This is a genomic window from Streptomyces xanthochromogenes (genome assembly GCF_014650455.1).
Lineage (GTDB): Bacteria > Actinomycetota > Actinomycetes > Streptomycetales > Streptomycetaceae > Streptomyces > Streptomyces xanthochromogenes.
This window is the reverse complement of the sequence record NZ_BMUZ01000016.1, coordinates 1-57,208: the sequence shown is the minus strand read 5'-3', so window position 1 is coordinate 57,208 and position 57,208 is coordinate 1. Positions and strand designations below refer to the sequence as shown.

General features: G+C 69.8%; 52 protein-coding genes (1 of these 52 cut by a window edge). 24 read left to right on the top strand and 28 right to left on the bottom strand.

Annotated elements, in window-relative coordinates; all coding sequences use genetic code 11:
* The 9 genes from IE267_RS33930 to IE267_RS33890 form a co-directional block, all read right to left on the bottom strand.
* Positions 1-1,269, bottom strand: partial view of a type IV secretory system conjugative DNA transfer family protein gene (locus IE267_RS33930; RefSeq protein ID WP_189765792.1) — the start only. The gene continues 1,359 nt to the left of window position 1, outside the view; only the first 1,269 of its 2,628 coding nucleotides appear in the window; it begins with the start codon at positions 1,267-1,269; the stop codon falls past the left edge of the window.
* The gene (locus IE267_RS33925; RefSeq protein ID WP_229861564.1) at positions 1,245-1,703 is read right to left on the bottom strand and encodes a hypothetical protein; all 459 of its coding nucleotides are present in this window, start codon (positions 1,701-1,703) and stop codon (positions 1,245-1,247) included. The genes IE267_RS33930 and IE267_RS33925 overlap by 25 nt, the downstream gene beginning before the upstream one ends.
* A gap of 206 nt (positions 1,704-1,909) precedes the next feature.
* Positions 1,910-3,079 carry a C40 family peptidase gene (locus IE267_RS33920; RefSeq protein ID WP_189765791.1) on the bottom strand — a complete coding sequence of 390 codons (1,170 nt, stop codon included), beginning with the start codon at positions 3,077-3,079 and terminating at the stop codon, positions 1,910-1,912.
* The gene (locus IE267_RS33915; RefSeq protein ID WP_189765790.1) at positions 3,076-5,739 is read right to left on the bottom strand and encodes a hypothetical protein; all 2,664 of its coding nucleotides are present in this window, start codon (positions 5,737-5,739) and stop codon (positions 3,076-3,078) included. Before IE267_RS33915 ends, IE267_RS33920 begins: the two co-directional genes overlap by 4 nt.
* A complete protein-coding gene (locus tag IE267_RS33910) occupies positions 5,739-6,101 on the bottom strand; it encodes a hypothetical protein (protein WP_189765789.1) in 363 nt (120 codons plus the stop codon). Before IE267_RS33910 ends, IE267_RS33915 begins: the two co-directional genes overlap by 1 nt.
* On the bottom strand, positions 6,098-8,791 hold the full coding sequence (locus tag IE267_RS33905) for an ATP-binding protein (RefSeq protein WP_189765788.1): 2,694 nt from the start codon (positions 8,789-8,791) through the stop codon (positions 6,098-6,100). The genes IE267_RS33910 and IE267_RS33905 overlap by 4 nt, the downstream gene beginning before the upstream one ends.
* Positions 8,788-9,339 (bottom strand): hypothetical protein, encoded by a 552-nt coding sequence (locus IE267_RS33900; RefSeq protein ID WP_189765787.1) that lies wholly within the window; start codon positions 9,337-9,339, stop codon positions 8,788-8,790. Before IE267_RS33900 ends, IE267_RS33905 begins: the two co-directional genes overlap by 4 nt.
* Positions 9,336-9,668, bottom strand: coding sequence for a hypothetical protein (locus tag IE267_RS33895; RefSeq protein WP_189765786.1), 333 nt, complete (start codon positions 9,666-9,668; stop codon positions 9,336-9,338). Before IE267_RS33895 ends, IE267_RS33900 begins: the two co-directional genes overlap by 4 nt.
* Entirely contained in the window at positions 9,665-10,597 is a 933-nt protein-coding gene (locus IE267_RS33890) for a conjugal transfer protein (RefSeq protein WP_189765785.1), read from the bottom strand. Before IE267_RS33890 ends, IE267_RS33895 begins: the two co-directional genes overlap by 4 nt.
* Before the next feature lie 1,104 nt (positions 10,598-11,701).
* Here IE267_RS33890 and IE267_RS33885 point away from each other — a divergent pair.
* Positions 11,702-12,790, top strand: coding sequence for a helix-turn-helix domain-containing protein (locus tag IE267_RS33885; RefSeq protein ID WP_189765784.1), 1,089 nt, complete (start codon positions 11,702-11,704; stop codon positions 12,788-12,790).
* Positions 12,791-12,834: 44 nt separating this feature from the next.
* Positions 12,835-13,755 (top strand): hypothetical protein, encoded by a 921-nt coding sequence (locus tag IE267_RS33880; RefSeq protein ID WP_189765783.1) that lies wholly within the window; start codon positions 12,835-12,837, stop codon positions 13,753-13,755.
* A 215-nt stretch (positions 13,756-13,970) separates the two neighbouring features.
* Here the strand turns inward: IE267_RS33880 and IE267_RS33875 are convergent, their stop codons facing one another.
* From IE267_RS33875 to IE267_RS33830, 10 genes are all read right to left on the bottom strand, one after another.
* A complete protein-coding gene (locus IE267_RS33875) occupies positions 13,971-14,438 on the bottom strand; it encodes an NUDIX domain-containing protein (RefSeq protein WP_189765782.1) in 468 nt (155 codons plus the stop codon).
* Between the two features lie 13 nt (positions 14,439-14,451).
* Positions 14,452-15,087 carry a dTMP kinase gene (tmk, locus tag IE267_RS33870; RefSeq protein ID WP_189765781.1) on the bottom strand — a complete coding sequence of 212 codons (636 nt, stop codon included), beginning with the start codon at positions 15,085-15,087 and terminating at the stop codon, positions 14,452-14,454.
* Positions 15,084-16,562 carry a B12-binding domain-containing radical SAM protein gene (locus IE267_RS33865; RefSeq protein WP_189765780.1) on the bottom strand — a complete coding sequence of 493 codons (1,479 nt, stop codon included), beginning with the start codon at positions 16,560-16,562 and terminating at the stop codon, positions 15,084-15,086. Before IE267_RS33865 ends, tmk begins: the two co-directional genes overlap by 4 nt.
* Complete coding sequence (locus IE267_RS39870; protein ID WP_229861563.1) at positions 16,543-18,090, bottom strand: DNA glycosylase family protein; 1,548 nt, start codon at positions 18,088-18,090, stop codon at positions 16,543-16,545. The genes IE267_RS33865 and IE267_RS39870 overlap by 20 nt, the downstream gene beginning before the upstream one ends.
* Positions 18,087-18,656 carry a hypothetical protein gene (locus IE267_RS33855; protein WP_189765779.1) on the bottom strand — a complete coding sequence of 190 codons (570 nt, stop codon included), beginning with the start codon at positions 18,654-18,656 and terminating at the stop codon, positions 18,087-18,089. The genes IE267_RS39870 and IE267_RS33855 overlap by 4 nt, the downstream gene beginning before the upstream one ends.
* Positions 18,657-18,744: 88 nt before the next feature.
* Positions 18,745-19,650, bottom strand: coding sequence for a hypothetical protein (locus IE267_RS33850; RefSeq protein WP_189765778.1), 906 nt, complete (start codon positions 19,648-19,650; stop codon positions 18,745-18,747).
* A 371-nt stretch (positions 19,651-20,021) separates the two neighbouring features.
* Positions 20,022-20,591, bottom strand: a complete 570-nt coding sequence (locus tag IE267_RS33845) for a class I SAM-dependent methyltransferase (protein WP_189765777.1) — start codon at positions 20,589-20,591, stop codon at positions 20,022-20,024.
* A 523-nt stretch (positions 20,592-21,114) separates the two neighbouring features.
* Positions 21,115-21,711 (bottom strand): class I SAM-dependent methyltransferase, encoded by a 597-nt coding sequence (locus IE267_RS33840; protein WP_189765776.1) that lies wholly within the window; start codon positions 21,709-21,711, stop codon positions 21,115-21,117.
* A 303-nt stretch (positions 21,712-22,014) separates the two neighbouring features.
* Positions 22,015-22,524, bottom strand: a complete 510-nt coding sequence (locus tag IE267_RS33835; RefSeq protein ID WP_189765775.1) for a hypothetical protein — start codon at positions 22,522-22,524, stop codon at positions 22,015-22,017.
* A gap of 571 nt (positions 22,525-23,095) precedes the next feature.
* On the bottom strand, positions 23,096-24,322 hold the full coding sequence (locus tag IE267_RS33830) for a helix-turn-helix domain-containing protein (RefSeq protein ID WP_189765774.1): 1,227 nt from the start codon (positions 24,320-24,322) through the stop codon (positions 23,096-23,098).
* A gap of 167 nt (positions 24,323-24,489) precedes the next feature.
* On the opposite strand from IE267_RS33830, the gene IE267_RS33825 reads away from it, so the two are divergent.
* Entirely contained in the window at positions 24,490-25,113 is a 624-nt protein-coding gene (locus IE267_RS33825; RefSeq protein ID WP_308428870.1) for an HAD family hydrolase, read from the top strand.
* Between the two features lie 412 nt (positions 25,114-25,525).
* Here the strand turns inward: IE267_RS33825 and IE267_RS33820 are convergent, their stop codons facing one another.
* Positions 25,526-25,855 carry a hypothetical protein gene (locus IE267_RS33820; protein ID WP_189765773.1) on the bottom strand — a complete coding sequence of 110 codons (330 nt, stop codon included), beginning with the start codon at positions 25,853-25,855 and terminating at the stop codon, positions 25,526-25,528.
* A gap of 1,505 nt (positions 25,856-27,360) precedes the next feature.
* On the opposite strand from IE267_RS33820, the gene IE267_RS33815 reads away from it, so the two are divergent.
* Both IE267_RS33815 and IE267_RS33810 read left to right on the top strand, forming a co-directional pair.
* Positions 27,361-27,582 carry a hypothetical protein gene (locus IE267_RS33815; protein WP_189765772.1) on the top strand — a complete coding sequence of 74 codons (222 nt, stop codon included), beginning with the start codon at positions 27,361-27,363 and terminating at the stop codon, positions 27,580-27,582.
* 62 nt (positions 27,583-27,644) lie between these two features.
* Positions 27,645-28,319 carry a restriction endonuclease gene (locus tag IE267_RS33810; RefSeq protein ID WP_229861562.1) on the top strand — a complete coding sequence of 225 codons (675 nt, stop codon included), beginning with the start codon at positions 27,645-27,647 and terminating at the stop codon, positions 28,317-28,319.
* 643 nt (positions 28,320-28,962) lie between these two features.
* On the opposite strand, the gene IE267_RS33805 is transcribed toward IE267_RS33810, so the two are convergent.
* Genes IE267_RS33805 through IE267_RS33790 form a run of 4 tightly spaced genes read right to left on the bottom strand, consistent with a single transcriptional unit; the run spans position 28,963 to position 30,596 of the window.
* On the bottom strand, positions 28,963-29,100 hold the full coding sequence (locus IE267_RS33805; protein WP_189765771.1) for a hypothetical protein: 138 nt from the start codon (positions 29,098-29,100) through the stop codon (positions 28,963-28,965).
* Between the two features lie 24 nt (positions 29,101-29,124).
* Positions 29,125-29,364 (bottom strand): hypothetical protein, encoded by a 240-nt coding sequence (locus IE267_RS33800; protein WP_189765770.1) that lies wholly within the window; start codon positions 29,362-29,364, stop codon positions 29,125-29,127.
* An 18-nt stretch (positions 29,365-29,382) separates the two neighbouring features.
* Positions 29,383-29,643 carry a hypothetical protein gene (locus IE267_RS33795; protein WP_189765769.1) on the bottom strand — a complete coding sequence of 87 codons (261 nt, stop codon included), beginning with the start codon at positions 29,641-29,643 and terminating at the stop codon, positions 29,383-29,385.
* A gap of 23 nt (positions 29,644-29,666) precedes the next feature.
* The gene (locus tag IE267_RS33790) at positions 29,667-30,596 is read right to left on the bottom strand and encodes a hypothetical protein (RefSeq protein WP_189765768.1); all 930 of its coding nucleotides are present in this window, start codon (positions 30,594-30,596) and stop codon (positions 29,667-29,669) included.
* A 508-nt stretch (positions 30,597-31,104) separates the two neighbouring features.
* Between IE267_RS33790 and IE267_RS33785 the strand changes: the two genes are divergently transcribed.
* Entirely contained in the window at positions 31,105-31,320 is a 216-nt protein-coding gene (locus tag IE267_RS33785) for a hypothetical protein (protein WP_189765767.1), read from the top strand.
* A 185-nt stretch (positions 31,321-31,505) separates the two neighbouring features.
* Here IE267_RS33785 and IE267_RS33780 read toward each other — a convergent pair whose 3' ends face one another.
* Positions 31,506-33,278, bottom strand: a complete 1,773-nt coding sequence (locus tag IE267_RS33780) for a PucR family transcriptional regulator (protein ID WP_189765766.1) — start codon at positions 33,276-33,278, stop codon at positions 31,506-31,508.
* A gap of 328 nt (positions 33,279-33,606) precedes the next feature.
* On the opposite strand from IE267_RS33780, the gene dnaK reads away from it, so the two are divergent.
* The 11 genes from dnaK to IE267_RS33725 all read left to right on the top strand — a co-directional run bounded on the left by dnaK (position 33,607) and on the right by IE267_RS33725 (position 44,521).
* Entirely contained in the window at positions 33,607-35,520 is a 1,914-nt protein-coding gene (gene dnaK / locus IE267_RS33775) for a molecular chaperone DnaK (RefSeq protein ID WP_189765765.1), read from the top strand.
* Between the two features lie 9 nt (positions 35,521-35,529).
* A complete protein-coding gene (locus IE267_RS33770) occupies positions 35,530-36,105 on the top strand; it encodes a nucleotide exchange factor GrpE (RefSeq protein WP_189765764.1) in 576 nt (191 codons plus the stop codon).
* 10 nt (positions 36,106-36,115) lie between these two features.
* Positions 36,116-37,090: a DnaJ C-terminal domain-containing protein gene (locus tag IE267_RS33765; protein ID WP_189765763.1), complete on the top strand. Its 975-nt coding sequence runs from the start codon at positions 36,116-36,118 to the stop codon at positions 37,088-37,090.
* The gene (locus tag IE267_RS33760; protein ID WP_189765762.1) at positions 37,087-37,476 is read left to right on the top strand and encodes a chaperone modulator CbpM; all 390 of its coding nucleotides are present in this window, start codon (positions 37,087-37,089) and stop codon (positions 37,474-37,476) included. The genes IE267_RS33765 and IE267_RS33760 overlap by 4 nt, the downstream gene beginning before the upstream one ends.
* A complete protein-coding gene (gene clpB, locus IE267_RS33755) occupies positions 37,467-40,094 on the top strand; it encodes an ATP-dependent chaperone ClpB (RefSeq protein WP_189765761.1) in 2,628 nt (875 codons plus the stop codon). Before IE267_RS33760 ends, clpB begins: the two co-directional genes overlap by 10 nt.
* Positions 40,091-40,621 carry a thioredoxin gene (gene trxA, locus IE267_RS33750; RefSeq protein WP_189765760.1) on the top strand — a complete coding sequence of 177 codons (531 nt, stop codon included), beginning with the start codon at positions 40,091-40,093 and terminating at the stop codon, positions 40,619-40,621. Before clpB ends, trxA begins: the two co-directional genes overlap by 4 nt.
* Positions 40,621-40,884, top strand: a complete 264-nt coding sequence (locus tag IE267_RS33745; RefSeq protein ID WP_189765759.1) for a UBP-type zinc finger domain-containing protein — start codon at positions 40,621-40,623, stop codon at positions 40,882-40,884. Before trxA ends, IE267_RS33745 begins: the two co-directional genes overlap by 1 nt.
* 66 nt (positions 40,885-40,950) lie before the next feature.
* The gene (locus IE267_RS33740) at positions 40,951-42,627 is read left to right on the top strand and encodes an FAD-dependent oxidoreductase (RefSeq protein WP_189765758.1); all 1,677 of its coding nucleotides are present in this window, start codon (positions 40,951-40,953) and stop codon (positions 42,625-42,627) included.
* 46 nt (positions 42,628-42,673) lie between these two features.
* On the top strand, positions 42,674-43,114 hold the full coding sequence (locus tag IE267_RS33735; RefSeq protein ID WP_189765757.1) for a DUF1931 family protein: 441 nt from the start codon (positions 42,674-42,676) through the stop codon (positions 43,112-43,114).
* Between the two features lie 691 nt (positions 43,115-43,805).
* Entirely contained in the window at positions 43,806-44,117 is a 312-nt protein-coding gene (locus IE267_RS33730; protein WP_189765756.1) for a hypothetical protein, read from the top strand.
* 176 nt (positions 44,118-44,293) lie between these two features.
* Entirely contained in the window at positions 44,294-44,521 is a 228-nt protein-coding gene (locus IE267_RS33725; RefSeq protein WP_189765755.1) for a hypothetical protein, read from the top strand.
* A 219-nt stretch (positions 44,522-44,740) separates the two neighbouring features.
* Here the strand turns inward: IE267_RS33725 and IE267_RS40205 are convergent, their stop codons facing one another.
* Entirely contained in the window at positions 44,741-45,508 is a 768-nt protein-coding gene (locus IE267_RS40205) for a GntR family transcriptional regulator (protein WP_189765754.1), read from the bottom strand.
* Positions 45,509-45,760: 252 nt separating this feature from the next.
* Here IE267_RS40205 and IE267_RS33715 point away from each other — a divergent pair, with 252 nt between their 5' ends.
* The 7 genes from IE267_RS33715 to IE267_RS33685 all read left to right on the top strand — a co-directional run bounded on the left by IE267_RS33715 (position 45,761) and on the right by IE267_RS33685 (position 52,838).
* Entirely contained in the window at positions 45,761-46,438 is a 678-nt protein-coding gene (locus IE267_RS33715; protein ID WP_189765753.1) for a histidine phosphatase family protein, read from the top strand.
* On the top strand, positions 46,435-47,586 hold the full coding sequence (locus tag IE267_RS33710; protein WP_189765752.1) for a hypothetical protein: 1,152 nt from the start codon (positions 46,435-46,437) through the stop codon (positions 47,584-47,586). Before IE267_RS33715 ends, IE267_RS33710 begins: the two co-directional genes overlap by 4 nt.
* Entirely contained in the window at positions 47,586-48,530 is a 945-nt protein-coding gene (locus IE267_RS33705; protein ID WP_189765751.1) for a phosphotransferase, read from the top strand. The genes IE267_RS33710 and IE267_RS33705 overlap by 1 nt, the downstream gene beginning before the upstream one ends.
* 40 nt (positions 48,531-48,570) lie before the next feature.
* Positions 48,571-49,542, top strand: a complete 972-nt coding sequence (locus IE267_RS33700) for a hypothetical protein (RefSeq protein ID WP_189765750.1) — start codon at positions 48,571-48,573, stop codon at positions 49,540-49,542.
* 56 nt (positions 49,543-49,598) lie between these two features.
* Positions 49,599-50,390: a class I SAM-dependent methyltransferase gene (locus tag IE267_RS33695; RefSeq protein ID WP_189765749.1), complete on the top strand. Its 792-nt coding sequence runs from the start codon at positions 49,599-49,601 to the stop codon at positions 50,388-50,390.
* A 122-nt stretch (positions 50,391-50,512) separates the two neighbouring features.
* Positions 50,513-50,767, top strand: a complete 255-nt coding sequence (locus tag IE267_RS33690; protein WP_189765748.1) for an RNA polymerase sigma factor — start codon at positions 50,513-50,515, stop codon at positions 50,765-50,767.
* Positions 50,768-51,479: 712 nt separating this feature from the next.
* Positions 51,480-52,838, top strand: a complete 1,359-nt coding sequence (locus IE267_RS33685) for an AlbA family DNA-binding domain-containing protein (RefSeq protein WP_189765747.1) — start codon at positions 51,480-51,482, stop codon at positions 52,836-52,838.
* Positions 52,839-53,242: 404 nt separating this feature from the next.
* Here IE267_RS33685 and IE267_RS33680 read toward each other — a convergent pair whose 3' ends face one another.
* Together IE267_RS33680 and IE267_RS33675 are read right to left on the bottom strand one after the other, a co-directional pair.
* On the bottom strand, positions 53,243-56,122 hold the full coding sequence (locus IE267_RS33680) for a DEAD/DEAH box helicase (RefSeq protein WP_189765746.1): 2,880 nt from the start codon (positions 56,120-56,122) through the stop codon (positions 53,243-53,245).
* A 37-nt stretch (positions 56,123-56,159) separates the two neighbouring features.
* Positions 56,160-56,786, bottom strand: coding sequence for a hypothetical protein (locus tag IE267_RS33675; protein ID WP_229861561.1), 627 nt, complete (start codon positions 56,784-56,786; stop codon positions 56,160-56,162).
* Between the last annotated feature and the right edge of the window lie 422 nt (positions 56,787-57,208).

Here is a 57,208-nt window from a genome sequence, read left to right as displayed (position 1 = left end):
GCCGTCCGCGCCTTGATACCAGCCCTGCAACAACAGAGAGGGATCCTCCGGAACGAACGACGGCAGATCAACGGCGAGCAGCGGCAGCCGGCAGTGCACGGTGGGCGGTTTGAGCAGCCCCAGCAGCTCGGTCAGCTGGACCCAGTTGGCGGCTGGCGGCTGGCACTGCCCGGCGGCCCAGCGCCGGTCGAACTGACGCCGGTGCGGCCAGCGGTCGGCTCCCAGCCGCCACGGCCCGATGCGCCATCCCCTCATGGCGAACCTGGCCGACCCGCCGAACACGGCCAACCCGGCCTGGATCCGGGCGAGATGGGCTTCGGCACGGCCCGCGATGTCGGAAGCGCAGCGCACCAGGATCTGCACCCGGACGAGGTGGCTGTCCTCGGCGAGCTTGCCGAAGGCCTTCGCGGGATCCACACGGACCTGCGGCGGCGTCATGACCATCCGGCCGCCCTCCCGGCTGCGACGGCCATCCGAACTGAGCACCTGCGTGAACTGGAAGAGCCAGGAGTCCTGAAGCCTCTGGTGATCGCGGTGCATCCAATGGGTCAGACGTGCGGTCTCAGTGCGCTCGTTGCGCCGGGCGGCATCCAGCAGCTGCCACCGGCGCGCCTTGAGCACCGTCTTCGGGGCGCGCTGCAGGTCGACGCAGACCTCGGCCAGGTCGCCGAGCTGGGCGCGCAGATCGGCTACGGCATCGACGAGTGGCTGCAGGGGATCTGGTTCGAGCGGGACATCACGCAGCAGGGCGACCGGGTTTCCCCGCAGGATGAACTCCGCCCGCACTTCGTGACGCCGCTGCTTGTTCGGCAGCGCTGCGGCCTTGGTGACCTTGACGTGGGGGCCGAAGGGAGTGGTGGTCAGCAGCCGTTCGGCGCCTGCCGGCCCCTCGATCCGGTAAAGGAGGGGGCTTGTACCGTCCGCACGCAGCCGGATCCGCACCGCCTTGGAGCGTCGCGGCGCCCACCATGGCATGGAAGTGGAGGCCCGGGCCAGCTCGATACCCCGGCGCAGAATCTGCTCGGGAGAGGGGTCGAAGTGCCGTGCCGGGGTCAAGTCGAGAGCCATGCGCTGCTGAGAGGCAGCCATGGCCATGCGCCGCAGCACCAGCTCGGTGATCGCGGCGGCGCCCACCAGTACCAGGAGCAGCAGCCAGGCGTGGTCGGTGAGCCACTCGATGACGGCGAGCAGCTGGTGGAAGAGATCGAGCGCGGGGCCGGACGCCGTCGGGGTGGGCTGTGCGGTCAGGACAGAGGCAGCGGCTGCCATGCGGTGGCTCCGTTCTTCGACGGGGTGCGAGTGAAGGAGAAGTCGGTCAGGCGGCCGTCGGTGTAGGTGCCGCCGCGGTCGCCGCCCGCCCACACCAGGTGCACCACCGCCCGGTCCGAGCCGCCGGAGCGGGCGATCGCCGCCTGAATACGGATGCGGGTGAAGGCCGGCACCACCACGTTCCGCACCCCTGGCGGGAACAGGGAGGGGAACGCCTCGCGGCCCACGCCGCCCGCATCGGCGGCCAGGAGCCGGCGGCCCAGCAGGAGGAGCTGCTGTTCATCGGCTGGAGACAGGTCGTGGGGCCAGGACTGCTCCAGGACCTGTTGGATGGCGGCGTCGCCACCGGGGCCGTCGCCGCGTGCTGGGAGAGCCGGCCGTGTGGCGGACCTTGCCGAGGGGGCGACCCCGGGGACCACGGACCTGCGGGGCACAGAGTCCGGGGCACGAGGCGGGGCGGCTGCCGGAGGCCGGGTCGCAGGGGGCGAACGCTGTACCCGTGCGGTGACGGTGGTGTGGGCAGCCCGCTGGGATTCCTCCTGCGGGAGCAGCAGGAACAGACCGCCACCGGCCAGCAGCGCGGTACACAAGGCCAGCGGCCAGACCGGGCGGGGCCGACGAGGGGGAGTGCGTGGAAGGGTCACAGCAGCCGTGCCCCTCCCGCGAAGCCGGACATCGCATCGACGGCGTCCAGACGCACGGCGGCCCCAGGCCGGGGAGCGTTGACCATCTGGCCGTTCCCCGCGTAGATCCCGACGTGGTAGATCGTCGCATCACGGCCCGGGGCGTAGGCGTAGAACACCAAGTCGCCGGGAGCCAGAGCGCTTTGTCCCTGGGCGGCGGGGATGCGCCGGCCGACCCCGGCCTGGTCCGACGCCAACCTCGGAAGGCGGACGCCTACCTTGGCATACGCGTACAGGGTCAGGCCCGAGCAGTCGAACCCGGTGATGGACGCACCGGACTTTCCGCTGGGGGAGCAGCAGCTCCCGGTGGTGGGGCCGGAGACGGCGCCGCCGCCCCAGGAGTAGGGGACGCCGCGTTGGGCCAGGGCGGCATCGAGGACGGTGCGCGCGGTCCCGGTCACGTGGCTCAGGTCGACGCTGGCCTTGGTGGCCGCCCGGTACTGGCGGATCCATCCCAGGACCTCGTCCGCGTAGGCGCCGGACTGGTTGTACTGCAGGATCGCCGAGCGGAGCTGGGGCGGTTCGCTCAGGTCGCGTCCGTTGCCGCACAGGTAGACGGCCGCGCCGAGGGCTGCGTCGTCGGCGTTGTGCGGGTCCTTGACACCATCGCCGTTCGCGTCGCGGCCCGCGCTGTCGTCCCAGGTGGAGGGCAGGAACTGGAAGGGGCCCACGGCCCGTTCACCCTGTGCGGTGCCGTCCCAGCGTCCGTGGTCGCTGTCGGCGACCGCGGTGGTGTTGCCGCCGGCCCCGGACCCGTTGAGCAGCACGCCCAAGATGCGCGGGGTGATGTCGCCGTTGGCGGCGATGCTGTGCCCGGCGGCGTGGTTGGACTCGGTCTTCGCGATGCCGGCGAGGACCGGCCAGTCCAAACCCTTGCAGCCCGGTACGTCGTGCCCGATGAGGGCTGCGGCCTTCTGGTAGGCCTGCAGCATGCGGGGCGGGATGTCGGCGATGGTGCCGCCTCCTGGATCGTTGCCGGTGGTGGAGCGGCTGGCGGCCAGTGCGGCCAGCGCGTTGACGGTCCCGGTGAGCGGGGTGGCGCAGCACACCGCGGTGAACAGCACGAGCGTGATCAGGACGGCCCACTTGGCCCGCCGCCGAGGGCGCCTGAGGGTGTGGAGCCTCATCCGCCGTCACCACCCGCGTCCGGGTCGCCGAAGCGGCGGCGCATCTCGTCCTGGATGCGGCGGCGTGCCTCGGGCGCATCGCCGGCCCCGAGCCGGTCGATGATCCGGCGCCTCAACGCAGCGGGATCCGGCCCGACGGCACGCGGCGGCGCAGACGGGGGAGTTGGCGTTGCTGGCGGAGAGGCGGGGCGTGGCGGGGAGGCGAGCGGACGTGCCGGCGGTGCGGCCGGCGGCGCCGGGGGAGGAGCAGGGGTGACGGATGCGGGCGCGCCAAGGCCGCTGTTCGGTGGCGCGGAGCGCAGGGCCCGGCCGGTGAAGGGAGCCGGAGCGCCCCGGTCGCCGGGCTGCTCACGCAGCCGCTGAGCCACGCCGCTGCCGGCCTGAGCCCAGGCCCGGCCGTCCTCGCGCACCGTGTTGCCCCAGACCCGCACCTGCTGGCGGGCATCGTGGGTGTAGCGCGAGCCGTGCTCCCCGCCGCGCCGCAGGTTCTCCGGCAATCCCCAGCTGGAGCCGTACGCGATCCGTCCCGCGCGGTGCAGGATCCGGTAGCCGCGCAGCCGGACAAGCCGGTTGTGGGCGCGGGTCGACAGCAGCGTCCGGTCCTGGTGCTGATCGTGCAGCAGCGTCCCGGAGTCCCGGTCGGCGACTGTTCCGTCCGGATCCCGGTAGCGGTCCGCGGGCCCGCGACGGCGCTGCGTGCCTCCGGCGCGGCCGCCGTGCTCTGCCTCGGATGCGGCGCTGTCCACGTCAGCGGTGGGCTTGCGCCACCGCTCGAGAGCCTGGTCGTCCGGGCGGCGCCCGACCAGCAGACCCCAGCCGCCGCGCGCACCGAGGCGAAGACCGGTGGCGGCCAGAGCGAGCGGGGCAAGCCCGCGGGAGGCCTCGGCGCCGGCATCGGCCAGCAGCCGGCCGGAATCGACGGGCATGCCCGCCCCGTCAGCCAGCGACGCCAGGGAAGCCATCAGTCGGTGACGAGTGCCCAGCCTGCCCACGGATCCGTGCAGTCCAAGGGAGCGCAGTCCGCCGATCCCAAACCCGCCGCCGGTGGCATGCACGGCGAGTGCGGCGCCGATCTCCGAGGTGTCGCCGGGCAGATGAGTGCCGCCGACCTTCGCGTACCGCATCCGGATGGCCAGCCGCTGCCCGAAACTGCTGATGCCACGCATGAGGATGCGGTGGCAGGCCAGGCCGACGATGCCCAGGACGTCGAGGACCAGCAGGCGTTCGGCCGGCAGGTCGGGTCCGTCGGTGAACACGACGTCCACACCGATGCCGTAGAACGGCAGGAACATGCAGCACACGAACATGACCGCGACCGACATGAAGAACACGGCGATCCATTTCCACACGACCTGCCGGTTCGGGCCGGGCAGCATCCCCCACACGAAGGCGACGCCGCCGACCGCGGCCGCACCGGCGTCGGCTGCCTGGGTGCCGAGCAGAACCACCGAGGCGGACAGCGGGATCGCGCAGATCAGCAGGGACGCGATGAACAGCATCAAGGCGCCCGCGGTGCGCCAGCCGGTGGGCTGGGACGCGTACTGGGCGCAGGCCTTGCCGACCGGGCCGCCCTGCTCCTTGAGGTCCCCCAGGAACGCGGCGAACTGCTGGTCTTCCTCGGTGAGTACGGGCTGGGATGCCTGCAGCAGCGCGTCGCCGGTGGTGAGCGCGGGCAACGTGTCGGCATCGGGGCCCTTGACCTGCCCGGCGGCGCCCTGCTCGCAGTACGTGCGTGCCACTCCGCGGATCAGGCCGCAGGTGTCGCCCTTGCCCTTTTGGGGCTGGTTCTCAGGCTTGTAGCCGCCGGAGACCCACTTGAGGTGGAGGGCGTAGGCCTTCTTGTCGCTGTCCTTGGCGGGGTCCAGGACGCGCCCGTACTCCAGCAGCATGTAGCCCTTGACGATCAGAGCGTTGGTCAGGGAGTCCTGAATCGGGCGGGCCACCTCGGCGGGGGAGAGCGGCTTGGCTCCCTCGAGCTGAAGGCACTTGAGCTCGCCGCGGCCTGCCATGCCGGCGCACGGCCCCTGGTCGCTGGCGATCTTCCCGCCCCAGTAGTGGGAGTTGACGGTGTCGCGGGCGACTTCGGCGGCGGCCTGCTGGGTCTGGGCGAGCGGGCCGCCCTGCGCGAGCAGGTAGTCGGGGCGCACGAACGCGGATGCGGCGAACCCGGCGATCACCAGGGTCAGCGCGATCTCACCGAGGCCCTTGCCGGTCTTGCCGCGGACGAACAGGATCAGCCCGAACACGAACGCCCAGGCCAGCATCAGCCCCTTGAGGCCGAGACTGTCGACGACCGCGTGGTTGTAGGCATCGGCAGCCTGCTGCGCCGGACTGGTGAGCATCTTCAGCAGCGGGAACTTGAAGGCATAGCCGATCGCCCAGCACGCCAGGCCGACCACCAGGCGCAACAGGGTGAACAAGCCGTTCATGACGAAGGCGTAGGCGTTCGACTTGAACGAAAAGACGGATCCGCCTTCGGCCGACAGCTCGTAGCCGTTGATGGGGACAACCTCGGAACTGGTGATGTTGAGGGGGGAGAGCATGTCGCCGCCGCTGTTCTGCGCGGCATGCGCTACCTGAGCGTTGACGAGCAGGAACACCACGGTGACGAGCACCGTGAAGCCACCCGAACGCAGGCGTGCGCGATCTGGGCGCCACATCAGCGCCTCCGCCGGCCGCTGCGCCGCACCGCGTACACGAGGAGCAGCCCGGCTGCGGGCACGGCGAGCCGGAAGGCGTCCGCCGTTCCGGCGCCGCTCGGCCGTGCACTGGAGCCAGAGGCGAAGGGGGCGGGGGTGGGGGCGCACGAGTCGTGGGCCAGCCCGGTGATCAGGACGCACGGGTCGTTGGAGGAGGTGGGCTGAGGGCTGGCGGCGGACACCGAGCAGATCTGGGGCCACCAGGCGTCGGGGACGCCCGCGATCGCGAACACGGTGATGACGGCGGCCAGGACAGCCACGACGGCGAGCGTGCCGACGATATGGGCACGACTGCGGGAACGGTCCCATTCATTGCCGGTCATCCCACGTGCTCCTTCGGCGCGTTGGCCGTCGTTGCCTCGGTGGGAGCTGGTGTGGGTTGGTCTCCGGGGGTGGTGGTGATGCCGGAGCGGATGCGGTGCAGGCGGGGGATGGCGACCTTGACGCGGCAGGTGTTCATGCGCGGCGCGGTCAGCAGCATCTCCCCTTTTCTGCGCTTGTCACGGAGGGGGGACAGGTCGGTGGTGACGATCTGCAGGAGTTCGGGGTCGGTGCTGTCGAGGCCGATGAACTCCAGGCCGCGGCGGGCCGTCTTGTCGTCCTGGGTGCGGGACAGAGCACGGTAGGCGAACAGGCCCCGGTCCGGGCCGAGTTCCTTCTCGTCCTGGGCGCCGGCGAACAGGCCGCCGTTGTGTTTGCGGCCGTCGTGGAGGATCTCGCTGATCAGAGCGGTGCCTTCGGCGGAGCCGGTCAGCCACCACAACTCGTCCGCGACAATGGCGCAGAACCTGGCCGGGTCGGCGAACGCGGTCTGCCGGGCGAGCGCCGCGATCAGATACAGCACCGCCCGGCCGATCAGGGCTTCCAGGGGCTGCTGGCGCAGGACCTCGGGGTGGGCGAAGGCCTCCTGGGGCGGCAGGGTGAGCCCGGCGGTGGTGATCACGATGAGGTCCGAGTCCAGGTCCTGCTCCAGGCGGACCGGCGGCAGTGTCGGGTCGAACACCATCTGCGCGAGCGGGTTGGAGGACACGATCCGCGTCAGGTCCACCAACGTGGCGGCCGCTTCCCGCCGGGACCCGCCCACCTCGTCCGCCATCGTTTGTAGGTGTTCGAGCACCTGGTGCATGGAGGGGGCGGCGCTGTGGGCGGTCTGCTCGACGGCCCGGTGCAGGACGCCGCCGGCCGCGGTCATCGGACCGATGCCCAGCTGCAGCGCGAGGTAGCTCAGCGCGTAGTGCGCGCCTTGTGCGGTGCCGGGGAACATGCGCAGCGGGTCGATGGATACTCCGGCCGCTGCGGCGTCGATGATCTGGCAGCGGCCCGGGGCGGCCGCACGGGCGAAGGTGGCCCACTCGCGCAGCGGGGTGCGGTCGATACAGATCGCCCGCCCGCCACGGTCCACGGTCGACTGGGTGAGCAGCTTCAGCAGCACACTCTTGCCGCCACCGGGATCCCCGCTCACGGCGAAGGACGCCGAGGCGTCGGCCTTGGGGGCATCCGCGATGTTCAGCAGCACCGGCCGGGTGGTGCCGGTGTCCTGGTCGAAGCCGAGCAGCATCCCGTTGGGGTCACCGGCCTCGGTGAGGGTGAGCGCGCCGCTCATCGCCCAGTCCTCGGACACCTGGTGCTGGGTGAACTCCCGCAGTGCGTGCGGGCGCACGGTGCCCGGCAGGCCGAGGGTGAAGAGAGCTTCCTGGAGCCCGGCCGGGCGCACCGCCCGGTAGTCCGCTCCCGCCAGCAGCGCCGCAAGAGCCCGGGCGCGGGCGTCGCAGTCCGCGGCGCGCGCGGCCCACACGCTCAGGACGGTCACCGACTGGACCTCGACCTCGATGGAGGTACGCGACAGCCGGCCGTCCTCTTCACTCAGATCACGCACGGCTTCGGGCACCGTGTGGGGCATACCGGTGGGCCGGACGTCGTACTGCTCGGCCTGGTCGACGAGTTCGTTCTTCTTCCGCTGCACCTGGGCTTTGGCCTTGTCGGCGGGAACCAGCGTGAGGTCGACGCAGTAGTCGACGGGAAAGGCCAGGCCCTCGAGCTGCGCGAGCAGGTCGGCGGCCTCGACCCGGACCGCTTTGGGGCACTCGGCCAGCGCCAGGTGCGCCTGGTAGCCGCAGCCGTCCTCGGTCTCGACCTGGAGCCACCGCCGCAGCAGCGGGGAGTCGCCTCCCCGGCGCCACCACGGCCCGCGCCCGGCCCGGCTGCTCCCTTCGCCTGTCTCATCGTTGTCGTGCCGGGTGCCGGGGGTGTGATCCAACGGATCGGGTCCGCCTTCGTGGAGGCGAACTTGACCGAGGTCGGCGTAGCTGGGGGAGCGGAGCTCGCCGGCCCGGAGGCGGCCGCCGTACAGGGTGCTGGACTCCGCCTCGCTCAACAAAGGCTCCGGCAGGCCGCGGCGTAGCGCGTGCTGCAGCATCCACACGACCTCCGCCGGGCGCGCCGGACGGAAAGCGAGCGCACCCGACAGCTGGGCCTCGATGTGTTCGGCCTGGCGGCGGTAGGCGTTGACTTCGCGGGCGCTGACCGCAGCGGGGGTGAGCCCGAGCTGGCTGGAGAGGTCGGCCCATACCGCCCCCAGGCCGCCGGCCCAGGCGAGTGGACCTGTCTCGGCTGTGAGCGGCACCGCCAGCCACAGGGTGCGGCGGTGCATCTCCTGTCCTTCCAGCAGACTGAGCGCGGACTCGGTGGTCTCGGCCCAGGGGTGCTGGCCGCTGTGCCGGGCGGCGCTGCCCGCGCCGGGGTCGACGCCGTCCAGCATGCGCAGGGCGATCTCGCCTGGATCAACCTGGGCACACAGCCCGTACAGCCGTGGTGCCCCGGACAGCGAGCGCACCAAGCTGGTTGCCTTGGACAGCAGTTCGTCGCGGACCTGGGTGGTCATGTAGGTGCCCTGCACCGTTTCGCTGTGCAGGCCCTGCTCGTCGGGGCCCGGATGCAGGCGGTAGAGCGCCCACACCCCGCCCTGGGCGGACCACAGCAGGTGACCGGCGAGATGACGGATCGGCACCCTCACGGCCGGCTCCCTTCGATGGGGCGTGCGGCCGCCTGAGCGAGAAGCCGCTGCGCGGGTGAGGCAGAGCGCACTGATGTCTGTGGGAGGCGGCGCGCTGCCGGCCGCGGCCGGCGAGCCTGCGAAGAGGTCGGGGTCACCGGGCGGGGGGTGGGCAGGTGGGACGGCAGGTTCTCGATGACGAAGCCACCGAAGACCCGGTGCGGCATACGGTCGCGGGCCACGCGGCCGCCGATGCGCCCGGGGGCGGGCTGCGCCAGCAGGGTCAGCCATCCGGCCAGGGCCGGCAGCGGAGCACGTCCGGCGAATTTGGGGCGGCGCACCATCCAGATCGCCACCACCCACGCGGCCAGCGGGAGTGGACCCAGCCAGGACCACCACGTGACCGTCTCGACCAGGAGCAGCCCGCCGACGCCGGCGACCGCGATCTGCGCGGGGGTGTACGGGCCGAGCGGAATCTTGAAGTCGGCGACCTTCCCCAGCACCCACGGGTGACGTCGGGCCGAGGTGTAGAAACGCGCCACGCGGGGCGCGGCACCGCTCGCGCTCACAGCTCACCCCCACTCTGCGGGGACGCGCCGGTGAGGGGCCGCACGGGCACGGTGATGGCGGGGGCCGACTTCTTGGTGGGGTTCTTGATCTGGTCGGTGAAGGTCGCGGCGAGGTCGTCGCGGGAGGAGTAGATGCCCAGCGCGATCGCCATCAGCAGCAGGGCCCCGATGCCCGCTTTGATCGAGAACCTTTGCACCATGTAGACGACGACGATCACGATCAGTGCGGCCTTGAGCCCGCGGCTGCCCCACGTGGTGAACATGTCGATCCACGAGTTCCCGAGATCGTCGAGCTTCCCGGCCAGGACCAGGGAGTGTGCCGTGTTCACGCGTGGCCGCCTCCGCCCGTACCCGTAGCGGTGGCGAATGCGGAGACTTCCCAGCGGCCGGCCCGCGCGGTCAGCGTCAGCTCATACGCCAGCGGCCATGCACCAGTCTTGTCCTGGGCCTTGATCTGGACCTGCACCCGGGCCTTCGTGCCGTCCGCCGGAACGCTCTCCGCGGCCGCCGACTCCTCGATGGCGCTGGCCTGCTCGACCTGAAGGTCGGTGTACGACGTCCCGGACAACGCCGCGAGCTGCACCCCCGGAGCCAGGTAGCGGTCCACCTGGCCGAGCCCGGTGAGATAGGCACGCAGGAACTCGGCGACGGTGGCGGTGAGTACCCCCTTCGCCGGCAGGCTCACCCCGTATGCCGGCTCCGGGGCCTTCGCCGTCGTGGGGCCGGCCACCTGACCGGGTGCCCCGGTGACCGCGAACGAGCCCCCGTCCGCGCCGGCCACGACGGGCACCGCGAAGTAGCGCACCGAGAAGTCGGCGTACTGCGCAGCCACCGTCACCGACCACTGCCCGCCCTCACGCTGCGCACTGCGCACCGCCACCGCGCGCTCGAGCACCGGCTGCGTACCCTCCGGCCGCGGCAGCGCAACCGATGGCGCCAGTGCCTGGGCGAGGCGTGCCTGCGCACTGTTCTCGTCGCCGGCGGTGCTGCGCAGCCAGGCCGCCAGGTACAGCTCGGCATACCCGGACGGATCGGCGGCCGGCGGTGTGCGCATCGTGCTGCTCGACGGCGCCGGTGCGGCCTCAGCGGGTGCGGCGGGCGACCGTAGGGCCGCCGCTGCGAGGGCGAGAGGGCCGCACGCGAGTGCGACCCACACCCCCCAGCGTCCGATCCGGACCTGACGGCGCATCCGGGCCAGGGCGACCCCCGCAGCCATCGGCGGCTCCTGGCCGCCCGAGGACTGTGTCGCAGGAGACATGTGAAACTCCCAGGTAGAGACGGTGTGTTGCTACCTGGACCAAACCCGCCAGCCCCGACCGATCCGCCGACCGATCAGCCCCCTCCACGGTCACGAAGCGGCCACAAAACCGTGGAGGGGGCTATGGAGGGACCCCTCCATAGCCCCCTCCACCCCTCTGCGGTTCTCTCCACAGCGAATCTGACCGTTCAGCCACCGGCGCGCGCCGCGGGCCCCGTGCCGGACGCCGTGTGGCCGCCGGTCGAGTCCGTCGGCGGTTCGCGCTTTCCTCCGTGGGCCACCGCGCACCCCCGCGACATGGCGGGGTGTTGAGCTGAGGAGACGGCTGCGCACGGTGAGCAGAGCCGGTGACCGAGTGTGAACTGCCGCCAGGATGCCGCGCCGGTCCACTGCCAGTGCGCATCCGGCGGTGCGCAGCGCGGTTAGCGGACCGCGTGCGACTGGGGCCGCCCACACTGCGGCTGCGCACCGCCCGGGTGGCCGGTCCATGGGGGCGAGCCGGATGCGCTGCTCGGCGCCGTCAGTGGGTTGCGTCATTCTGGGGTCGGGGAGCCGGGCCCAGCCGTAGGCGGAATCCGGCGGGTTCGCGTTGTCCGCTCAGCCGCATCAACGCCACCACGCCGACGAACGGCCTGTGGCGCTGCCCTTCTCGCCGGCTCCCAAGGGCTTCGGTGCCGGACTGCCGGTCGTGATGATCCCGCCACACGGTGCGCCCGCCGTATGTCCCACTTCGCCGTCTCCGGTGATGGCTCGGTCTCCCAGCCGCCGCCGGCCAGGTCCGCCATGCCCGTGTGGCTATCGAGGGGCGATGTCCATCGTGGTGAAGCGGACGACCTCGACCAGGACCGCCGCCGGGCCGCTGCCCTGGTGCGCCCCTGGTGGAGGGTCCCTCCACCGGTCCCTCCATGGTGCGCGGTGTGGAACGTCATCGGATCGTGACGCTTGGTGGGGGCATCCGGTCGGCGTTCTGGTCGGAGGTCGTGGGTGGACTCACGGCATGGAACATGCGCACGACGCCTCGCCGCTGATCGCGGAGATCACCGCCTCACCGACTACGGGCTCCGGTATTCGCCGGCCTGACGTCCCGTTGGCGGGAGGCTCACGATGAGCGGCTACGGGGCGGGGATCCGGCGTGGTGTGATGGCGGGGGACCGCTTCACGCAGATCTCCAACGCCCTCTTCCGTGACCCGCGGGTCAGCTTCAAGGCCAAGGGTCTGTTCGGGCTGCTGACTACTCACCGGGACGGCTGGCGGGTCACCGTGGCTGAGCTCGCCAGGTGTGCCACCGACGGACGGGACGCGGTCAACAGCGGCCTCAAGGAGCTGGAGCGGTACGGCTACTTGACCCGCGGCCGTGAGCGGAACGGGGACGGGACGCTCGGCGAAACCGTCTATGCCATCACCGACATGCCCGCGCACTTGTATGACCTGCTGGGGGATGCGGCCTCCACCGTCCTGGTGCCGCAAACGCGCAGGTCGCAGCCCATGACGGGAAATCCAGCGTGGGATAACCCTGTTCTGGCTGATCCGGCACCAAAGAACACCAAGAGAAAGAAGACCAACAAGGAGAACACCAACCCCGTCCATCCGTCCGTCCGTTCCGCGCCCACGCGCGAAAACGACGACACCCCGGCCCTCACGGGGGCGCCCGAGGCGCCGGAGCGGATCGAGGCCACCGCGGGCGTCCGGCTGCTGCTCGCCATCGGTATGCGATCCCCGAACCTGCTGCTGACCGGATCGGTGCTCCGCGACCAGGGGCAGATCGCCACCGCTCTTCTGGAGAACGGCTGGAGCGCCGAGCAGCTCGAGCATCTCATCGCCGGCCGCCCGCTGCCCCACCCGGTCCGTACGTCGGTTGCCGCGATCATCGCCGCCCGGCTCCGCGCCGCCCAGAGCGCCCCGACGCCCCACTCCGCCGGGCTCACCGTCTGCGAGCGGACAGGGGCGCAGGCCGCCGGCCGATCCCCGGCTGAGGCCGTCGCCCGCCGGGTGCTCGTCGAATGCGCCGCCTGCGGCAACCCCGGCCCGGCACCGGGAGAAGATCTCTGCCCGGCCTGCCTCGACTGGCCGCCGTGCACCACCTGCACCGGGCCCACCCCGCGCCGCGCCCACCCCGACAGTGACGGCCGCTGCACCCCCTGCACCCTCGCCGCCGCACCCCTGGGGGATCCGGCGTTGCCGAGCGTCACCTGAACCTCCATCACACGCACGCCCCTTTCGAGCGGACCGAGGAGATCATGACCATCGAACCCCGCCACCCCCTGCCGGAGCCGGGGCTGCGCCCCTTCATCACTGACCCGGGGTGCTGGCACCGTGCACTCCAGCGGACCTGGGCCCGGCTTGCGGCCGCGGCCCTCGACGGAGGCCCTGGCTACCGCCGGGAAGCCCACCGCGGGCAGGAGCTCACCCGAATCGACGAGCGCACCGAGTGGGGATGGCTGCGCTGGCCGACCCCGCTGTCCGAGGACGTCCCCGTGGCACCGCTGCGGATCGCCGTGCTGCCACCGAGGCCGTCCCATACCGCTCGGCTGGCCGGCCGTTGGCTCACTCGGCGTCCGCCTCTGCGGATCTACTTCGACGCGCGCTACCGGTTCTGGGTCACCAGCACCACCGCGCTCGCCGCCTTTCTCTCTTTGGTCTGGGTGGGCGCCGCGATGGCCAAGGGACTGCCGGCCGATGTCGGGGTGCCCCTGATGCTGCTCATCCCGGCGCTCGCCGAGCATGTGCCCGGGTGCCTGGACGCGCGGGCACAGGCGCACGTGCGGATCGTCCGGGACGAGGCCGGTCTGCGGGAGATGCTGCGCTTCATCGGCTGCCACCAGATCATCCAGGCCGCCGACGACCACGAGACTCCCGAACTGGCCCGGGCCGTTGAGGTCGGCCATCGCCTGCTGTGGGACATCGCCGGGGTGCTCACCCAGCCGGCCGCAGCCCCCGTCCACGCGTGGCTCCGTGCCCGCGAGGACCAGTTCGCCCAACTCGCCTGCCAGGCGGTGGAGACCCGAGCGGCGAAGCAGGAGGGGGACCGCCACACCACCCGCACCGGATGGGAGATGGAGCGGCCGGTAGAGAGCGCACAGGAACGGGTGTCCGGGACCGGCAGTGTCGGTGACGAAGGCCGCGTGTACGGCCCCCCGGAGACGACAGGATCAACGTGACCGGAGGCGAGCCCGGCTTCATCACATACGGCGGCATCCTCGGGGAGACCCGCGCCAGCAACACCGCAAAAGGAAAGGTCGACGGCGGCGCCGGCACCAACACCCCGGCAAACCAGGGCGCAGTAACCAACTGCCCGTTGTAACGGGCAGACGGATCTGGTGCCAGACCCACGCCTCGCACCAGAACCGATCGACCGAGGTCCAGAGGCGGGGGCTCAGTGCTTGGGCCAGCCGTGGTAGGAGAGGCCTCCGGGCTGTGTGAGGCTGCCGTTCAGGCCGACGGCGGGGTAGGGGATCAGGTTGTCGGGCAGGTCGTGTTCGGCGAACCAGCGCAGCGCTAGGCACTTGTCGGGTTCCCGGTTAACCACGTCGCCGGCGTATTTGGTGGTCTCGAAGAAGAACCCCAGACGGTCCGGTGTGCCGTCGCCCTGGTGGTGGATGACGGTGTGCCGGAGAGTCATGGTCTCGGGGTCGGCATCGAGGCCGGTCTCTTCGCGGAGCTCGCGCGAGGCCGCCTCAGCGGGAGTCTCGTTCTGTTGATGTTCGAGCTTGCCGGAGGGCAGGTGCCACTGGCCGTATCCGTAGGGGCCGCCGCGCTGCGAGAGGAGAAGTTCCTGTCCGTTGCGGACGATGACGTGGACGTCCGTGATCGGCGCGGTGGCGGTGGAAGTGCTGTCGCTCATGGTCTCGGATTCTCTAACTCGACGAAGGAGCGGTCGTGTTGACGGTATCGCCCGGGGCGGGTGTGACGCGGGTGATTGCCTGGGCGACGCCCGCAGGGGTGAGGTGCGTGGTGTCGATAGTCACGGTGGGGTAGCCGAGATGGGCCAGGAGTGGGATGGCTTCCTGGTAGAGCTCCAGCTCGCGAAGGGTGCTCTTGGGGTCGAGCTCGAAGCGGTGCTTGGTTCCGCGTTTCTCCAGCCGGGCCAGGATCGTGTTGGGGTCGGCGAGGAGGATGACCGCAAGGTCGGGGACGGCCAGGTGCTGGTTGATGGTCAGCAGGTAGTCGACGCTCAGCCCGTCGAGGCGTTGCAGGACCAGAGTGGAGGGCAGGTAGCGGTCCAGAAGGACGGTGTGGCCGACGTGGAGGTGCGGCTGTATTTCGGTGTCGAGCTGGTGGAAGCGGTCGGCGGCGACGGCCAGCGCGAGGGAGCGGCCCTGCATCTCGTTGGCCATCGCACGCACGGTGGTTCCAAGCTGGTTGGGGGAGGGCTGCGTGGTGGTGTGCACGATGTGGCCGGCGGCGGTGAGCAGCGGTGCTGTCTGCTGGATGGTGGTGGATTTGCCGGTGCCGCCGGGGCCGTCCACGGTGATGAACAGGCCCGCGGTCATGCTGCGGCCTCCGGGGTGTGGCTGCGCTGGTACTGCTCGCGCATCAGGTCGACCAGGTGCTGGTCGAGTTCGGGCAGCGGAACCTCGCCGAACTGGAGGCCGGTGGTGAACTGGTACTCGTCGCGGCCGCGCATCGCCTCGTCGGCGCCCTGGGAGGTGAGGTCGACGTCGCTGTAGGACTGCATCTGCTGCGGGTCGTAGCCCTGGCTGACGAGGTTGTCCCAGATGGGCGAGCCCGGGTACGGGCGGAAGGTGAAGACGCTGGCGCGGAAGGTCCCCGGCATCTGGTCGGAGAGGTTCCACAGGTCGTGGATGTGGCGGATCGTCGCGGCGATGTCGCTGCGGCTCTCTCCGGGATATCCGAGGATGAAATAGCCCTTCACGTTGATCCCGTGGGCCAGCAGGCGGTTGGTGACCGTGAGGGTCATGTCGGCGGTGATCCGTTTGTCCATCGCCTTGAGGATCCGGTCCGAGCCGGATTCGATGCCGAGGGCGACTTCGCGCAGCCCGTTGCGGGCGAGGGTTGCGAGCATGGTGTCGTCCTCGCGGGCCAGGACGTTGATGCGGCCGGTGGCGTCCCACACGTACCGCTCGCCGACCCGGGCCTGGGTAAAGACGTCCATGGCGGGGTGGATGACGCGCCGCAGGCCGAGGAACAGGTCGTCGACGGCACGGAACGCGGTGACGCCGTACGCGTCGTGCAGGGCGTCCATCTCGGCCAGGATGTTCAGCGGGTGGCGGGTGCGGATGGTGACGTCGGTGTTCATGCTCGCCGCGGCGCCGCAGAACCCGCACTCGTACGGGCAGCCGCGCGAGCAGACGAGGTTGGCCTCCAGGCGGCCGTCGTCGGCCCGGTAGGGGTCCTGGGGCAGGAATGACCGGTCGACGAAGGGGAGTTCGTTGATGTCGGGGGCCAGCCAGCGGGCGGTTTTTTTCGGGTCGGGGATGCCGCAGGCGGTGGTGTTGAGCAGCCGGTCGCACCACATAACCTTGGGCATCTCGGCGCGGCGGCCGACGTCGTCCAGGAGGGCGGCGACCCGGGTCTCGCCCTCACCGAGGATGAGGGCGGCCAGGCTGCGGAACCGGTCGTCACGCAGCACCATCTTCGGGGCGGCCTTGGCGTGGTGTCCGCCTGCCATGACCAGGACGGTGGGGTCCAGGAGCGAGGCGATGCGCGCCGATATGGCGTAGGTGGGGGCCAGCAGGTTGAAGCCCGCCCACCGTGGCCGCGCCGCGTTGATGAGGGCCGCGGTCTGTTCGAGGCCGAGCCCGTGGGCTTCGGCATCGAGGACGCCGGTGTTGAATCCTTTTGATTTGGCGAAGGTGGCGATGTAGCCCAGGCCCAGGACAGGCAGCGTGTAGTCGTTGACCCTGGGCCGCAGACGGTAGTCGCGCAGGGGCGCGTTCACGAAGACGGCGTCCAGCGGCCGGTTCGGGTCAGCGCCGGCGATGAGGTCAGTTCGCGGCAACTCCATGCTCTGTGTGCTCTGTGACGCGGGCATGAGCCCCCCAGGTGAGTGTGGTCAGGGTCAGCGTGTGCAGGTGGTGCGGCGTGGGTCCGGCAAGCTCCAGCCAGTGCCGGCCGAACTCCTCGTCGCCGCCCGGCCAGGGGTGGTCGGGGGCGATCCGGGCCGCCCAGGTGCGGACGGCGAGGTCGTTGTGCGGGTAGACGCTGAAGTCGCCGGTGAAATCCGCGGCCGCGGCCGCGGCCGTCCACGGGCCGATCCCCGGGACAGCGATGAGTGCCGCTACGAGATCGGCGGGCGACATCGACGTCCAGGACTGGTAGTGCTCCAGGTAGGCGGCGGCGGCCGCGCGGAGCTTGGGGCGGTGGAATTTCGCGCCGACCATCTCGAACGCGGTGTCGCTCAGATCCAGGACCTGGCCGGGGGCGGGGGCCACCGACAGGAGGGAGCCCTGCGGTGCGGCGACGGGAGTTCCGTGCGTGCTGCACCAACGCCGGTACACCTTGCGGGCCTGGTCGGCGCGGACGACCTGGCGCAGGATCGCGGTGGTCACCGCGTCCCACAGGCACGGGTTGGCCAGCCGGTATGTCTGCCCGAGCCGCCGCAGCTCGCCAGCGACGGCGTCCGGCACCCGGTCCGGCAGGTCGTGCGCATCGGTGGCCAGCACGCGGGGCTTGGCGTCCTCACCGCCTTCGACGCAACGAGCGTCCAGCCCGTCAGCCGTCCACGCAAGGGCCCACAGGCCGCTGCCGCTGCGCACGGCCCGGACCGGGACATTGGTGTCGGAATACTGCCAGGCCGGGTGATCGAGCGTCAGAATGGTGCTCACGGTGTGCTCCTCGCCGGTGGTGCGGATGGTGCGCCCATGGTGCCGTGTGAGCAGGCGGGCGGTGACCGTGTCGCGCACACCGGCCGGCCAGCCGGGCATCACCCGGATCACTCCTCGGGCCCTGAGCTCCCGGCGCATGGCGCGGTACTCGTGCCAGGAGGAGGCGGCGGGCATCAGGTCGGCGGCCGCATGCGAGGCGGGCTTCCAGCGGGGGCTGCGCACGAACAGCGCGATCGTCCCGGGCAGCATGACCGCCTGGTGCACCATGGCGTGGCCCAGGGCATAGGTGGAGCCGGGTGATTCGATCGATACGACGGCAGGAAGCAGATCGGCGCTGATGAAGTCGCCCTCCCAGCCGTCGGTTCGCCGCCGTACGGCGTGCAGGTATCCGCCGCGCAGGACCCGGCTGGCGAGGTAGTAGGAGTGGTCGTGGGGGACGACTTGATTGGCGCGTCGCGGGTTCATGTTCACCCGGATCTCGAAGCCGCACTCCGGGGCCCGGTAGAGGCAGAGCCGGTTGAGCAGGAGGGTGATGCGGCAACCCGCCTGGCGGTCCGGGTCATGCTCGATCTCGTCGACGAGCCGGGCCAACAGCGTCCGATCGGCGGCGAGTTGTTCCAGCAGCGCGCTGCTGGTCTGATGGAAGGCCGTCAGGTCGGCGGTGTTCATGAACGAGGGCCAGTCGTCGAGCCAGTTCCCCGTGTTCATGCGCCACCGACCGGAGCCTGGGTGAGCGAGTGCAGCACCTTGACGATTTCGGTGTGCGCACGCCGGGCCGTCTCCTGCACTTCACAGAGTGGCAGCGGTGCCCGCCGACCGGCGAGTGGCGGCCGGCCGCGCGTGACGACCACCTGAATCCCATTCGGCGCGCTCTGCAGGAGGCACAGTGTTCCTTGATGGCAGGCGAAGACGCTGCAAGGGCCGTACGTACGCACGTAGTGCGGGGTCCCGTCGTCGATGTCCTGCTGACGCCGGTACACCGCCAGGTCGAGGCCCCCGCTCAGGACAAGGACGGCCATCGTGGTCGCGAGGGCATGAGGCGTGGCCCGGCCGGTGCCAGGCAGCCGGACGTACGCCGCGATGCCGTCGTTGACGGTCTCGGGCTCGCCGGCCAGCAGATAAGTGTGGCCGTCTCCGATGAAGGCGACGGAGCCAGTGGTGTTCGAGACAAGGGTGTACAGCTGCTCGGCCAGGGGCCGTATCCAGTCGCTTTGGGACGACGCGGCGGGGTGGGGGAGGTCCAGCGGGTCACTCCCCTGATCCAGGAGTGCCACGGCGACCGCGGGGAGCATTAAACCGTTCAACGCGCATCGTCTCCGTCCGGATCGGGGTGAGCGTGCTCGCCGGGTCGCGTGGCGGACATCACGACGCAGCCCGGCGCTCGGCGAGCAGAGCAGCCAGGAACCGGCTGACTGGCTGGCCAGTGTCCAGCTCCAGCTTCCAGAAATCGCCTGCCGCGTCAGCCTCTTGGAACCACCACAGTCCGTCCGCGGTGACCCCCAGGTCGAGCACCACGTAGGGCAGGCCGAACTGCGCCGCGAAGAGATGGGCCGCGGTCTGAACCTCCTCAGGGATCACGGCGATGGCCTCCATGGGCGCCAGCTTCTCCTCGTCCGTCATCGAGAAGATGGAGAAAGGCGTCGCGACCTTCGCGGCGAAGAGATGGCCGTCGACGTCTACCAGGCGCACCCGGTAGTCGAAAGGCCTGTGCTCCACGCACACGAGCGCATGCTCCAGGGCGAGCGTCTCGTCCAGGCTGCCACCCGGCACAGGCCGCAGCGGCTCGCCCCATTTCACGAAGCGCACGCCGCTCCTGAAGCTGGGCTCGAACCGTGCGAGGACATGCGGGTGGATCCCGAGGGCCACATGCGGTGTCACCAGACCCGCTCTCGCGGCGGCGACAAGCTGCACTGCTGGGGATGCCGTCCGGAACTGGCCCTCGGGGCCACCGATCCACAGAAGGCCCTCGCACGTACGCAGGAGCGCTTCGAGCTGGACCTGGCCCTCTGGCGCCGGCATTTGCGGCCGCCACAGCACCGAGTGGATCCGGTCCGAGTCGGCCCTCTGGCCCTGGACGGCCAGCTCGAAGCCGACCTCGCCGTCCTGGATGTGCGCGGTGAGCGACGTGAGGTCGCCGATGTCTTTCGGGTCGACGCGCAGCACCTGGTAGCCCCCGTCGGGGGCTTGGAGCCGCAGGAGGCGCTCGACACGGTCCACGCCGAGATCGTCATTGGCCGCGACGACCAGGACGACACGATCCTCAGCCACTCGTGGTGCTCCTTGGGTGCGAAGGGTGGATGCCCGGCCCTGCTGGCCCGCGGTACCGGTAGAGCCGGGCGCCGCGCCCGCTGCTTCACTCGGGGGTCGCGGCGACCGCACTACAGGGGCCCGGAGCCGAAGGAGGTCTCTGGCGTGCCTGTCGTGTGGCCAAGGGACCGGCTTCACGGGTGCCGGCCCCGCTCTGGGGTGCCGCGCCCGGTCCCGGCTGGAGCGCCAGGCGCGGCCGCCACCGCACGCCGGCTGGCCGAAGGACCGTCCCCGCCGACAGGGAGCTTCGGGCAGGCGTGCCTGCGGTGACGGGCCCGGGGCAAGCCGGGCCGTTTGGAGCGGTGTTCAGGAAGGGCGCCAGCCGCGCACGATCACCGTGCCGGCGAGATCTTCCTTGGTGGGTGGCGGCCGCACGGTCCACGCCTCGACCTCGGTGAAGCCGGTCGCGTCGAGCCAGTTCTGCCACTCGGCGGCCGAGTACGACAGCGGTACACCGGCAGGACGTCGCTGTGCGGGGTCGGGCCATGCTCGCCGGCCTCGGGCGGCCGGTGCGAGAAGACCAGCATCCCGCCGGGCCTGAGCGCGGACCAGATCACCGGGCGGAGCAGCGCAGGTTCGGTGAACCAGACCGCGTCGAACACGGACACGATGGCGTCGTACTGCTCGCGGCGCCCGGAGAGGAACCGGTCGGCGGTGCCGTGATGAAGCTCCAGGCGGTCGCCGTGCGCGGCGCGCGCCACCGTCACCTGATGCTCGGACACGTCCAGACCGACCGCGCGGCCGCCCCTGTCGGCGATCGCGGCGAGGTTCGCGCAGGACCCGAACCCCAGGTCCAGGAAGGCCGTTCCCGGCCCGCACGAAATGAGCACCCAGATCTGGTTGCGTTCACCGGCCGCATAGCCGTCCCATGCGGCTGCCTCGGACTCGGACGTCGCGTCCACGGTTCCTCCATGTCTGAACAGCCCGGCCCCGAGAGGCTCCACGGGGCGCTGCTTTGCTCCTCGGAGCCGGGCGGTGAAGCCCTCTGGTGAGAGTCAGAGAGTCAGAGAGTCGATTGGAAGGCGGAAATATCCGGTTGGGTAGATGGTTCCCGCTCGATGACGCGGAGCAGGGCCACCGCGTGCTGGCCGTCGGCCTGTCTACGTGCCCGCTGGGCCAGCGGTACGTGCTGGGGCGGGGCAGGCATGGCCGTGTTCATCGCGGCCGCGGACACGAGAGCGGAGGTCATGGTGGTCCGATCGTCGAAGGATGCACAGCCCGCCCACGACGCGCAGGGGGTGAGCCCGCAGGCGGGCTGCGTGGGAAGACCCGGCAGGAACACTGCTCGGTGCTGCTCGGTGGGAGACCCATTGGATCGACGAATTGGGGTGAGCAGCCGATCGCACCGGGGGTTGTTCACCGCCTGCCGCTCGGGCCTAGTCACGAGCGTCGGGCCCCGGCGACCGGACGGCAGGCGGAATTCTCTTACCGGGGGTGTTGCAGGATCACCGCGATCACCGAGCCGTCCGTCGTGACGTTGTACCGCTCGGAGCTTCGCCAGCCCTCGCAGATGGCTTTCACGTCGCCCTCGGTCAGCCCTCGGTGGGCAAGCCTGGAGGGAAGCTTCTCGACCAGCGGGGTCACGATGTGGACGACACCCTCGGGAGCGAGCCAGCACCGGGCGTCACCGAGCAGCCGCTGCAAGTCCCCGAAGAAGGCGGCACTGTGACGCATCGACACGATGTCAAAGCTACGTGGCGCCAGGTGAAGGGGGATGGCGTCTCCGGTGACATCCCACACTCTGTAGCGGGGCCACTCCTTGTCACGGGAGAGGGCGGCCGCCTTCTTGATCGCGACGCGGGAGAAGTCGTAGCCGGTGACCTCCAGACCCAGCTTCGCGAGTTCCCGTGTCCACGGCCCGGTCCCGCATCCAAGGTCCACCGCCCGCATACCGGGCTCTGCCTTCACATGGACCCCGAAGAGGGCCAGCTCGTCCTCGTCGACGGGCAGATACTCGACGCCGTGTTTGAAGGCGCGGTCCCAGTGGGCGGCGTCTCTGCGCCGTACGCTCAGGCGCTTCATGCCGCATCGTCTCCTGTGCGTGTAGCGATGAACCGAGCCAGCCGGTCGGGGTTGAAACGCCGCTCCATGCACTCACCCGACGGCACCCCGAACAGGTTGGGGCCGCCCGGCTCGGGCAGCTCGGGAAGCATGTCTGCAAGGCCCGGCTCGCGGCGTGGGAGCTGACTGGGTTTCACGGTGCTCCTCAGCGGGCGGTCAGGATGATCGGGGTCATGCCGGCCCCGACGGCGATGACGATCAGGATCTGCACCAGCCACTGGCGCCACCCCCACCCCCGCTTGTCCATGTGGCGGACGTGGCCCCTCACGAGGCGGCCGATTCGGGATTGACGAGCGCGGTGAAGCACTGCCGCTGGTGCACGAACCACAACTCGACCTCATATTCGGCGTCATCAGGACTGATGTGGCTGCGGTCCAGGACCAGCACGCCGTCCGCGAAGCCCTCATGCATCAGCTTCCGGGCCTTCCTCCACTGCTCCGACGCCTGCGGGGCCTGCGGACCGTGCCGGTCGACGAGCTCCTGCCAGGCCCGGACCTCCCAGCCCCGGCGGACGGCCTCGGCGCGCAACAGGTCCTGCAAGGGCTTCGGGTCGACGCCGGGTGTGGTCTGCACGTAGGTGATGACCCGTCGAGGACGCACTTTCGAGTGGAACGTGAACGCTGGCTCGTTGAGCGCTTCACGCAGCCGTCGCAGGCGCATGCCGGAATCCAGCGAGATCCGGGGACCGCGAGATCCGTAGCGCCGGCTGGAGGCGTTTTCGACGTCCATCCAAGACGTATCGGGCGTGGAGGGTCGTGCCGAGATCGGTGACATGGGGGGTGTCTCCGTAGGAGAGCGACGGGAGTTCGAGGACACGCTGCGCAGGACTGCCCTGAGTGGGCGTCGGCTGCAAACCGCTCGATGCCCGTCCGCTGATGAGCGAACTGAGTAGTGCCGCACGCCGGACGGCCCGGGTCGGCAACTGGCACGGCAGCACCACGGAAGCGGCGGCCGCGGTGGAGGCGGCGTCGACGAGAGCGAGACGCCGTATGCGGTCGCCCGCCATGTGACGCGGGAGGGTCATGATGCCGACCCCTCGCCACACGCCGGGTACAGGAGGCGGCCAAGCTCGGCGTAGAGGAACTCTGCCTCCGAGACGGGCAATATGAGAGGCACGTCCGAACGATGCTGAGCGCCCTCGAACACCGCGAGGGGCAGCGCGATGCGACCGGCCTGAGTCAGGTGGACGGCTTCGCCGTCGGTCCTCTGGACCCTCCACCCGGGTAACGCGCTGCCCGCACTTTTATCGTGACGTGTCGTCATGTCACGGAAATTTAGGGGGACTTAGACGTCTGAACCCTTCCTCGGAATCAGGGTTGCCTCACAGTAAGGGTTCCGGTGATCACTATGCGGCCACACCAATGTGCGCGGCGACCTTCCGCAGATCATCACGGAAGGTAGGCCGCTCACGCTTCAGGAGGTCAGTGACAGCGCTTCGTACCAGGGGCGAGAAGGTCACCTCCTCGGGGGACTGCTTCGTCAGCCGAGTGAGCATGTAGACCGTGGCGTAGTCGTCCTTCTGAATCCGGTTGCAGTTCATCAGCTCGATCAAGTAGCGGGAGTGTCGCTCCAGCGGCATGCCTTCAGGAACGTTGACGGTGTCCGCGAGACGCAGGGCTTCAACCGTGTCGCCCTCTTCGGCGGTGAGATGCACCCCGTGCATGGCCACGTTCGTCGGCCCGAAGCAGGCGTGCCAGTGGTTGTGGTCCGCCCCGAGCTGCTCGGCCACGCGCTCCGCGCTGTGGAAGAGGTCCCACGCCACAGTCCTCTGGTTCGCGCGGACCGCCGCCACGGCAGCCTGCAAGTGCAGTGCCCCGTACGCCGATAGGTGTTCCTTGGACGCGTTGTCCCCCGGCCGGCACAAGGAGATCGTCTGACGCGCCAATTCGACGCTGTCCTCAACGTCGCCGGCTGTTGTCAGGACGCAGGAGAGGTTCCACGCTGCCGCAGCAAGAAGAGCGGGGTCGCCAGCGCTCTCCGCGAGAGCGAGCCCACGATCGGCCGCGATCCGGGCGAGAGTCGGTTCACCCACGCGCCGAAGCCAGATCTGGTGGAGCCCATAGAGACTGATCAACTCTCGAAGCGCGCTCGGCTCCCCTTCCGTTGCGTGCGCATCGCGTAAAGCGGCGTGCCCCATGCGCAGGAGTTGGGGCAGTGATGAACCGACGACCTCGTATCGGTCCTTCGCCTGTGTCTCATACGTCGTCCAGGCATCTTGGACAGCCTCGGTCACCGCCTCGACACTGACCTCGCCGGTGCTGCTAGGAAGGAGTGATGTGGGCAGCGACAGCATCCGACGGATCTCGGGCACGTGCGGGTGCTCGTTGTCCCGGCCGATCGCCAACCCCGACAAGAAGCCCCCCGTGAGGTCCGCGAGGTTCTTGATACCAAGGACGCGCGCGATCTCGATGAGTAGGGAGAGACTGTCGACAACGAGCTGGTCGTGCTCGATCTTGTAGGCCCAGTTCTCCTTGCGGCCAACCAGCTCGGCGAAGGCCTTCTGCGAGAGCCCGCGGTGCTCACGGAAGTATTTGATTCTCTGTCCGGTGGTGAACTCCTTGTCGTTTGGCACGTGTTGACCTCTCTCGAAGCGGGATAGGGCGCTCCCGAAGAGCGTATGCCCGACCGTCGCATCGAGGCGCAATACTGGAGCTCTCTCCTTCGGGAGGGCACTCAACGGTCTCCCGCCACCCGGCGGGAGACCGCCCTCCTATACGGGCCATCACGCTTGGAGCTACGTTGACGTATCGCGGTCTGATCCTCGACTTCGGTGGAGTTCTCACCACACGCATGCGGCTGAACGGCCAAGCGTTCGAACGGTCCGAGGGGCTCGCACCCGGCGCTTACTTTCATGCCCTCGATGAGCACCCCGAAGGCGTGCGGATCTATGCGGATCTGGAAGTAGGCCGCGCGACCCAGACAGAGTGGAACCAGGTCATCGGCAACATCCTAGGTGTCGACCCCACCGACCTGATGCGCCGTGCCCTGGCGAACCTGCGACCTGAGCCGGCCATAGTGGCGGCGGCCCAGCGGGCCCGTGAGGCAGGCGTGAAGGTGGCTCTGCTCTCGAACAGTTTCGGTCTGGAGCCGTTCAACCCGTATGCGGAACTGGGAATGTGGGAGGACGCGTTCGACGCGTTGATCCTTTCGGAGATCGAAAAGGTGCGGAAGCCGTCTCCGGCCATCTACCAGCGCGCACTGGATGCCCTCGGTCTCTCCGGACCGGAGTGCGTCTTCGTAGACGACCACGCCCAAAATCTGCCCCCAGCTGAAGCCCTAGGGATCCACACCATCCACCACACCGACGACCCGGAGGCAACGGCGGCGCAGCTTGACGCCCTGCTGATCCGGGCAGCGGTTTGAACGGATCGGGTAGCGCCTAGCCCTCCTGAGCTACGCGGCGCACGATCTCGCAGCACGGCGCCTTACTTAGCTTGTTGTTAATGGTCGGGTCCGGTCGCGTTCGATGACGGCCTGTTCCTGGTGCTCGTCCTCATCGGCGCCGGCGTGCTGGCCGAGCGCGAACCGGAGCTGGGCCAGCTGCTGTCCCACGCCGAGCACGGCCGGGCCGTGCGGTCTCCTTACGCACCCATCATGGGAGGGCGAGAGTACGGCGAGCGGCCAGACTCCGGCCGGGCGGACGACGATGCGGAGCGGCCGCCTCCCCTCTCCTCGCCGCTGACGCATTTCCCTGCACGGATCACCTGCAGTCGCGCACGGCCTGGCCACGGAGGATTACGGAGTCTGGGCGCCCCCTGACAATGCCTTCGTGGACTCAACGACATTGCTTGGCCTGGCTGGTATTGGCGGGACGCTTCTTGGCGCTGCCGCCGGAGCGGCTGGAGTACTGGGCGCAGCCCGGATCAGCAGCCGGGCGCAGGCGCATACGGAGGAGCAGAAGGCGCGGCGGCAGGCGTACAGCGTGTGCGCCACGGTTCTTCTCGCTCGGCGGGACGCTATAGCCGCACTCCTGGATGCGTTCATGAACGATGACTTCGACCCGGTCGCAGCGCGGGCCCGGCTCCAGGTCGTCGACGAGCAGCGTGACGCGGTGGCGCGGGCCATCGGCGCCGTAGCGGTCGAGGGCCCGTACGACGTCGCACACAGAGCAGAGTCTGCGGCAAAGGCCATCGAGATTCTGTCCGGACGGCTTCGCGACTGGACTTCGGACGTCGCCGGCGGCCGCAACCGTAACGACCTGCTCGCGAGTCAGTCGCGGTATGCCGTGAGAGATCAAGCGGACGTGGAGGAGATGCTCGACAACTTCACCGTGGGGTGCCGCAAGGTGCTCCGCCCCACGGAACGGGAATGGCCTGTGTCCATGGGGCGCCTGAGACGCCGCTGACGGTCGGTCGTGCACGGTGTCCGACACGGTGTCCCTGCAGACGATGCGTGACCCTTCGTCACCGGCAAAGAAGTCCAGGCCATTCGGTTCCGCAGCTTCCTTCAACGTGGTCGCTGCAGGCCCGCCGTGCCATCAAATGTGGCGTCCGCAATGTGATCTGCACGACTCCCAGTTGGGGAACTGGCACCGAGTTCCGTACGTACCGTCAAGGATCTCCGCAGCTAAGAGCACAAGCAGGCAAGCGAGTTACCCCGGAGGGTCCCCTCTCGCCGCGCCTCGTGGCACGCAGTGCCCCGTATCGCCTATCCCCAGGGGGAGTTGGGCGGCCCGTGTTGACTGCGGACGCCCGGTACTGTGTGGGGTTATCCGCTCCTCCTGGGGTCCGCGCCGCGTCGTGGTCGCCTGCAGGGCTCACGAACGTGGGGTCCTAGAAAGGGGTGGCCCCGATGACCTCCCAGTCAGAGGGAAGCAGCACCACGCGGAAGGCGGACCGGCTCTACAACTGGTTCCGCTGGCTCGGACCGATCTACTCGATCTACAAGATCGTGTGGGACCTTCTGGGCTAAAACGTGAAGAGCCCCGACCTAAGGGTCGGGGCCCACGCTGCACGCTTTACCCAATGAGGGCCTCATCCACCACTGCTTGCCGGCTACGGAGGATGGGGCCTTCGGTATGTTTTACGTGTCATGGAAGACAGTCTGGAAAATGCGAAGTGCCGCATATGACCGATTGCCTTCTTCCCCACCATCTTGCCTCGTGCGAAGCGGACTTCGCGACACCCGATCACATGTCGATCAGACATGGCGTCAAGGATCGTCCCGCTTTGACGTGCGCTGGCCTCCAAGTTCTCATGTGAATGTGACTTAGATCACATCTCCACGGTGACGTGGTGTACACCAGAACGCATCTTAAATTGTCTGGTTTGCCGGGGATCCACATCTCGAAATGGTCATCAGCTCGTGTAGCGGCGGAAGAGTACCCGACGCCGCCGACAGCGATGAACCCTCCACACCTCTACGACACGTGATCGTCCGGTCATCCAGAGCCACTCAAGATCACTAAAGGTGATCGTCCTCTGACGCGTTGTCAGTGGAGCCTGCTTGCATGGTTGGTTGCGCAGGGAGCGCACCAGCCTTGAAGGGGTAGGGCCCATGAGGACGACGTGGGTGAGGCCGTACGTGAAAGCGGACGGTACGGAGGTTCGAGGGCACGTCCGGCGATTACCGGATCTTGCGGGAACCGCGGGGGGCGGTCTCCTGCTGCTGGTGGCCGTGCTGTTGATCGTCGGATTCGGCACGCATACCGGTCCGGATACGGCGGTGCCCGGTGCCGGTGCTTCATCCGGAGCGGGGTCCTCGCACGGCTCCGAGCAGGCTGCCGTGTATCCGATCAAGTGGCCCGCCTGGGACAAGCTGCAGCAGGAAGCCCAGAAGCCGCAGCGGGCCGTGACCTATCCGGTCCCGTGGGACACGGGCAGGGCCTGGTGAGCCGGCGCCCGGCCGCCCGAGGGCGGCCTCCGGCACGGCGCCCTGTTCGGCGCCGCACCCCGGTGCGCGGGCGCCGGTCATCGCGACGCCAGCAGCGTCGGGACGCGCAGCTGCTCGTATTCGTTCTCGTCACGGCGGCGGCGCTGGGTCTGGCCCTGGTGGTGCTGCGGTGGCTGGCCGCCCACTGGTGGGTCGTCGTCATCGGCCTGGTCACGGCCGTGGCCGCGGGCGGGGCCTGGCTTTACCAGCGAGGCCAGCGTGCACAGTGGGAGCAGGTGCGGGCCCAGGGCCTGCGCTATGCCATGCCACAGCTGGACGCCCTGCATCACCGGGAGTTCGAGCACGCGGTGCGGGACCTGATGCGCCGGGACGGCTGCACTGATGCCCGGCAAGTGGGCGGGGCCGGAGACAACGGTGCGGACGTCAAGGCCACCGACCCAGCGGGGCGGCGCTGGGTGATCCAGTGCAAGCACCGCCGCGACGGGGACCGGGGCAGTGCTGTAGGGACCCCGGACCTTCACGTGCTCAACGGAACGGCCCGGCAGCTGCACGGCGCCGATGTCGTGGTCCTGGTGACCAACGGTCGGTTCTCCTCGAAGTGCGCGCCTTTGGCCCGCTCCCAGCACATCTATCTGGTGGACCGCCGCGTGCTGGGCGAGTGGGCGGCAGGCGGTCGGCCGATATGGGAGCTGTTGCGCTTACTGCCGCCACCGCGGCGCCCGTCCGCCATGTCCTGACCGCCGGACACGGTCGTCGAGGAAGGCCCCCTGCCGAGTAGGGGCCTTCCTTGACTGGCGCGGCGGGGAGTCAGCCCGCTGGTTGCAGGGGCGGCGCCTGACCTGGTGACGGGGTCGGGCCGGGCTCCTCGCTGAAGGACTCCAGCCTCCACTCCTGCCCGCTGCCCAGCCATGTCAGCTTCAGCGTGGTCGTGTAGCACTTGGTCTGGTCTATCGGTTCGGCCCAGTCCGGTGCACCGTGGCGCAGTTCCACACGGATATGGTCGCGTCGGTGTCGCGGTAGTTCTTCAGGATCGTTCCCGCGACCATGGTGCGGCTCTCGAAGTGCTCGCCGGCCGGGGGGGACCGTCCTGGTCCAGGCCCATCGCGCGGTTCGCGAGGCGGTACCCCTCATCGAGCTTGTCCTGCGTCGTGCAGATCTTGGCGGGGGCGTAGACCCGGTTCACGATCGCGTGACGGCTCGCCGGGTTGGCCATGTCCTCGTCGCTCGGCTTCTCGACGAATTGGCTCGTTGCCTGGCGGGCCCCGCCGGAGGCGCGGGCCGTTACCGCCCTGTCATTGCCGATTTCCGCGGCAGCTAACGGCTCCTGGCGGTAGGTCAGTTGAACTGCTGTAGACGCTAGCGGACCGCGGTAGTGCAGAGTCAATCGTGGTTGCCGTACGTGTCGGAGATGGCCGCCTCGCTCTCGCCCCGGTGGGTGACTTGCCAGTGAATGTGTCTCGACTCCTGGTAAAGACCCAGATTCGTCGTCACCGAGCGCGGTCCGTGATGCTTTTCCATCTTGGCAGCCGCCTCGCGCACCACTCAGATGGCCTCATGCGGCAAGGTCGGGCTTTGCCACTCTGTCTGCTTGCGCAGCGTGATCTGGCTGAACTCGTCGTGCCGTACGGGGGTTGGGGCGGCGTGGGTGAGGGTCCATGCTCCCGGGTCGGGGTCGGTGCGGGTGACATACAGATGCTTGGTATTGGCCGCGTGACTGGTGTGGTTGGTGACTGGTCTGTCGGATGCGGTCGCTTGTGCCGTGCCGATGGTGGGGCGATGCATCGGGGGGTTCCCATGCTGTTACAGCGCGGGGAGCGGGTCGGTGTGGTCGCTGAGGCCGAGGAGGAGCACGTGGTGTCCGACGGACTCGGTGAGGCCGTCGGTGACCTTCTCGACGTCGAGGCGCAGCCGGATACGCCCGGAGCCTTCGCGGTTGGCTGCGAGGGCGTGTTCGAGTTCGTCGTCGAGGCGGTCCAGGGCGGCCTCGGCTGCGGCGTAGTTGGCCAGGTCACGGGCGAGGAGCTGGCGGGTGGTGGTGTCGCGAAGCTGGTAGCTGGGCATCTGGGCCTCCTTCGGCGTCGGGATCAGGCGGTGGAGTCGGCTGCCTTGCGTGCCGTGCTCACGGCCCGCGACCAGACGTCGGGGCTGCCTCCGTGCTCGCGGGCGAGGGAGGCGGCGAGGCCGCGGATGTCGCCGTGCTCGCGCAGGGCGGCCAGGGCGATGGCCTGCCTGCGGTCGGCTTCCGACCGGGTAGGCGCGGTGGCGGGGCGGTGGGCGAGGGTGGTGCGTACGACGTACTCCCAGGATCGCTGCGGGCCGCCGTACCGCGTGCTGAGTTCCGCGGCCAGTCCCGGGTGGTAGCCGTTGCGGTCGATAGCCTCGGCGGCGTACTGCCCGGCGAGCTGCGTGGCCGTGAGCGGCTCGTCGCCGGCGTGGGCCCTCAGTGCGCCCGCGAGGGCCTCTTCCAGGGCAGAGGGGCGGCCGACGGCCGCGCCGGACTGGGGTCCGGGACGGCGGCCGGCTTTGCCGAGCTTGTCCCCGGTGCGCTTCGAGTCGAAGTCCTGCAGGTCGCCGACGCGGAAGGCGGGGATCATGCGGCCGGTCGGCCCCTGGACCGGCTCGGCGAGGGGCTTGGGGAAGTAGTCGGGGTTGTCCCTCAGGTACTTGCGGATCGCCGAAGGCCCGGAGAAACCCAGCCACGTCGCGGCCGTGTTGATGGAGACGACGTCCTCCGGGTCGGCCTGGTGCAGCTCGGGAGCGGCCTTGAGGACCTTGTCCGCCTTCTCCTGCTGGAACCAGCTGTAGAAGTCGCGAAACTGGCGCTCGTCGTAGAAGTCGGACCCGTCGATGCGCTCCTTCTCGGGATGACGGTGCTCCTGGGGCTGCTCGTCGCGCACCTTGTACCAGCGGGCCGCAGTGCCGACGCTGGCGCCGGTGAACTCGCGGATCCAGTCGCGGTTGACCACGGCACGGCTGCCAACGACGCGCCGCTGCGGGTTCAGGGCCTTGGACATGCAGTCTCCGTCCGGGGCGAGCCCCATATACTGAGGCCTGCTCCTCTGAGCCCTCGGCGCTCACGCGCCGACGGGTGAGTTGAGTTGGTGAAGGTGGTCGGCGGGACGTTCGGTCGGGGTTGCCGCCCTGGGGCGACACCCTCGTATAGAGGGTGCCTTCCGCCGGCCACCGCTCTTGCCGCTTAATGTGCGTAATTAATATTGCGCTCTTGGTGGGTGGCTGTCAATCTCGCCGGCGCGACGCGCAACCGTCATGACCGGTTGTCGCGGTGGGCGGCCCACGTCCGTTCGAAGTGCGGAACCTGCTTGTCCCGGACCTGGAACGGGGCGGTGACCAGGAGTTCCTCCACTCGGCTCGCACCCCACCGTCCTGCCGCCGCCCCTGGATGCCCTGGTTTTGGAGCTCGTCGAGCACCGGTACGGCTACTCGGCGCTCGGACGCAGTGACGATCACCCTTGGCTCTTCCCGGGGAAGGCTGGCGGACAGCCGATCAGCAGCCGTCAACTCATGCGCAAGCTCACCGCCATGGGCATCCGGGCTCGACCCAGCCGCAATGCCGCCCTGATGGAGCTCTCGGCCGAGCTCCCCGCAGTGGTGCTCAGCCGCTTGCTCGGAGTTCACATCTCCGCAGCTGAGAAGTGGGCCAAGGAGTCGGCATCCACGCGCGCCGCCTACGCTGCTGAACTCTCCCACCGGAAGACAACCGAGGGTTCGTACCGATGAGTTCGCGTCTGGACCTGTGGACCTGCGGGAGGCCGGGAGCCGCGTCAACCGATCTGTGGCAGGTCCTCGACTGGAGGGCGGGGCCACCACCGCGCGGCGCTCGCCCGGAGGCAGTCTGACGGGGGACGGAACGGCTGCCCGCAGGAGCGTCACCCAAAGTGACCACCACGGGGCTCGCCCGCGACTCAACGCGGCGGGTCGAGCACGTTGCGGATGCGGGTGGCAATGTGCAGATTGAGGCGTGTCTCCACGACGCCGAGGTCGTGGCCGGTGATCTCGCCGATGCGCTGGAGGCGGTAGCGGACCGTGCTGCGGTGGATGAGGAGCATCTCAGAGGTCGCGTCGTAGCTGCAGCCGCTCTCCAAGTAGCGCGAAAGTGTCATGACCAGCTCGGTGTGGTGCTGGGCGTCGTAGTCCAGCAGCCGACCCAGCCATACGTGGACGAAGAGGTCGGCTTCCCGCTCGCCTTCGCCGGTGCCCATCATGCGGCACAGGCCCAGCTCGTCGAAGGCGGTGCTGCCGTATGGGTCCTGGGAACGGCGGCGGACGGCGAGGGCCCGGACGGCCTCGTCGTAGGAGTGCGGCAGATCGGCGAGGACATAGCACTGGCCGCCGACCCCGATCGCGCCTGCGCTGGTGCCCAGGTCCTCTGAGACGGCCTTGTACAGTTCGTCTCCCGGATGACGCGGGTCCTCACCGGTCATCAGGACGACGGCTGTCGCGCCACGAAAGCCGACGAGCACGTCCCGGCGCAACCGTTCCGTCGCCCGTGTCACCGCATCGCAGAGCGCAGCCCCCTCGGGTGCCCCCGGCCACTCGAGCACGGCGACTTTGTGCGGCCGGTGCAGGTCGTGGCCCAGGGCTGCTGCCTGCGTGAAGGCGTCCTTGGTCCCCTCACCTGAGACCAGCCGGTCGACCAGGTCACGGCGCAGGTGGGGCTCTAGCTCAGCCAGTCTGCGCTCGTGGAAGAGAAGGGGAGCCAGCACCCGAGCGGCGTGTTCGAGCGCCGATGTGTCTGCTTCCGTCGCCCGCTGGTCCGGGTCCTCCAGCACGATGACGCCGAGCGGGTCTCCCGCCATCTCGATGGGCATGACCAGCCGGTCACGGTCCCGAGCGGCGCCGGGCTGGCGCCGCGCGCGGTGCATCAGGGCGTCCCGGCGCCGGTTTTCCGACTCGGGGCGGGTTCCGCTGCCGACTCCGCTCTGGGGGCCGCCCGCGCAGTGACCTGCCCAGGCCCGAGGGTGGCCGAAGCGGTCCTCGGTGAGGGCCGCGAATCCTGTGTGCTCGTGCAGGGCCTGGAGGATTCCCGCCTCGCCTCTGCCGGAGACGGCGGCGCGGGAGAGCGCCTCATAGGTGGCGAGCCGCGAGGCCAGGGCGGAGGCAGTTCTCCTGCCGAGGGCCACGGTGGGTGAGCCGTCCTCGGGCTCCGGCAGGTTCCCGGTGTCGGACAGGTCCCCGCTCACCGATATGTCCCCGGACCCGGCGGCTGGCTCGCCCCGGTGCCCGGTGAGGCGCGCGAGGACTGTCCCGGTCTGCCGCGCGAGCAGATCGGTCAGAGCGGTCTCTTCAGCCGAGGGTGTGGTCAAGGACCGGACGACGAGATAGCCGAGGCAGGTTTCCCGGTACCGCAGTGCGATGGCCCACGCCCACGGTCCGCCCGGCTTGTGCAGGTGGTGGCTGCGGCCGTCCAGGGAGTCGATCCGCCGGTCGAGCAGGTCGGCGGCCACCACGTCGGCAGCGGCTGCTACACCCGGGGCTCCGCCGGTTGGGCCCGCCTCGGGTTCCCGCGCCGCATCCCCGGGCCGGGCGACCGCGGTGGAAGCCGCCCGGAGTGGTGGGCAGCGCCGCGCCAGACCGTCGTGGACGGCATAGGCCGCTTCGGCGGTGAAAGGGCCGGTGGCGGCGATCGCCGCCATGCCCCCCCACAGCACCTCGCGTTCGTCCTCACCGTCGAGCATCACCGTCACCAGGCGTAGCAGTGCGTGTTGCGCTGCCGCTGGCCGCGGGACGGGGCGGAGGGGACCAGCGGTCGGAGAAGGCACAGCGTCCATAGCAGGTCCATTCGCGGCTCGATGGCGGCCTCCCTACGTACACGCTACGCCGCTCGACACGCGTTCCCACGACATCCGGTCCCTGTCCTCGGGGACAGGAACCGCAGCGCGGATTGGTCTTGCCGAGGCGAGGAAGTGTTCCGCGTACCGCGCGAGGCTGCTACCAGGTGTGGTGAGCCGTCCGTTCGCCTGGCTGCCCGCCGACCGGTCCCGCGTCGCGACGGAGGAGAGTCCCATGGCGAAGGCAGTTGGCATCGATCTCGGCACCACCAACTCGGTCATCGCGGTCTGGGAGGGCGGTGAGCCCTCGGTCGTGCCGAATGCGGAGGGGGCCAGGACGACCCCGTCGGTGGTCGCCTTCTCCGATGACGGCCAGCGGCTGGTCGGACAGCTCGCGCGTCGGCAGTCGATCCTCAACCCCAAGGGCACCATCACCTCCGCGAAGCGGTTCATCGGACGTCGCTACGACGAGATCTCCGACGAGGCCAAGGCGGTCTCCTTCGACGTCGTCGAAGGGCCCGGCGGGGTGGCCCGCTTCGAGGTGAGGGGAAAGCAGTACGCGCCGGAGGAGATCAGCGCGCAGGTGCTGCGCAAGCTCGCCGACGACGCCGGGAAGTCGCTCGGCGAGAAGGTGACCGAGGCGGTCATCACCGTACCTGCCTACTTCAACGACGCCCAGCGCCAGGCCACCAAGGACGCCGGGAGGATCGCGGGCCTCGAGGTGCTGCGGATCATCAACGAGCCGACCGCCGCGGCGCTGGCCTACGGGCTGGATAAGAAGGGCCACGAGACGGTCATGGTCTTCGACCTCGGCGGCGGCACGTTCGACGTCAGCCTGCTGGACGTCGGCGACGGTGTGGTGGAGGTCCGTGCCACGGCGGGCGACTCCCACCTGGGTGGCGACGATTTCGACCGCCGTCTGGTGGACCACTTGGCGGACGGCTTCCAGAAGGCCGAGGGCATCGACCTGCGCAAGGACCCGCAGGCTCTGCAGCGGCTGTTCGAGGCGGCGGAGAAGGCGAAGACCGAGCTGAGTTCGGTCACCCAGACCCAGGTGAGCCTGCCGTTCATCACGGCGGACGCCTCCGGGCCTAAGCACCTCACCGAAACGGTCCGCCGCTCCACGTTCGAGCAGATCACCTCGGACCTGGTGGAGCGCTGCCTCGAGCCGGTCAGGACTGCGATGGGCGACGCCAAGGTCACCGACAACGACATCGACGAGGTCATCCTCGTCGGCGGCTCGACCCGCATCCCGGCCGTGCAGAACCTGGTCCGCCGGCTGACCGGCGGCAAGGACCCGAACATGAGCGTCAACCCAGACGAGGTCGTGGCGCTGGGCGCCGCTGTCCAGGCCGGCGTGCTCAAGGGTGAGGTCAAGGACGTCCTGCTGCTGGACGTCACCCCGCTGTCGCTGGGCGTGGAGACGGCCGGTGGCGTGATGACCAAGATCATCGAGAGGAACACCACCATCCCCGCCCGCCGGTCCGAGACCTTCTCGACGGCCGAGGACAACCAGCCGGCCGTGGACATCGTCGTGCTCCAGGGCGAACGCGAGCTGGCCGCCGACAACCGGGTGCTGGGCCGCTTCCGGTTGGAGAACCTGCGGCCGGCCCGGCGTGGGGAGACCCAGATCGAGGTCACCTTCGACATCGACGCCAACGGCATCCTCAAGGTCAGCGCCGAGGACCGGGATACCGGCGCCGAGCAGTCGATCACCATCAGTGAGGGCTCCAACCTCGACCCCTCCGAGGTCGAGCGGATGATCAACGAGGCCGAGAGCAACCGCACCAGCGACCTGGCCCTGCGCGAGGCCATCGACGCCCGCAATGAGCTCGACGCCGCCGCGTACCAGGTGGAGCGCCGGTTGGACGACCTGGGCGACGCCGCTCCGGAGCACGAGCGGGCCCGCGCCCGACTGCTCATCGACGAGGCCCGTTCCGCTGTCAAGGAGGAGGCGCCGGCGGAACGGTCCCGGAGCCTGGCCTCCGAACTCCAGCAGATCTACGCGGCGCTGGCCGCCCACGCCGCCGGACCGGGCGGAGCCGGGGGCGGCGCCCAGCCCGGCGCGGCGGCGCCCGGCCAGGGTCCCGAGGGCGGCTCGCCGAGGGGCGACGACGACGTCATCGACGCCGAGTTCGACCGGAGCTGAGGCGGCGACATGTCCGATCAGAAACAGACGCGTCCCGCCGAGGACCGCTCGCCTCCCGAGCCCGAGCAGGCGTCGCCCGAGCGGATGCCCGCACCGCAGACGGGCCCACGGGCCCCCGAAGTCGCGGTGCAGGAGCAGCAGCCGCCCCGCCGCCCCGAGGTCGAGGAGCTGGAGGATCGGTGGCGGCGAGCCCTCGCCGACCTCGACAACCTCCGCAAGCGTTACGCCCGTGAGCTTCCCCGGGAACGGGAGGCTGAGCGGGCCAAGGTGGCCGCGGCGTTCCTCCCGGTCGTCGACAACCTCGAACTGGCCCTCGCCCACGCGGGCGCAGACGACCCCGGCACGATCGTCAGCGGAGTCCGGGCGGTACGCGACCAGGCCGTCGAGGTGCTGCGAAGCCTCGGCTACCCCCGCTACGACGAGACCGGCGTCCCCTTCGATCCCGAGCAGCACGAGGTGGTGTCCGTGGTGGATGAACCGGACACCCCTGCGGGCACCGTCGTCCAGGTGCTGCGGCCCGGGTACGGCGGGTCCGGCCGCCAGCTGCGGCCGGCCGCGGTAGCGGTCAGCCGCAAGCAGGAGTGAGGCCGCCGCCATGGCAGACGACTACTACGAGGTGCTGGGCGTCCCCCGCACCGCCGACGCCGCCGAGATCCAGCAGGCGTTCCGTACCCTGGCCCGCCGCTACCACCCGGACGTCAACCGTGATCCGGCCGCGGAGGAGCGCTTCAAGCAGATCAACGAGGCGTACAGCGTGCTGTCCGACCCTGACACCCGGTCCCGCTACGACCGGTTCGGCCCCGACTTCCGGCAGATTCCGGAGGACTACGACGAGCGTGTCGCGGCCGGCCGGGGCTTCGGCGGAGCCGGCGCGTACCGCGGCAGTCCCTTCGGAGGCACCCGAGGCGCCGACCGGGCAGGCGCCCGGGCCTGGACGGAGACCGGCTTCGGCGGCTCCGGCGTGGACTTCGAAGATCTCTTCGGAGGTGTGTTCGGCGGCCGGATGGGGGGCGCCGGACGGGGCGGCCCCATCCCCGGCGCGGACCAGGAGGCCGAACTCACGCTCAGCGTGGAGGAGGCGTACCGCGGCGGCCGGCGGAAGATCACCCTCGGTGGTCCCGGCGGCGAACGCAGCTACGACGTCACCATTCCGGCCGGCATCGTCGACGGGCAGCGCATTCGGCTCGCGGGAGAGGGCGGCCGAGGCCGCGGCCCGGGTTCCGCCGGGGACCTCTACCTGGTGGTCCGCATCGCCCCCCATCCCCGCTATCGGCTCGTCGGGCGCGACATCCACGTCCAACTGCCGGTCACCGCCTGGGAAGCCGCGCTGGGGGCGACGGTGCCGGTCTCCGGTCCGGGCGGGACGGTCAAGGTGCATGTGCCACCCGGTACCTCCACCGGCCGCAGGCTCCGGCTGCGCAACGAGGGGATGCCGGACCCCAAGGGTTCCCCCGGCCACCTCTACGCCGAAATCCAGGTGATGGTGCCGCCCTCGCCCAGCCCGCGGGAGCGCGAGCTGTTCGAGGAACTGGCCGCTGTCTCCTCCTTCGACCCGAGGAAGCAGACATGAGAGCCGAACAGCGTCCTTTCGCCGAAGGCACCGGACAGCCCGGCACCAGGGCTGCCTATTCCCTGGTCCGGGTGTACCGGATCAGCCCCGGCCCCTATCAGCTCCCCCTCGCCAACGTGGCCGGCAGGTGCGGGCTGCCGCCCGAACTCGTCGGCCGCTTCGTCGCCCTCGGGCTGGTGGATGCCGAGCGTGATGCCCGGGGCCGGCTGTGGTTCCGGCCGAGCGCGCCGGCGGCCATCGCCCGGGTGCAGCGGCTGCGGACCGGACTGGGCCTCAACTACGCGGCCATCGGCGTCGTCCTGGACCTGCTCGACCGCATCGAACGCCTGGAAATCGCACTGCGGCGCAGCGAACAAGCCGCCAAGGAGCAGACACCATGGACATGAACCGCCTCACCCAGAAGTCCCAGGAAGCGCTGCAGGAAGCGCAGAACGTCGCGGTACGTCTGGGCCAGACCGACGTCGACGGGGAGCATCTGCTGCTGGCCCTGCTCGATCAGCAGGACGGCCTGACCACCCGTCTGCTGACCGGTGCCGGCGCAGACCCGGCAGCCCTGCGGGCCGCCGTCGAGGCCGATCTCGCCAAGCGCCCGCGCACGACCGGTCCGGGCGCCACCCCCGGCCGAGTGACGGTGACCCAGCGGCTGGCCCGGCTGCTCGACACCGCGGAGCAGGAGGCCAAGCGGCTCAAGGACGAGTACGTCTCCACCGAGCACCTGGTGCTGGCCCTGGTGGACGAGGGTTCGACCACCAGTGCCGGCCGGCGGCTCGCCGAACAGGGCGTCACCAAGGATTCCTTCCTCACCGCCCTCACCACGGTGCGCGGGAACCAACGGGTCACCTCCGCCAATCCCGAGGAAGCGTACGAGGCCCTCGAGAAGTACGGGCGCGACCTTGTTGTCGAGGCCCGCAGCGGTCGCCTCGACCCGGTGATCGGGCGTGACGCGGAGATCAGGCGGGTGATCCAGATCCTCAGCCGCAAGAGCAAGAACAACCCGGTGCTGATCGGCGAACCGGGCGTCGGCAAGACCGCCATCGTTGAGGGCCTGGCCCAGCGGATCGTGCGCGGCGACGTGCCGGAAGGGCTGCGGGACAAGACGGTGTTCTCCCTCGACATGGGCTCGCTGGTGGCCGGGGCGAAGTACCGCGGCGAGTTCGAGGAGCGCCTCAAGGCCGTGCTGTCCGAGGTCAAGGGAGCCGAGGGCCGGATCCTGCTGTTCGTGGACGAGCTGCACACCGTCGTCGGAGCCGGCGCCGCCGAGGGCGCGATGGACGCGGGCAACATGCTCAAGCCGATGCTGGCGCGCGGCGAGCTGCACATGGTCGGCGCCACCACGCTGGACGAGTACCGCAAGCACATCGAGTCCGACGCGGCGCTGGAACGCCGCTTCCAGACCGTCCTGGTGGACGAGCCGACCGTCGAGGACGCGATCTCCATCCTGCGCGGTATCCGGGAGCGACTGGAGATCTTCCACGGCGTCAAGATCCAGGACGGCGCGCTGGTCGCCGCCGCCACTCTCAGCCACCGCTACATCAGCGACCGCTTCCTCCCTGACAAGGCCATCGACCTGGTCGACGAGGCCTGCGCACGGCTGCGGACCGAGATCGACTCCATGCCCGCCGAACTCGACGAACTCACCCGCCGGGCCACCCGGCTGGAGATCGAGGAGGCCGCGCTGGACCAGGAAACCGACCCGGCCAGCCGCGCCCGCCTGGCCGACCTGCGGCGTGAACTGGCCGACCTGCGGGGCGAGGTGGACGCCAAGCACGCCCAGTGGGAGGCCGAGCGCCAGGCCATCCGCAAGGTTCAGGAACTGCGCCAGGAGCTGGAACGCGCCCGGCAGGAGGCCGAGCAGGCCGAACGCGACTACGATCTCAACCGGGCCGCCCAACTGCGCTACGGAACCGTCAGCGAACTGGAGCGCCGGCTGGCCGCCGAGGAGGAGCGGCTCGCCAACAAGCAGGGCGAGAGTCGGCTGCTGCGCGAGGTGGTGACCGCCGAGGAGATCGCTGAGATCGTCTCCGCGTGGACCGGCATCCCCGTCACCCGGCTCCAGGAGGGCGAGCGGCAGAAGCTGCTCAAGTTGGACGAGATCCTGCGCGAGCGGGTCGTGGGTCAGGACGAGGCCGTCCAACTCGTCGCCGACGCGGTGATCCGGGCCCGCTCCGGGGTACGCGACCCGCGCAGGCCGATCGGCTCGTTCATCTTCCTCGGCCCGACCGGCGTCGGGAAGACCGAGCTGGCCAAGACCCTGGCCGCCGCGTTGTTCGATAGTGAGAGCAACATGATCCGCCTCGACATGAGCGAGTACCAGGAACGGCACACCGTCAGCCGCCTGGTCGGCGCGCCCCCGGGATACGTGGGCTACGAGGAAGGCGGTCAGCTCACCGAGGCGGTGCGTCGCAAGCCGTACTCGGTCGTCCTGTTCGACGAGATCGAGAAGGCTCACGCCGACGTCTTCAACACGCTGCTCCAGGTGCTGGACGACGGCAGGATCACCGACTCGCAGGGCCGTACCGTCGACTTCCGCAACACCGTCATCATCATGACCTCGAACCTGGGCTCCCAGTACCTGCTCCAGGACGCCACCCAGGCCGGCGAGATCAAGCCCGAGGTGCGGGACCTGGTGATGGGCGAACTCAACGGCCACTTCCGGCCCGAGTTCCTCAACCGGGTGGACGACATCGTGCTCTTCCACCCGCTCGGCATCGCGCAGATCGAGCGCATCGTGGACCTGCTGCTGGAGGACCTGCGCCACCGCCTCGCCGAGCAGCGGATCGACCTGGTACTCACCGAGGACGCCCGACGGCTGATCGCGGCCGAGGGCTACGACCCGGTCTACGGCGCCCGGCCGCTGCGCCGCTTCATCGCCCACGAGGTCGAGACCAGGATCGGCCGCGCGTTGCTCGCCGGCGAGGCACGCGAAGGCGTGACCATCCTGGTCGACGCCGCGGGCGCCGAACTGACCGTCACCCTCCAGGACGAGCCGCAGGAGCCGTCATGAGTACTTCTCCACAAGGCCGCGCCGCCCGCCCGGGCCCTGACGGCACTACCGACGGTGCCGGGGCCTCGCTGCGGACGGTCGCCTGCGCCAACTGCGGCCGGACCAACCGGGTACCCGCCGCGGCGCAGGGCAGCCCGCGCTGCGGGAACTGCCGGGCCCCGCTGCCGTGGATCGCCGAAGCGGGCGACACCGACTTCGGGGAGGTCGCCGAGCAGGCGAGCCTGCCCGTGCTGGTCGACCTCTGGGCCGCCTGGTGCGGTCCCTGCCGCATGGTGAGCCCGGCCCTCGAACAGGTCACCCAGGAGCTGGCCGGCCGGATCAAGCTCGTGAAGGTCGACATCGACAAGTCCCCGGCCCTGGCACGGCGGTTCGAGGTCCAAGCCGTACCCACCTTGCTGATCCTCGACCATGGCAGGCCCGTCGCCCGTCAGACCGGGGCCGCGCCCGCCCACGCGCTGCGCCGCTGGGTGGACGAGTCACTGTCGGCGTCCCACGGACCGGCCGACCCCACTTCCCGGAGGCCATGATGACCAGCCTTGCCGACCCGCACCTGTCCATGGTCCGGCCCGTGGTGCCCAGAACACCGCAGGGCTGCGAGGACTGCCTGCGCACGGGGACTCCGTGGCTGCACCTGCGCCTGTGCCTGACCTGCGGCCACGTCGGCTGCTGCGACTCCTCGCCGATGCGGCACGCCCGCGCTCACGCAGCGACCGACGGGCACCCGATCGTCCGGTCGTTCGAACCCGGCGAGGACTGGCGGTGGTGCTTCGCGCACGAGGCGATGGTCTGAGCCCGACCGCCGCTTCCCGCAGCCGCCTTCCGCCTGCTCCTGCGTTTCCACCGAAGGGAGTGAATCGTGCCGACGCCCACACTGACAGCCGACGTCTACGGCGCCTATCCGCTGCTGTCGGACGACCAGATCGCGATCCTGAGACCGTGCGGACAGGTGAGGCCGATCCGCGAGGGGGAGCAGCTCTTCCGGGCGGGCGACCCCAGCGGGGAGTTCTTCGTGGTCCTCAGCGGCACGGTGGCCGTTGTCGAAGGCCACGGCGACCGGGAGCAGGTCGTCCACGTGCACGATGCGCGCAGCTTCCTCGGCGAACTCGGCGTCCTGGAGGGCCAGACCGCCCTCCTCGGCGCGGTGGTGAGGACGCCCGGCGAGGTTCTCGCGGTGGGTTCGGCCGCCCTGCGCGACCTGCTCAGCCGAGAACCCGCGCTCGGCGACGTGATCCTGCGGGCCTACCTGCTGCGCCGCACGATGCTGGCTGGCGCGGGCACGGGCTTCCGTATCATCGGCTCCGCCTTCTCCCCCGACACCCGGCGGCTGCTGGACTTCGCCGCCCGCAACCGCCTCCCGCACCGCTGGGCCGATCTGGAGAAGGACCCCGAGGCTGAGGCGCTGCTGACGCGTCTCGGCATCGCTCCGGAAGACACTCCGATCGTCGTCTGGCACGAGCACCGGGTGCTGCGCAATCCCTCCAACGCCGAACTCGCCCAGGTGATCGGGCTGCGGACCGAGACCGTCGCGAGGGCAGTCCTCGACCTCGTGGTGGTCGGCGCGGGGCCCGGAGGCCTGGCCGCAGCAGTGTACGGCGCCTCCGAGGGGCTCTCCACCGTCGTCCTGGACGCGGTGGCGACCGGCGGCCAGGCCGCCACGTCCTCCCGGATCGAGAACTACCTCGGTTTCCCCGCGGGGATCTCCGGCATGGAGCTCGCCGAATGCGCCGTCGTGCAGGCCACCCGGTTCGGCGCCCGGATCACCGTACCCGCCGAGGCCGCCGGCCTCGAACAGCGCGACGGTGCCAACGTGGTACGGCTCGCCGACGGCAGCACGGTCGCCGCCAACAACGTGGTGGTCGCCACCGGCGCACGCTACCGGCGGCTGCCCGCCCGCGGCGTCGAGCGGTTCGAAGGACTCGGGGTCCACTACGCCGCCACCCTCTGGGAGGCGCGGACCTGCCGTCTTGACACAGTGGCCGTCGTCGGCGGCGGCAACTCTGCCGGCCAGGCAGCCCTGTTCCTGGCGCGCGAGTCGCCCGCCGTGCACCTGCTGGTCCGCGGCGAAGACCTGGGCCACAACATGTCCCGCTATCTGATCGACCGGATCGAGCAGAACCCGCGGATCCGCGTCCGGCTGCACACCGAGGTCCAGGAGGTCACCGGCGAGGACCGGGTCGAAGCCGTCGTCGTCCAGGACAACCGCACCCGCGAGCAGCAGGTGCTGGAGGCCCGTGCCCTGTTCGTCTTCATCGGGGCGCGCCCTGCCACCTCCTGGCTCGCGGGCGCCGTCACTCTGGACCCGCGCGGGTTCATTCCGACCGGGCAGGACGTGGCCCATGTGGCAGCGGACCTCTGGAAACCCCTGGGCCGCGCCCCACTCGCCCTGGAGACCGGCCTGCCGGGGGTCTTCGCCGTCGGCGACGTCCGCAGCGGCTCGGTCAAGCGGGTGGCCTCCGCAGTGGGCGAGGGCGCCATGGCCGTCCGTCTGGCCCACGAGCACCTCGAGGAGGTGAGACCACCCGCCATCAGATGACCTCAGCTCGTCCATCGACGCAAGAAAGGAACATGCCATGCCCGTCATGGGTATTCCCAAGTTCGAGCGCTTCTTCCGCGCAGCCGCCGGCCTCGATGTCCACAAGAACGACCTCAAGCGCTACAACGACTTCGTGGACGCCAAGCTCTACGACCTCTTCCTCATCGGCACGGCCAATGCCAAGGCCAACGGCCGGGACATCATCGAGCCGCAGGACCTCCCGGTCACCAAAGGCCTGCAGGAGAGCATCCACGCCTTCGACAAGCTGGAGGAGGGCATCGAACTGCGCCCCCTGCTCGACCAGCTCGCCGCCCGCCCGACCCTCGGCATGGAGGCCGCCGAGGACACCCAACAGCGGCTGCCCGACCTGGCCGGCGGCCTCAGCGTCGCCCTCGCCCGCGCCCTCAAAACCATCGCCCGCGACACCCGCCGCCCCTCCACGGATCAGTGGGATGAGGCCTTCGAACTCTTCGACCTGCTGATCTGAGCGGGGCATCACCAGACCGGCGGTTCCGCCGGCCCTGCCGGGCGCCCGCGCGTACCGGAGGCGATCAGCAAGACATCCCATTCCGCAAGTACCAATAGCCTGACTTACCGATAGTGAAGTGAGGGGGCGGAAGCCTGTGACGGCGGGAAGTGGTGACTCGGCAGCCATGATCTGGACCGAGATCCGGGAGTACGTTTCGGCTGCTGCTCAGGCCCTGGGTGATGCGGGCATCGCGCCTGGAGAGCGGTGGGACGAGGCCGGGGGAACAGCGCTCTACTGGACGGAGGGTGACCCGGCTCTGGGGTCAGGGCCTTGGACGTACGGTCTCCTGGTGTTCTGGGGGACGAGAGGGGGGCGCCAGGGTTGGGGATGTGCGCCTCTGGACGCTGCCGGCGACCCCACGCTCGACGCGGTGACCTGGCTTCCGGTCACCCCCACCCTTGCGCCCGCTCTGCTGGCGGAGCATGTTCAGCGGCTTCTCGCTGAAGGCGCACGCACCGTCAGGAGGCGCTGAGCGGTAGATCCGACGAAAGCCGCGTGGTCGAGTAGCCGGGTCGGGCAATGTGACCCGGCCACCCGACCGCACGGGCACTATCCGGCTACCTGACTGCCGTCAGTGCCGCCCACTAACCTCCTGCCAACGCCGTACCGACGTGCGCGTTGGTGTCCTGTTCGAGCGAGGGGAAGAGCTGTGCCCGACCGACCAGAGATTGTCTGCATCTGCGGATCCACCCGGTTCGTCGAGGAGATGCGTGCGGTGAATCGGGATCTGGCCTTCGAGGGGATCATTGCTGTCGCGCCGGTCGAAGCGGACGGGCCGCTCACCGAGGAGCAGAAGAAGGCGCTGGGCGCTCTTCATCTGCGCAGGATCGACCTGGCAGACCGGGTTCTGGTCGTCAACCCTGGCGGGTACGTCGGCGAGTCCACGAGCAGGGAAGTGGATTATGCCCGAGCCGCTGGCAAGCCGGTTTCGTTCACCGCTCCCGCCCCGGCCGCCAGGTAGCTCATCAGGGGCGCGGCCCAAGATTTCCAGGGCCTACACGCACTTCGGTGCGGCGCCTCTGGGGCCCCGGCATCAGACTGGCGTGCGTGTACGTCTTGGAGCGCGATGGCGCTGACCCTTGGGGCGAAGCCGACGCCAGCGAGTGACACCTAAGCCCTGCCGTTCGTTCATCCCACATGCCTGTACTGCCATCCCCTGAACAGATCGAAGCCGCCAGGACGCCCAAGGGTGCGTGGAAGCGTGCCCAGCTGGCCGAGTGGGGCGTGCCGTGGCCTCCGGAGAAGGGCTGGAAGGATGAGCTGATCGAGCGCTGGGAGGCCGCGCGCCAGGACGGCGGACCGCCGCCGCCCCTGCCCAGCTCGGCCCCAACCGACTTCGTACAGGAAACGCTCGACTTCGGCTGATCCGACGACGGTGGAGCCGGGCAGGATCACCCTGTCCGTGCGAAGCCGGCTTCCTCCCCTGGCGCGCCCGTGTCCGCCCGTCTCTTGGTGGGGATAGGGCGGCAGGGCGCATGGTCGACCACGCGGCACTTATAACGGGACATGCGCCACGCACTGCGCTGGGCGGCACGGTCCCGGTTCCGGCTTGAGCGCGGTGCTGACCGGCTGGGGCGGGTGCTGTCAGGGGTGTTGGGCGCTGGGGTGCCGGGTGAGGGTGTAGCCGATGTCGAAGGTGTTGGCTGACATGCGGGTGTCGTTGATCTCAAGCACGGTTCCGTCGGGGCCGGTGGTGGTGCGGGTGATGCGCAGGAGCGGGACGCCTTTGGGCAGGTGCAGGCGGTCGCTTTCGGTGGGGGTGGGCATGCGGGCGCTGACGGCTTCTTCCCAGGACAGAGGGGCGTGGCCCATCTGTTCGAGGAGGTCGTAGATGCCTCCGGGGCCGGTGTCCTTCTGGGCCAGCTGGGTGCCGCGGGCGAGGGAGGCGGGCAGGTAGCTGGTGGCCAGCTGGAGCGGGGTCCCGGTGGTGGCGTCGCCCATGAGGCGGTCTCGCACCAGAACGTCCTGCTGCTCTTCGCCCGCGGGGAGCCCGAGGAGGGTGGCGATGTCGCGGGGGGCGGGTGCCCAGGTGATGGCGGGCGGCTCCAGGGCGGTCCAGGGCTGGGCGGAGGCGTCGAAGTAGTAGCCGCGTTCGTCGCGGAGCACTTGGCGGCCGCGGGTGAGGCGTCGGCGTGTGGGCCGGGCGCGGACGACGGTTCCGCGGCGGCGGGTCACGTCGACCAGGCCCTCGGCTTCGAGCTGGGCCACAGCTGCGCGGGCGGTCTGCTTGGCGACTCCGTGCTGCTGGGCGAGGTCGACGATTTTCGGCAGGGTGCCGCCTGCCGGGTAGGTCCCGTCGTCGATGGCGGCGCGCAGTTCAGCGGCCATCTGCTGGTAGGCGGGGTTGCTCATCCGTACCTCCTGTTTCATGCGGATTCGGACAACCTCCCGCGATAGTCCTAGCCCTATTGACGGCCTGTTGCGCGCTGCCGAAGATAGTCCTAGTTCTAATGCACCGTCAGTGTTGCGGTCCATCCCACCGGCAACCGCTGCCCACGGGCTCGTCTGAAACCCGGTGCCACCACCACGCCGAGCCAGCGGCGTCGCCACGACCGCCCGCCGCGAGCCCTTCCTGATCCTCACCAGCCTCAACTGGGGTGACGCATGCTCCTCACCGTCGTACGCCACGCTGAGTCGATCGAGAACGCGACCAAGCACACCAGCTTCTACCAGGACCCCCGGCCGTGGACCAGCCCGGCCGCGCACGCCCTGTCTCGCGACCTCGTGGGGCTGACGCCGCGCGGCTACCGCCAGTGCCAGTGGCTGAGCACCGCACTCAAGGACCTCGCGGGCCGCGACCCGTACGTGTACTCCTCGCAGTATCGGCGGGCCCTGGACACCGTGGAGCTGGCGCTGCCCGGGCGGACCGCCGACGTGACCGCCCTGCTCAACGAGCAGCACTACGGCGACGCCACGTACATGACCAAGCGTGAGCTGTTCGCGACCTGGCCCGCGTGCGAGGTGGACCGCCAGACCCGCAAGCACCTGTGGACGCCCCCGGGCGAGGGCAGCGAGTCCTTGGCGGTCGGCGTACTGCAACGGGCGACGGCGTTCGTCGAAGGCATCGGCGAACGCGCGCCGGCCGTGGTGGCCGTGACCCACCACACGGCGATCCTGGCGCTGCGCAGCGTGCTGGAGCGCAGGCCGGTGACCGAGCTGGTGGAGGAGGCCCGGGTGCGCAAGACACCGAACGCGGGGGTCCTGGTCTACGAGCGACGCGCCGGGGGCTTCCACCAGGTCGACGCCGCCGAGCCGGACTGCCCAGAAGGGAGCCCGCGATGAACGACGTCGTCTACTTCAACGGACCCGTGCAGAACGGCGACTTCACGCTCGCCGAGCGACCGTGCAAGGCCGCGGGCATACGGCTCGCCGCGGCGCTGAACGCGCTGCTCGGCCTGGCGCCGGTGCCGCACTTGTGGAACACCGTCACCATCGCCGGGGATGTGCGCCACCGTTGCGCGGCAGACCGGGACACGGTCGGCAGGCAGCAGCGTGAGGAACGCACCCTTGCAGCGAAGTACGCCCCCGGCCCGCCCCCGGCGGCCGGCCTGCTCACCGACACTGACCCGCAGGTGACCGCGCTGGCCATGACCAGGGTCCAGGCCCTGCTCGCCGACGGGACGCTGGCCGTGCAGGACCTGCCGGTCGGGCTGTGCGCCCGCTGCGGGCACATGGCCGGCACGGGCACGGCGGGCGACTGCCGAGCCTGCGGGCACGCCACCATCCGGGCAGCGCGCCGGGCACTGCTGGTCTTCGACCGCACCGCGCACGGCCCGGTGCTCGAACGGGACGACTTCCACGCATCCGGCGCCCGGACACCGGATCACCTGCTGCACATCGCTCGCAACGTCCCCCGGCTGCTGGTGCTCTCCCGGACCCGGGCTCACGGTGTGGATCTGGCACCGCTCGGGCTGGAGGGGATGGTGCTGGACCCGCGGGCCGGTCTGCACGTCGCGGTGCTCGCGGCCGCCGGCGAGCTCGGATCCGTGCGGCCGGTGATGACGGTGACCGAGAACGCCGCGGCCAACGTGGCCGCCTACGGCGCCCCGTTCCGCCGACACGGCGCGATGCGACTGCGGTACGCGCTGCACGGAAAAATCCCCTACGCGACGGCGGCGAGCGGGCGGCTGTACGAGGTGCACCGCGCCCAGGAGGTCCGGGACCTGTTCACCGGCTGGTACCTACCGCTGTGCGCCGCCCGGGAGCGGTCCGGTGTGAGCGCCGCCCGGATTCCCGCCCTGCTGAAATTCCTGCGCCGGGCCTACCTCGCCCGGCCCGCCACACCCCCGGGTGATCTCCCCACCGACCTGAGGCACCGCGTCGCGGCAGGTGATATGCGCTGGGTGACGGACGCCCGGGCGCTGGCCTGCGCACTGTCCGACCGAGAGAACACCACCGGGCCCACAGGCCCGACAAGAGGAGCACCCTGATGGACACCAACGACTGGCGACTCGTCAAGAAGAGGACGGCCGATGCTGGCGGGGCGGTCTACGTCTCGGCCAACGGCACCCGATACCGGCGCACCGGCGGCGCGGCGCTGCGGAGCGAAGCAACGTTCCAGCAGATGGCCGCCGGCCTGGGCTACCCGGTGCCGCAGGTCCTGGAACTCGGGGAGTCGAACGACGGCACATTCTTCGTCGACGAGGAGTCCCTGGGCGAACAGTCGCTGCACGAAAAGGCTTTGGCCTCCCTGGACGGCGGCCGGGAGCTGTCCGACCTAGTGGTCGACCAGCTCGCCGAGGTCTCCGCCCGGCTGCTGTCCGCCCAGGCCGCACACCCGGTCGACGCAGGACCCGATGCGCTGAGGCATTGGGTGGAGCAGGCAGGCTGGACGCACAACGTCTTCGCCGAAAACCCCGACCTCGACACCCCACGCACCCGCGCGGCCCTCACACGCGCGACGGACGAGCTCTCCAGGATGCCGCTGGTGTGGGGCCACCTCGACTACGGCCTGCCGAACGTCCTGGCCGGTGGCGTCATCGACTGGCAGCACCACGGCGTGATCCCGCTGGGATACGACGTCGCCCTGGCCCTGGAAGTCATCCCCTTCAAAGGCGGCGCCAAGGGCTACGCCGCCACCCCGGAGCAGCGCGATCGGTACCTGGCGGTGCTGGATTCGGTGGCCCGGTCTGCCGAATGTCCGCCCCTCAGCGTGCACCTGGGGGCGTTCCTCCTGGTCAAAAGCCTCTTCTTCCTCGCGTTGATGCGCCCGACCGACCCTGCCCAAGCCGCCAAGCACCAGAAATGGCAGTACCGGCGCCGCCTCCTCCTGAAAGGACTCAAGCAGTATGAGCGCACCGGGAACATCGACACCGCTCGCTTCCCGACCTTCGACGGCTTCACCGCTGGGCAGGGCGCTCCCGGCCGTCCGTGACCGGGACTACCTACTGGACCGGTCGGGCGTCATCTTCAAAGTGATCGGCGACGTCCACCCGGGCTCGCACTGGCTGGGGTACGTGAAGTACTACCCCGACGAGCGCGGCGACCGGACGCTGTTCGGAAAGACCTACCGGCAGAACACGGTCGTCTCGAAGGCGTTCGGGATCCTCGCCGACCGCCCCGAGTGCTACGTCTACTCACCCGTGATCGGGTGCGTGATCACCGGCGTGCCCCGCGAGGACGTCGTCCTGCACTACTCGTGCCGGCAAGCCCTGACGGCCCTGCACGAGTCGCCCGAGCTGCTGGACGGCTCCGCAGTCAGCAAGGACCTGCTCGCCATCATCGGCTGGATCGTGGACCAGGAGGCCGGCGACGTCATCGGCGTCACCGGCTCCTTCCTCGTCGGCGTGGCGGGCGCCCGCTCGGACATCGACCTGGTCTGCTACGGCCCCCGCGGCTACGAGGCAGCCCAGACCTTGTTCACCCAGCGGTCACTGATCCACCCGTACGAGGGCGAGAACCTGACCCGGCTGTACCTGCGCCGCGCCAAGTACATGGCCGGGTCCTCCTTCGACATGCTGCTGCGCCAAGAGGCCCGAAAACTGCAAGGGCTGACCACCAGGGCCGGGGCACACATCAACTGCGAACCGCTGCGCGCCGACGGCGACCGGACCTTCCACGACGTGATCGCGCAGGAAGTCGGGCAGATCAGCGTGCTCGCCCGGATCACCGACCACCGCGAAGGCCTGGCGACGCCGGCGCTCTACGGCATCGAGGTCGAAACGGTCATCGCGTCCACGATCGACGAGGCTGACGTCTTCGCCCGCCGCATCACACACCTGCGCAGCTACCTCGGGGCCTACACCGGCGCGTTCCGCCAGGGCGACACCGTCCACCTGTCCGGGCGCCTCGTCCACATCCAGGGCCCCACCGGCACCGGCGGATTCGGCATCGAACTCACACCCTGGAGCGCCACCGAGAGCTACCTCGCCAACCTCGCCCGCTGACCCCGCCCGGCTCGCCCTGCACTGCCCCGGCCCTTCCCCTCTCCTGGAGGTCCGCGATGACCGCTGATCCGCATGCCTTCGTATCCGCAGAGCACCACTACGCCCGCTTCCGCCCCCGGTACCCTGACGGCCTGTACGCATTGCTCACCGACCGGTTCGCCCTGGATGGCACGCAGCACGTCCTCGACCTGGGCTGTGGTCCGGGTACCGTTGCCCTGGAGCTGGCCGGCCTGGTCGCCACCGTGGTCGCCGTCGACCCGGCGGCCGGGATGCTCGAACAGGGCCGGCTGCTCGCCGGCGAACGAGGCATCCACAACATCCGGTGGCAGCAGGGCGACTCCAACGCCCTGCTCTCCCTACGCCTACCGCCGCTCGACCTGGTGGTCATGGCAAAGTCGTACCACTGGATGGACCGCATCCAGGTCCTGGACGACCTCAGCTGGGTCACCACCGAGCAGGCAGGCATCGTCATCCTCTCGGCCGGGCCGCCCGGCACCACCGCGCTGCCCGGCTGGGCCCCCGTAGTCGCCGAAGTCCGAGCCGCCTACCTAGGAGCGGCCCGCCGGGCCGGAAGCGGGACATATCCCGAGCCGCAGGAGACCTACCAGACCACGTTGGAGCGCTCCCCGTTCCCCACGGTCGAAGTGGTGCCGTTCGACCAGGTGGTGGTGCGCAGCACGGAGGAGCTGATCGGCCTTCAGCTGAGCAACTCCTACTCCACACCGGCCCAGCTCGGGGACCGGCGGGAAGCCTTCGAGGAAGACCTGCGCCGCGCGCTCCTGGCATACGACCCCTCGGGCCGGTACGAGGAAACGATCCGCACCGAAGCCCTCATCGCCACCCGATAGCAAGAGGTCAGCTTTGACTGCGCCTGCTGGGGTGTCACCGCGTGGCTTTAGGGTGGGCGTCCCGCCAGCGGCTTCAAAGAGATCCTCCGTGGAAATATTGGGGCGACCGCGACACGGTGCGCATGCTGGTCGCGTTTCTGGTCAATCAGGGCGCCAATGTGGCCGACGCTGCGGACATCGCCCAGCAATCGATGATGAAGGCCTATCAGCGGTGGGATGAGATCCAGCACCCGCGGCCGTGGGTCTTCAGGGTCGCCTCCCACGATCTGGTACGGAAGTTCTCGGATGTACGAGAGGAACCGGTCGAAGAGGTCCCTGAGCCGATCTCGCTGTTGCCCCGGCCTGATGATGCGGCCGAGTGGGAGTGCCGGCAGTGACCCCGGCACCGGGCGGCCGGGCACCGGAAGTCTGGAGGGGGCTGTGGAGGGCCCCTCCATAGCCCCCTCCATGGATGTCCGGGCGGGAACCGGCGAGTGCCGAGAAGACCGACCAGGCGCCTGTGCGCAGTGGCGGCCGATGTCGCCGGACGCCGGCGCATCGAGGAGCGGCCGCCTGGCTGAGCGCATCGCGCCATCGAGAACAAGGACGACGTGGTCCGCGCGCTCTCGGGGGAGCCATGACGTACCTGTTGCGCAATCTGCTGCACAACGTGTTGCGCCATCTCCTGCGCTATCTGTTGCGCCCTGGTTCCGGAGACTGCCAGACACTCGCAGGCCAGGCTCTCAGCCAGGGCATGGTGGGAGGTCAGGCATCCCCTTCTACCCGGGCCCCTGCGCCTGATGATCAAGAAAGGAGGGTGGGGGCTTGGTCTGGCGGGCACAGCGGGGATCGGCTGCCAGGAGGGCTCCGCCTGTGGCGGGCCGCCTGACGGACCGGGAGCCCGGATCGAAGTGAGCTGTCCGGCTGCGGCTGGAAGCGCGACCAGCCGTGGCCTGGGCAACTCCGTAGATGGCAGACGCTGTGCGGGATTGCAACCATCCACGCAGCGCGCAAAATCGCAGATGCGCCGGACCTGATTTGGTGAATTGGGTGGTCTGTGAGGCGGGCGCCCCGTCATGCTTGTGGCTCGAAGGGCGACGAGGAATCTGAGTGACCATGACCCTGAACTTTGAGGCTGACCAGCCGGTAGTTGGGCTGAAGAGACAGCAGGCGTTGATCAACGCCATTCTCGGAGCAAGCAGTGCTGACGAAACGCGCTGGCTGGAATGGAAGTCTCGTCTGGACGTGGCGAGGGCCGAGGGGGCCTTCTCCGTCTCGAAGGCGATCCTTGGGTTCGCCAACCGCATGCCTGACGTTGCAGCGCAGTGGGCTGACGGGCACGCGTACCTCGTCGTAGGTGTTGAGGAAGGGGCTCTCCATGGAGTCGAAACGCACGACGTCGAGAAGGTGGATGCCTGGCTAGGGCGCTACCTAGGAACCTTCGACCGCTATCAGTTCACCTACGTTCCTTTCGACAACGGTGACGAAGCGCGGAACGTCATGATCGTCGACGTTTTCCCTCCACGTTGGGGTGACCCGGTGCACCCGCTCTGCAAAGAGCACCAGAACTTCTACCCCGGCACCGTCTTTCACCGATACAGCGGCAAGACAATGCCCGCTCGCCCAACTGAGATCGACGCGCTCTCCGAGCGGGCCCGGCGCGCGGCCAAGCGCGTGACCGTGGACGTCAGTCTCGCCGCCGGGGCCGTCGCCCTAGTGCCGCCCACTCAGGACATGCGCGTCAAGATCCTCGAATTTCTCCGCGAAGAGCAGATGGAGCAGCTCGGTACCGGCAAGCCGACGGGGAAGGACCGTGCCGCGAGCGCGTTCGGCGCGTACGCCCAGGTCTCCGATGTCTATCGCATGATGAAGCCTGCTGACCGACGCTCTCCCGAGGACTTCCGTGAAGAAGTCGATCAGTACCTGCGTGATTACGACGCCGCAATGCAGCAGTCCTTGGTACATGCGATCCACGACGCCGGGAAGCCCCTGACGCTCAGGCTCACCAACCCCAGCGAAGACAACCTCACCAAGGTCGAGGTCGTACTTAGCCTTCCCGACACGGTCTGGGCGCATGCGACGGACGAGGACGACAAGGTCGGCTGGCCCCACCCGCCCAGAAAGTACGGCACGGCCGCCCCTTCCATCAGGATGCTTACAGGCATGCCACCCATCCGAGCATTGCTGCCGCCTCTGCCCTCACCCGCCATCGAGCAGGAAGAAGGCTGCACCATCGTGCGCTTTCTGCCGGTGAACCTACGCCCTCACGAAACCGTCACGCTCACCCCAATCACGGTATACAGCGCACAGGAAGCACCCGAGGTCGTGTTCTCCGGACAGTGGCGAGCCACAGCAACGAACGTCAGCGGCAAAGTGCAGCGATCTCTCCCCATTCCTGCAGAGAGGCTGGCACTTGACATGAAGCAGGTGTTCGTTCCCTGGGCTTATGAGGGAGGCGACCCGGAGTAGGTATCAAGCGATAAGGCGCATCCGGGGGCAGACACCCTGATGGAGAAGCGGAGTTCTTGCTGGATCGCGAGCTGTACGAAGGCCGTCTCCGCATGAACCGGTGAGGACACGCTTGCGGATGGGATACGAGCAGATTGGCCACGCCCGCGGCGTCGCCTCCGACGTTCGCCGCCGCGCGGACCGGCATCAGCGCGCACCGCCTATAGGTGTCACACCGAGCGGGGGATGAGCCGGTGTCACTTCGCCCGTTTGGCTGCAACACCCGATGTAACACCACCGCCCAACACGAGCGCAACGCCCTGCGTTTTACATCTGACCTGCGGGAACCCCCGAAATGAGCTGCGCGGCCGCGTGTTGACCCCGGGCCTTGGCGGTCCCGGGGTCCGGTCGTGAGGAAGGGGTAATCAGTAGTCGTCGCGTTCGGAGGGTGGCCCGTACTGCTCGATGAGGTCGCAGGTGCAGGTCCCGCCCGCGTAAAGCGTCTTGTCGCACTCATCGTGGTGGTTACGCTGTGGCCGCTTCGTCGGGACCGCGGGCGGCGCGGGTTCCGGGGCAGCCTCGGGAGCCGGGACCGCGCCCGCCCAGTCCATGCCCAGCGCGGCCAGGGCGGCGAGCTGGGCGGCGCTCAGCTTGTCCCGCCTCGACTTGACGTTCGAATTCCACACACCCAGCTTCACGATCACCGGCTCCGCCTCACCGTCGACCGTGATCGTCTCGCTGTGCCCCCTCGGCACCGCCCGCTGCCCTTCCCGCTCCACCCACTGCGCCAGAGCCGCCAGGCCCCGCTGGAAAGCCGCCTCCGCCTTGCTCCCGGCCTTCTTTGGGCCCTTGGCCGCGTCGGCCGGCGCCGCGGCGAGCTCCGCCGGGGCGGCGGCGGTCAGGGGGAGGGTGGCGCCGCGGATGCCCAGGGCGGGCAGACGCTCGCGCTGCTCGGGCAGGAGTTGCGCCCAGGTGCCCGGTTCCTGCTGACGCCACCTCCACTTGCCGATGTCGTCGCCGTCCATCAGCACGCCGGGTGCGATGTGGGGCAGCTGGCCGTCGGCGTCGGCCAGGTCGGCGAGGACGCGGTAGTGGCGTTGCCAGTTGAGGGGCCAGGGGCAGTTCCAGTCCTGGTCGATCTCGGTGAGCTGCTGCGCGCGCTTCGCCGCCCGGACCGCGTCCTTCCCGAGGCCGCCTTTCCGCCGGAGGTTGGCGAGGAACTGCCCGACAGCCAACTGTCCGTCGTCACCCGCGCCTTCGCCCCACACCGCGTCCTGACGCGGCGCGAGGTGCCCGGTGGCCCGCCGGTAGGACCGCAGCGCGGCGAGCTTGTTCTCCCACGCCTCCTCGCCCGGCTCCCACACCATTCCGGCCTCCGGGGCGTCCAGCAGCGTCTTGCGCCGGTCCTCCAGCTCGCCCGCCCGCAGCGCCTTCCGTTGCTGATGCACCCAGCGGCCAAGCGGAAACGACTTCGTGACCCCCACTTCGACCTCGACGTCGTAGGGAACGGCGTGGACGCCGGTGATCTCGTTCTCCCTGCGCCAGCGGATCAGGGCTTGGTAGCCCTCCAGCCAGACCAGGGACTCCGGCCGGTACACCCGCGTACGGAGGAAGGCCGCGATGGTGGCGGCGTCGCGCGGGCTGGAGAAGTGCAGCAGCGCGGATTCGGCAGCGGCGTCGGTGTCGCCGTCGTGTTCCTGGTCCTCGCCGTCGCTCTCACCGCCGGCCCCGACGATCCGCCCGTCCTCATCGCGCTGGACGTGGACTTTGCGCTTGCCGCTGGTGAGGGCGCGGGAGGCCAGCTGCTCGACCAGGCGCTCGTCATGCGAGCGCAGGCCCTGGAGGACCGCTACAAGGGGGCGGAACGAGGCACTGGCGACCATGTCCGTCGGGTCCTCGTTCGGCTCCAGGAAGACCGGCACGATGATTCGCGCGACCTTCGTGCTGCCGTCGCGGTTGAGCCGGAGCGCGCGGCCGATGTTCTGGACGATCTCCACCTGCGAGCCGCGGGTGTCCGCGAAGCAGATCGCCTCCACGCCCCGCTCCCCGGTGATGTCGACGCCTTCCCCGAGGACGCGAACGCTGGCGAGGAAGGCGCGGTGGACTCGGCGTCCGGCGGCGTTGATGCCGTTGGCGAACTGGCGGATCTTCTCGCGCCGTTCGGCGACGGTGTGGTCGCCGCACAGCCAGGCCGACCAGACCCGGTCCGGGGGTACGTGGCGGCCGGCTTCCAGTTCGTAGAAGTCCGCGTCGATGGAGGACTTCGGCAGCTTGTCGGCGGCGGCCAGGTCGGCGTCGGAGGTGTCGTTCAGGTACAGCGCGGCAGCCGTCTCGGGGAGCTTGTCCGCGAACGCGCGGGCCTCTTCGACCTTCTGGTGGAATGTCATGACCGTACGCAGGTTGTACGCGGCGGCGTGCTCCAGGAGCGCGGTCTGCAACAGGGCCAGGCGCCGGCCCCGCTGCGCCTCCTCGGACTCCCCGAGAACCGGCGAGGGGTCCCGGATTTCGAGCACGTCGATCTCGAAGCCGGCAAGGATTTCGCGCTCGATCGCCTCGCTCAGGCCTAGCTCTGCGAGCCAGGCGCCGTAGGTTCCATCCGGGTCGTCGGCCATGGTCGCGAGCTCCGCCTCCTGGCCGTCCGCGCCCTTCTGGGGGCGGGCCGCGGCGAGGATGCGCGGGGTCGCGGTCAGGTACAGCCGGAAGTCCGCCGGGATGCGGGCGTTGTCGTGGATCGCGGCCCACGGACGGCCAAGATCACCAGCGGTTCCGTGTGCCTCATCCACGATCGCGAGCGAAAAGCCGTCCATGCGCTGGCCGTAGAGCCGCTCCCCGCCTGCCAGCGCGGCCTCCAGCGGCCCGCGAACCTTCCGCTGGCCCTCGGGTGCGTCGATGTCCTCACGGTCCACGAGGGAGGCGTAGGTGGCGAACACGATGACCGGCCCGTGCCCGGCCCACAGGGCCAGCTGGATCGGGTTCGTGGTGGTGCGCACGCTCAGCTCGTTCAGGACCGCGTCGTTCTCCAGCGAGCACACCGCGACCATCGGGGCCCGGTGGCCCACCGCGCGCCACGCCTGGGCGGTCTGGGCGAGCAGGTCCAGGGTCGGGACCGTGACGAGGATCCGGCCGTCCGCGAAGCTCTCCAGCGCGCACGCGGCGGCCGTGATCGTCTTGCCCGAGCCGGTCGCTGACACGATCGTGCCCCGGGCACCCTGCGGGGGCACGGATGACCTTGCAGGGAATCCCACCCACCTACGAAACGCCGACCGCTGATCTACCTGGTGTTCCTTGAGCCGAATCGCTGACATTCCGTGTCTCCCCGAGAGCTGAATTCGTGTGGTCTTTTCAGAGGGCCGCGTGCGGAATGCAGGCCGCGCCCAAGTCGTTCCAGATCGACGCATCCGCCTTGTGCCAGCCGCCCGGCTTTCCGTCCTTGAAAGGCGGCTTGTCTTCCGGGTCGTAGTGCCCGGCATCGAGCGTGCAGACGATGACGTCCCCGTCGGCGTTCCGCGTCCGCGCGGTGCAGAGACCGCCGGCCTCGCCCAGGGCCTCCAGCGCCCGACGCCGCTGCGTGGTGTGCGGATAGGTGCGCGGCAGCACGTTCTCCCGGACGAAGCTCTCCAGCCGCACGAGGCCGGCCCGCTCACGCTGCCTCACGTCCGCGATATGTACGGCCAGTTCAGCGGCCCCGGCCGACCGGCCGCCGCGCCGGGACCACTCCCGGTCCGTGATGCGCACCAGGGCCTCGCTCACGGCCGTCACGCCGTCATCCCAGCCGTCCTCGAACTCCGGGCCACGCGGGCGCGGCGCCATGCCGTCCAGCTCCACGACCTCGCTCTGCGCCCCGGCGACCGCCCCAGCTTCCAGCGCGGCCACCAGGTCGTCCGCCTCGCTCGCGGGTACACCCTGCGCCTCTAGGAGCGCGAACATCCTCAACCGGGCGTTCACGCCCGCCGTCTGATACTGGCTCACCCGGCGCAGAGAATCGCTGCTCAGCGCGGGATCGGGTCCGGTAGATTCGTGGTGACCGGTCATCTGCGGTCGTTCCTCTCGGAATTCCTGGGAGGTTCCCGGGTGGTTGGGGGGTGTCCCGTGTTTTCGCCAACGGTACATGCTGCATCAATCCGATGCACCCACTACACTAGAACCCACACGAACGAGCGACCCCCCCATCTCGTAGCCAGCCCGGCCCGCGCCAGCGGGCCCCAACGGTCCTGGAGGCGCAGCCGGAAGGGCCGTCAGGCGGGGGAGCGCAGCGGACCCGCCGGCCAGGCTGGAGCGAAGCGGAAGCCTGGTAGCGGGACGAAGTCCCGCCAGTCCGGGAGCGCAGCGGACGGACTGTCACCCTCCTTGCGCAGCAAGGAGGGTGTGCGGGTGGCGCAGCCACCCGCTGG

Coding starts and splice junctions, on each gene's coding strand:
- IE267_RS33705 (WP_189765751.1), top strand. CDS start 47,586: ATGGACACCAACGACTGGCGACTCGTCAAGAAGAGGACGGCCGATGCT.
- IE267_RS33735 (WP_189765757.1), top strand. CDS start 42,674: ATGGGTATTCCCAAGTTCGAGCGCTTCTTCCGCGCAGCCGCCGGCCTC.
- IE267_RS33800 (WP_189765770.1), bottom strand. CDS start 29,364: ATGCATCGCCCCACCATCGGCACGGCACAAGCGACCGCATCCGACAGA.
- IE267_RS33725 (WP_189765755.1), top strand. CDS start 44,294: ATGCCTGTACTGCCATCCCCTGAACAGATCGAAGCCGCCAGGACGCCC.
- IE267_RS33745 (WP_189765759.1), top strand. CDS start 40,621: ATGACCAGCCTTGCCGACCCGCACCTGTCCATGGTCCGGCCCGTGGTG.
- IE267_RS33910 (WP_189765789.1), bottom strand. CDS start 6,101: ATGACCGGCAATGAATGGGACCGTTCCCGCAGTCGTGCCCATATCGTC.
- IE267_RS33875 (WP_189765782.1), bottom strand. CDS start 14,438: ATGAGCGACAGCACTTCCACCGCCACCGCGCCGATCACGGACGTCCAC.
- IE267_RS33710 (WP_189765752.1), top strand. CDS start 46,435: ATGAACGACGTCGTCTACTTCAACGGACCCGTGCAGAACGGCGACTTC.
- clpB (WP_189765761.1), top strand. CDS start 37,467: ATGGACATGAACCGCCTCACCCAGAAGTCCCAGGAAGCGCTGCAGGAA.
- IE267_RS33890 (WP_189765785.1), bottom strand. CDS start 10,597: ATGTCTCCTGCGACACAGTCCTCGGGCGGCCAGGAGCCGCCGATGGCT.
- IE267_RS33680 (WP_189765746.1), bottom strand. CDS start 56,122: ATGTCAGCGATTCGGCTCAAGGAACACCAGGTAGATCAGCGGTCGGCG.
- IE267_RS33780 (WP_189765766.1), bottom strand. CDS start 33,278: ATGCTCGACGGTGAGGACGAACGCGAGGTGCTGTGGGGGGGCATGGCG.
- IE267_RS39870 (WP_229861563.1), bottom strand. CDS start 18,090: ATGAACACGGGGAACTGGCTCGACGACTGGCCCTCGTTCATGAACACC.
- IE267_RS33690 (WP_189765748.1), top strand. CDS start 50,513: ATGCTGGTCGCGTTTCTGGTCAATCAGGGCGCCAATGTGGCCGACGCT.
- IE267_RS33790 (WP_189765768.1), bottom strand. CDS start 30,596: ATGTCCAAGGCCCTGAACCCGCAGCGGCGCGTCGTTGGCAGCCGTGCC.
- IE267_RS33795 (WP_189765769.1), bottom strand. CDS start 29,643: ATGCCCAGCTACCAGCTTCGCGACACCACCACCCGCCAGCTCCTCGCC.
- IE267_RS33770 (WP_189765764.1), top strand. CDS start 35,530: ATGTCCGATCAGAAACAGACGCGTCCCGCCGAGGACCGCTCGCCTCCC.
- IE267_RS33765 (WP_189765763.1), top strand. CDS start 36,116: ATGGCAGACGACTACTACGAGGTGCTGGGCGTCCCCCGCACCGCCGAC.
- IE267_RS33785 (WP_189765767.1), top strand. CDS start 31,105: ATGCGCAAGCTCACCGCCATGGGCATCCGGGCTCGACCCAGCCGCAAT.
- IE267_RS33760 (WP_189765762.1), top strand. CDS start 37,087: ATGAGAGCCGAACAGCGTCCTTTCGCCGAAGGCACCGGACAGCCCGGC.
- tmk (WP_189765781.1), bottom strand. CDS start 15,087: ATGACCGCGGGCCTGTTCATCACCGTGGACGGCCCCGGCGGCACCGGC.
- IE267_RS33715 (WP_189765753.1), top strand. CDS start 45,761: ATGCTCCTCACCGTCGTACGCCACGCTGAGTCGATCGAGAACGCGACC.
- IE267_RS33885 (WP_189765784.1), top strand. CDS start 11,702: ATGAGCGGCTACGGGGCGGGGATCCGGCGTGGTGTGATGGCGGGGGAC.
- IE267_RS33805 (WP_189765771.1), bottom strand. CDS start 29,100: ATGGAAAAGCATCACGGACCGCGCTCGGTGACGACGAATCTGGGTCTT.
- IE267_RS40205 (WP_189765754.1), bottom strand. CDS start 45,508: ATGAGCAACCCCGCCTACCAGCAGATGGCCGCTGAACTGCGCGCCGCC.
- IE267_RS33920 (WP_189765791.1), bottom strand. CDS start 3,079: ATGAGGCTCCACACCCTCAGGCGCCCTCGGCGGCGGGCCAAGTGGGCC.
- trxA (WP_189765760.1), top strand. CDS start 40,091: ATGAGTACTTCTCCACAAGGCCGCGCCGCCCGCCCGGGCCCTGACGGC.
- IE267_RS33840 (WP_189765776.1), bottom strand. CDS start 21,711: ATGAAGCGCCTGAGCGTACGGCGCAGAGACGCCGCCCACTGGGACCGC.
- IE267_RS33865 (WP_189765780.1), bottom strand. CDS start 16,562: ATGGAGTTGCCGCGAACTGACCTCATCGCCGGCGCTGACCCGAACCGG.
- IE267_RS33880 (WP_189765783.1), top strand. CDS start 12,835: ATGACCATCGAACCCCGCCACCCCCTGCCGGAGCCGGGGCTGCGCCCC.
- dnaK (WP_189765765.1), top strand. CDS start 33,607: ATGGCGAAGGCAGTTGGCATCGATCTCGGCACCACCAACTCGGTCATC.
- IE267_RS33915 (WP_189765790.1), bottom strand. CDS start 5,739: ATGTGGCGCCCAGATCGCGCACGCCTGCGTTCGGGTGGCTTCACGGTG.
- IE267_RS33695 (WP_189765749.1), top strand. CDS start 49,599: ATGACCGCTGATCCGCATGCCTTCGTATCCGCAGAGCACCACTACGCC.
- IE267_RS33835 (WP_189765775.1), bottom strand. CDS start 22,524: ATGTCACCGATCTCGGCACGACCCTCCACGCCCGATACGTCTTGGATG.